This window comes from Hydrogenophaga sp. (genome assembly GCF_019635465.1).
In the GTDB taxonomy this organism is placed as follows: domain Bacteria; phylum Pseudomonadota; class Gammaproteobacteria; order Burkholderiales; family Burkholderiaceae_C; genus Hydrogenophaga.
On the sequence record NZ_JAHBZK010000001.1, the window covers coordinates 1 to 53754 of the forward strand.

The 53754-nt window shown below is 65.6% G+C and carries 64 protein-coding genes and 2 pseudogenes (1 of these 66 only partly in view); 24 read left to right on the forward strand and 42 right to left on the reverse strand.

The genetic code is table 11. From position 1 onward, the window contains the following. The 6 genes from atpA to KF871_RS00030 all read right to left on the reverse strand — a co-directional run. On the reverse strand, positions 1-1254 hold a 1254-nt coding region (gene atpA / locus KF871_RS00005; protein WP_291136427.1), incomplete at its 3' end, for a F0F1 ATP synthase subunit alpha. A gap of 62 nt (positions 1255-1316) precedes the next feature. Further along, entirely contained in the window at positions 1317-1847 is a 531-nt protein-coding gene (locus KF871_RS00010) for a F0F1 ATP synthase subunit delta (RefSeq protein WP_291136430.1), read from the reverse strand. Positions 1848-1868: 21 nt separating this feature from the next. Continuing rightward, positions 1869-2339, reverse strand: coding sequence for a F0F1 ATP synthase subunit B (locus KF871_RS00015; RefSeq protein WP_291136433.1), 471 nt, complete (start codon positions 2337-2339; stop codon positions 1869-1871). A gap of 119 nt (positions 2340-2458) precedes the next feature. Next, complete coding sequence (gene atpE / locus KF871_RS00020) at positions 2459-2704, reverse strand: F0F1 ATP synthase subunit C (protein ID WP_009519254.1); 246 nt, start codon at positions 2702-2704, stop codon at positions 2459-2461. An 80-nt stretch (positions 2705-2784) separates the two neighbouring features. After that, complete coding sequence (gene atpB, locus KF871_RS00025; RefSeq protein WP_291136436.1) at positions 2785-3651, reverse strand: F0F1 ATP synthase subunit A; 867 nt, start codon at positions 3649-3651, stop codon at positions 2785-2787. A 24-nt stretch (positions 3652-3675) separates the two neighbouring features. After that, a complete protein-coding gene (locus KF871_RS00030; RefSeq protein ID WP_291136439.1) occupies positions 3676-4191 on the reverse strand; it encodes an ATP synthase subunit I in 516 nt (171 codons plus the stop codon). 140 nt (positions 4192-4331) lie between these two features. On the opposite strand from KF871_RS00030, the gene KF871_RS00035 reads away from it, so the two are divergent. From KF871_RS00035 to KF871_RS00060, 6 genes are all read left to right on the forward strand, one after another. Further along, the gene (locus tag KF871_RS00035; RefSeq protein WP_291136442.1) at positions 4332-5210 is read left to right on the forward strand and encodes a D-amino acid aminotransferase; all 879 of its coding nucleotides are present in this window, start codon (positions 4332-4334) and stop codon (positions 5208-5210) included. A gap of 8 nt (positions 5211-5218) precedes the next feature. Then, positions 5219-5503 (forward strand): DUF493 family protein, encoded by a 285-nt coding sequence (locus tag KF871_RS00040; RefSeq protein ID WP_291136445.1) that lies wholly within the window; start codon positions 5219-5221, stop codon positions 5501-5503. Positions 5504-5576: 73 nt separating this feature from the next. After that, positions 5577-6218, forward strand: coding sequence for a lipoyl(octanoyl) transferase LipB (gene lipB, locus KF871_RS00045; protein ID WP_291137367.1), 642 nt, complete (start codon positions 5577-5579; stop codon positions 6216-6218). Positions 6219-6233: 15 nt separating this feature from the next. Then, positions 6234-7193, forward strand: a complete 960-nt coding sequence (gene lipA, locus KF871_RS00050; RefSeq protein WP_291136448.1) for a lipoyl synthase — start codon at positions 6234-6236, stop codon at positions 7191-7193. Position 7194: 1 nt separating this feature from the next. After that, complete coding sequence (locus KF871_RS00055) at positions 7195-7890, forward strand: AraC family transcriptional regulator (protein ID WP_291136452.1); 696 nt, start codon at positions 7195-7197, stop codon at positions 7888-7890. A 60-nt stretch (positions 7891-7950) separates the two neighbouring features. After that, on the forward strand, positions 7951-8790 hold the full coding sequence (locus KF871_RS00060; protein ID WP_291136455.1) for a DMT family transporter: 840 nt from the start codon (positions 7951-7953) through the stop codon (positions 8788-8790). A 9-nt stretch (positions 8791-8799) separates the two neighbouring features. Here the strand turns inward: KF871_RS00060 and ptsP are convergent, their stop codons facing one another. The 5 genes from ptsP to KF871_RS00085 form a co-directional block, all read right to left on the reverse strand. Then, positions 8800-10548, reverse strand: a complete 1749-nt coding sequence (gene ptsP, locus KF871_RS00065) for a phosphoenolpyruvate--protein phosphotransferase (RefSeq protein ID WP_291136458.1) — start codon at positions 10546-10548, stop codon at positions 8800-8802. Between the two features lie 163 nt (positions 10549-10711). After that, positions 10712-10981 carry an HPr family phosphocarrier protein gene (locus KF871_RS00070; RefSeq protein ID WP_291136462.1) on the reverse strand — a complete coding sequence of 90 codons (270 nt, stop codon included), beginning with the start codon at positions 10979-10981 and terminating at the stop codon, positions 10712-10714. Beyond that, positions 10950-11396: a PTS fructose transporter subunit IIA gene (locus tag KF871_RS00075; RefSeq protein ID WP_291136465.1), complete on the reverse strand. Its 447-nt coding sequence runs from the start codon at positions 11394-11396 to the stop codon at positions 10950-10952. The genes KF871_RS00070 and KF871_RS00075 overlap by 32 nt, the downstream gene beginning before the upstream one ends. Next, the gene (locus KF871_RS00080) at positions 11393-12682 is read right to left on the reverse strand and encodes an MFS transporter (protein ID WP_291136468.1); all 1290 of its coding nucleotides are present in this window, start codon (positions 12680-12682) and stop codon (positions 11393-11395) included. Before KF871_RS00080 ends, KF871_RS00075 begins: the two co-directional genes overlap by 4 nt. Further along, the gene (locus KF871_RS00085; RefSeq protein ID WP_291136470.1) at positions 12679-13212 is read right to left on the reverse strand and encodes a hypothetical protein; all 534 of its coding nucleotides are present in this window, start codon (positions 13210-13212) and stop codon (positions 12679-12681) included. The genes KF871_RS00080 and KF871_RS00085 overlap by 4 nt, the downstream gene beginning before the upstream one ends. Before the next feature lie 69 nt (positions 13213-13281). Between KF871_RS00085 and KF871_RS00090 the strand changes: the two genes are divergently transcribed. Beyond that, positions 13282-14547, forward strand: coding sequence for a CaiB/BaiF CoA-transferase family protein (locus tag KF871_RS00090; protein ID WP_291136472.1), 1266 nt, complete (start codon positions 13282-13284; stop codon positions 14545-14547). Between the two features lie 8 nt (positions 14548-14555). Further along, complete coding sequence (locus tag KF871_RS00095; RefSeq protein ID WP_291136474.1) at positions 14556-14960, forward strand: thioredoxin fold domain-containing protein; 405 nt, start codon at positions 14556-14558, stop codon at positions 14958-14960. Positions 14961-14967: 7 nt separating this feature from the next. Here KF871_RS00095 and KF871_RS00100 read toward each other — a convergent pair whose 3' ends face one another. Beyond that, positions 14968-15672, reverse strand: a complete 705-nt coding sequence (locus tag KF871_RS00100; RefSeq protein ID WP_291136476.1) for a DUF4197 domain-containing protein — start codon at positions 15670-15672, stop codon at positions 14968-14970. Between the two features lie 54 nt (positions 15673-15726). Here KF871_RS00100 and KF871_RS00105 point away from each other — a divergent pair, with 54 nt between their 5' ends. Further along, the gene (locus tag KF871_RS00105) at positions 15727-16248 is read left to right on the forward strand and encodes a TlpA disulfide reductase family protein (RefSeq protein WP_291136479.1); all 522 of its coding nucleotides are present in this window, start codon (positions 15727-15729) and stop codon (positions 16246-16248) included. A gap of 69 nt (positions 16249-16317) precedes the next feature. Here KF871_RS00105 and KF871_RS00110 read toward each other — a convergent pair whose 3' ends face one another. Beyond that, positions 16318-16770 (reverse strand): cytochrome c, encoded by a 453-nt coding sequence (locus KF871_RS00110; RefSeq protein WP_291136482.1) that lies wholly within the window; start codon positions 16768-16770, stop codon positions 16318-16320. Between the two features lie 133 nt (positions 16771-16903). Here KF871_RS00110 and KF871_RS00115 point away from each other — a divergent pair, with 133 nt between their 5' ends. Then, entirely contained in the window at positions 16904-17575 is a 672-nt protein-coding gene (locus tag KF871_RS00115; RefSeq protein WP_291137370.1) for a cytochrome b/b6 domain-containing protein, read from the forward strand. Between the two features lie 56 nt (positions 17576-17631). Next, complete coding sequence (locus KF871_RS00120) at positions 17632-18132, forward strand: GNAT family N-acetyltransferase (protein WP_291136485.1); 501 nt, start codon at positions 17632-17634, stop codon at positions 18130-18132. 78 nt (positions 18133-18210) lie between these two features. On the opposite strand, the gene KF871_RS00125 is transcribed toward KF871_RS00120, so the two are convergent. The 23 genes and pseudogenes from KF871_RS00125 to KF871_RS00235 all read right to left on the reverse strand — a co-directional run bounded on the left by KF871_RS00125 (position 18211) and on the right by KF871_RS00235 (position 34313). Beyond that, positions 18211-18720 carry a peroxiredoxin gene (locus KF871_RS00125; protein ID WP_291136488.1) on the reverse strand — a complete coding sequence of 170 codons (510 nt, stop codon included), beginning with the start codon at positions 18718-18720 and terminating at the stop codon, positions 18211-18213. A gap of 94 nt (positions 18721-18814) precedes the next feature. After that, on the reverse strand, positions 18815-19084 hold the full coding sequence (gene rpsQ, locus KF871_RS00130; RefSeq protein WP_291136491.1) for a 30S ribosomal protein S17: 270 nt from the start codon (positions 19082-19084) through the stop codon (positions 18815-18817). An 11-nt stretch (positions 19085-19095) separates the two neighbouring features. Next, complete coding sequence (rpmC, locus tag KF871_RS00135; RefSeq protein ID WP_291136494.1) at positions 19096-19296, reverse strand: 50S ribosomal protein L29; 201 nt, start codon at positions 19294-19296, stop codon at positions 19096-19098. Positions 19297-19312: 16 nt separating this feature from the next. Then, on the reverse strand, positions 19313-19729 hold the full coding sequence (gene rplP / locus KF871_RS00140; RefSeq protein ID WP_166228693.1) for a 50S ribosomal protein L16: 417 nt from the start codon (positions 19727-19729) through the stop codon (positions 19313-19315). A gap of 2 nt (positions 19730-19731) precedes the next feature. Continuing rightward, positions 19732-20610: a 30S ribosomal protein S3 gene (gene rpsC / locus KF871_RS00145; RefSeq protein WP_291136501.1), complete on the reverse strand. Its 879-nt coding sequence runs from the start codon at positions 20608-20610 to the stop codon at positions 19732-19734. A 13-nt stretch (positions 20611-20623) separates the two neighbouring features. Then, positions 20624-20959 carry a 50S ribosomal protein L22 gene (gene rplV / locus KF871_RS00150; RefSeq protein WP_009519300.1) on the reverse strand — a complete coding sequence of 112 codons (336 nt, stop codon included), beginning with the start codon at positions 20957-20959 and terminating at the stop codon, positions 20624-20626. Positions 20960-20968: 9 nt separating this feature from the next. Further along, positions 20969-21244, reverse strand: coding sequence for a 30S ribosomal protein S19 (rpsS, locus tag KF871_RS00155; RefSeq protein WP_291136506.1), 276 nt, complete (start codon positions 21242-21244; stop codon positions 20969-20971). A 12-nt stretch (positions 21245-21256) separates the two neighbouring features. Beyond that, positions 21257-22081, reverse strand: a complete 825-nt coding sequence (rplB, locus tag KF871_RS00160) for a 50S ribosomal protein L2 (protein WP_291136509.1) — start codon at positions 22079-22081, stop codon at positions 21257-21259. Positions 22082-22083: 2 nt separating this feature from the next. Next, positions 22084-22398, reverse strand: a complete 315-nt coding sequence (gene rplW / locus KF871_RS00165; RefSeq protein ID WP_291136512.1) for a 50S ribosomal protein L23 — start codon at positions 22396-22398, stop codon at positions 22084-22086. Continuing rightward, entirely contained in the window at positions 22395-23018 is a 624-nt protein-coding gene (gene rplD, locus KF871_RS00170; RefSeq protein WP_291136515.1) for a 50S ribosomal protein L4, read from the reverse strand. The genes rplW and rplD overlap by 4 nt, the downstream gene beginning before the upstream one ends. Further along, on the reverse strand, positions 23018-23692 hold the full coding sequence (gene rplC, locus KF871_RS00175) for a 50S ribosomal protein L3 (RefSeq protein ID WP_291136518.1): 675 nt from the start codon (positions 23690-23692) through the stop codon (positions 23018-23020). The genes rplD and rplC overlap by 1 nt, the downstream gene beginning before the upstream one ends. Before the next feature lie 181 nt (positions 23693-23873). After that, entirely contained in the window at positions 23874-24188 is a 315-nt protein-coding gene (gene rpsJ, locus KF871_RS00180; RefSeq protein WP_291136521.1) for a 30S ribosomal protein S10, read from the reverse strand. 12 nt (positions 24189-24200) lie between these two features. Continuing rightward, positions 24201-25391, reverse strand: a complete 1191-nt coding sequence (gene tuf, locus KF871_RS00185) for an elongation factor Tu (RefSeq protein WP_291136524.1) — start codon at positions 25389-25391, stop codon at positions 24201-24203. 146 nt (positions 25392-25537) lie between these two features. Beyond that, positions 25538-27640, reverse strand: coding sequence for an elongation factor G (gene fusA, locus KF871_RS00190; protein WP_291136527.1), 2103 nt, complete (start codon positions 27638-27640; stop codon positions 25538-25540). Between the two features lie 89 nt (positions 27641-27729). Next, positions 27730-28200: a 30S ribosomal protein S7 gene (gene rpsG / locus KF871_RS00195; RefSeq protein ID WP_291136530.1), complete on the reverse strand. Its 471-nt coding sequence runs from the start codon at positions 28198-28200 to the stop codon at positions 27730-27732. A 152-nt stretch (positions 28201-28352) separates the two neighbouring features. Next, positions 28353-28730 carry a 30S ribosomal protein S12 gene (gene rpsL, locus KF871_RS00200; protein ID WP_291136532.1) on the reverse strand — a complete coding sequence of 126 codons (378 nt, stop codon included), beginning with the start codon at positions 28728-28730 and terminating at the stop codon, positions 28353-28355. A gap of 118 nt (positions 28731-28848) precedes the next feature. Then, positions 28849-29955: a D-alanyl-D-alanine carboxypeptidase family protein gene (locus tag KF871_RS00205; RefSeq protein ID WP_291137373.1), complete on the reverse strand. Its 1107-nt coding sequence runs from the start codon at positions 29953-29955 to the stop codon at positions 28849-28851. Positions 29956-30063: 108 nt separating this feature from the next. Then, positions 30064-30690 (reverse strand): alpha/beta hydrolase, encoded by a 627-nt coding sequence (locus KF871_RS00210; protein WP_291136535.1) that lies wholly within the window; start codon positions 30688-30690, stop codon positions 30064-30066. 1 nt (position 30691) lies between these two features. Next, positions 30692-31039 (reverse strand): (2Fe-2S) ferredoxin domain-containing protein, encoded by a 348-nt coding sequence (locus tag KF871_RS00215; protein ID WP_291136538.1) that lies wholly within the window; start codon positions 31037-31039, stop codon positions 30692-30694. A 9-nt stretch (positions 31040-31048) separates the two neighbouring features. Continuing rightward, entirely contained in the window at positions 31049-32125 is a 1077-nt protein-coding gene (locus tag KF871_RS00220) for a VanZ family protein (protein WP_367171962.1), read from the reverse strand. A gap of 45 nt (positions 32126-32170) precedes the next feature. Then, entirely contained in the window at positions 32171-32593 is a 423-nt protein-coding gene (locus KF871_RS00225) for a CopD family protein (protein WP_291136544.1), read from the reverse strand. 433 nt (positions 32594-33026) lie between these two features. Next, positions 33027-33419, reverse strand: a pseudogene (locus KF871_RS00230) (EscN/YscN/HrcN family type III secretion system ATPase); the annotation flags it as partial. A gap of 135 nt (positions 33420-33554) precedes the next feature. Then, positions 33555-34313: a M48 family metalloprotease gene (locus tag KF871_RS00235; protein ID WP_291136547.1), complete on the reverse strand. Its 759-nt coding sequence runs from the start codon at positions 34311-34313 to the stop codon at positions 33555-33557. 331 nt (positions 34314-34644) lie between these two features. Here KF871_RS00235 and KF871_RS00240 point away from each other — a divergent pair, with 331 nt between their 5' ends. From KF871_RS00240 to KF871_RS00255, 4 genes are all read left to right on the forward strand, one after another. Further along, positions 34645-35730 carry a TRAP transporter substrate-binding protein gene (locus KF871_RS00240; protein ID WP_291136550.1) on the forward strand — a complete coding sequence of 362 codons (1086 nt, stop codon included), beginning with the start codon at positions 34645-34647 and terminating at the stop codon, positions 35728-35730. A 14-nt stretch (positions 35731-35744) separates the two neighbouring features. Continuing rightward, positions 35745-36269: a TRAP transporter small permease subunit gene (locus KF871_RS00245; protein WP_291136553.1), complete on the forward strand. Its 525-nt coding sequence runs from the start codon at positions 35745-35747 to the stop codon at positions 36267-36269. Continuing rightward, positions 36262-37587 carry a TRAP transporter large permease subunit gene (locus KF871_RS00250; RefSeq protein WP_291136555.1) on the forward strand — a complete coding sequence of 442 codons (1326 nt, stop codon included), beginning with the start codon at positions 36262-36264 and terminating at the stop codon, positions 37585-37587. Before KF871_RS00245 ends, KF871_RS00250 begins: the two co-directional genes overlap by 8 nt. Before the next feature lie 76 nt (positions 37588-37663). Next, positions 37664-39253 (forward strand): gamma-glutamyltransferase family protein, encoded by a 1590-nt coding sequence (locus tag KF871_RS00255; protein ID WP_291136559.1) that lies wholly within the window; start codon positions 37664-37666, stop codon positions 39251-39253. 23 nt (positions 39254-39276) lie between these two features. Here the strand turns inward: KF871_RS00255 and KF871_RS00260 are convergent, their stop codons facing one another. Together KF871_RS00260 and KF871_RS00265 are read right to left on the reverse strand one after the other, a co-directional pair. After that, a complete protein-coding gene (locus KF871_RS00260; protein WP_291136562.1) occupies positions 39277-40554 on the reverse strand; it encodes a cytochrome c in 1278 nt (425 codons plus the stop codon). Continuing rightward, positions 40551-41270 carry a cytochrome c4 gene (locus KF871_RS00265; protein WP_291136564.1) on the reverse strand — a complete coding sequence of 240 codons (720 nt, stop codon included), beginning with the start codon at positions 41268-41270 and terminating at the stop codon, positions 40551-40553. Before KF871_RS00265 ends, KF871_RS00260 begins: the two co-directional genes overlap by 4 nt. Before the next feature lie 52 nt (positions 41271-41322). On the opposite strand from KF871_RS00265, the gene KF871_RS00270 reads away from it, so the two are divergent. The 9 genes from KF871_RS00270 to KF871_RS00310 all read left to right on the forward strand — a co-directional run bounded on the left by KF871_RS00270 (position 41323) and on the right by KF871_RS00310 (position 50697). Continuing rightward, the gene (locus tag KF871_RS00270) at positions 41323-41562 is read left to right on the forward strand and encodes a cysteine-rich CWC family protein (protein ID WP_291136567.1); all 240 of its coding nucleotides are present in this window, start codon (positions 41323-41325) and stop codon (positions 41560-41562) included. A gap of 66 nt (positions 41563-41628) precedes the next feature. Next, a complete protein-coding gene (locus KF871_RS00275) occupies positions 41629-43125 on the forward strand; it encodes an MFS transporter (protein ID WP_291136570.1) in 1497 nt (498 codons plus the stop codon). A 5-nt stretch (positions 43126-43130) separates the two neighbouring features. Then, positions 43131-43895 (forward strand): class II glutamine amidotransferase, encoded by a 765-nt coding sequence (locus KF871_RS00280; protein WP_291136573.1) that lies wholly within the window; start codon positions 43131-43133, stop codon positions 43893-43895. 122 nt (positions 43896-44017) lie between these two features. Continuing rightward, complete coding sequence (locus KF871_RS00285; protein ID WP_291136575.1) at positions 44018-45043, forward strand: ABC transporter substrate-binding protein; 1026 nt, start codon at positions 44018-44020, stop codon at positions 45041-45043. A 1-nt stretch (position 45044) separates the two neighbouring features. Then, a complete protein-coding gene (locus KF871_RS00290; protein WP_291136578.1) occupies positions 45045-45857 on the forward strand; it encodes an ABC transporter ATP-binding protein in 813 nt (270 codons plus the stop codon). A gap of 6 nt (positions 45858-45863) precedes the next feature. Continuing rightward, the gene (locus KF871_RS00295) at positions 45864-46691 is read left to right on the forward strand and encodes an ABC transporter permease (RefSeq protein ID WP_291136581.1); all 828 of its coding nucleotides are present in this window, start codon (positions 45864-45866) and stop codon (positions 46689-46691) included. A 118-nt stretch (positions 46692-46809) separates the two neighbouring features. After that, the gene (locus tag KF871_RS00300; protein ID WP_291136584.1) at positions 46810-48426 is read left to right on the forward strand and encodes an anti-phage dCTP deaminase; all 1617 of its coding nucleotides are present in this window, start codon (positions 46810-46812) and stop codon (positions 48424-48426) included. After that, positions 48398-48613 carry a hypothetical protein gene (locus KF871_RS00305; RefSeq protein WP_291136587.1) on the forward strand — a complete coding sequence of 72 codons (216 nt, stop codon included), beginning with the start codon at positions 48398-48400 and terminating at the stop codon, positions 48611-48613. Before KF871_RS00300 ends, KF871_RS00305 begins: the two co-directional genes overlap by 29 nt. A gap of 254 nt (positions 48614-48867) precedes the next feature. Next, the gene (locus KF871_RS00310) at positions 48868-50697 is read left to right on the forward strand and encodes a TonB C-terminal domain-containing protein (RefSeq protein WP_291136590.1); all 1830 of its coding nucleotides are present in this window, start codon (positions 48868-48870) and stop codon (positions 50695-50697) included. A 27-nt stretch (positions 50698-50724) separates the two neighbouring features. Here the strand turns inward: KF871_RS00310 and KF871_RS00315 are convergent, their stop codons facing one another. The 4 genes and pseudogenes from KF871_RS00315 to KF871_RS00330 all read right to left on the reverse strand — a co-directional run. Beyond that, positions 50725-51132, reverse strand: coding sequence for a carboxymuconolactone decarboxylase family protein (locus KF871_RS00315; protein WP_291136593.1), 408 nt, complete (start codon positions 51130-51132; stop codon positions 50725-50727). A 19-nt stretch (positions 51133-51151) separates the two neighbouring features. Further along, complete coding sequence (gene gshB / locus KF871_RS00320) at positions 51152-52102, reverse strand: glutathione synthase (RefSeq protein WP_291136596.1); 951 nt, start codon at positions 52100-52102, stop codon at positions 51152-51154. Continuing rightward, positions 52099-53301, reverse strand: a pseudogene (locus tag KF871_RS00325) (benzoate/H(+) symporter BenE family transporter); the annotation flags it as partial. The pseudogene KF871_RS00325 and the gene gshB, both read right to left, overlap by 4 nt. An 82-nt stretch (positions 53302-53383) precedes the next feature. Next, positions 53384-53754: the 3' portion of a potassium transporter Kup gene (locus tag KF871_RS00330; RefSeq protein ID WP_291136599.1), read on the reverse strand. It continues 1501 nt past the right edge of the window; the window shows 371 of its 1872 coding nt (coding positions 1502-1872); its start codon lies beyond the right edge, outside the window; its stop codon occupies positions 53384-53386.

Below are 53754 nucleotides of genomic sequence, written 5' to 3' on the forward strand. Positions count from 1 at the left end.
CAGGTCGGAAGCGAACTGGGCGAAGGCCGCGAGTTCGCGGTACTGCGCGAGGTCGGTACGGATACCGCCAGACAGGTTCTTGATCAGCTTGGTCTGGGCAGCACCACCCACGCGCGACACCGAGATACCGGCGTTGATGGCGGGACGGATGCCGGCGTTGAACAGGCTGGTTTCCAGGAAGATCTGACCGTCGGTGATGGAGATCACGTTGGTCGGCACGAAGGCCGAAACGTCACCGGCTTGCGTCTCGATGATGGGCAGCGCGGTCAGCGAACCGGTCTGGCCCTTGACTTCACCCTTGGTGAAGGCTTCGACGTAGTCGGCGTTCACGCGGGCGGCGCGCTCGAGCAGACGGCTGTGGAGATAGAAGATGTCGCCAGGGAAGGCTTCGCGACCCGGGGGACGGCGCAGCAGCAGGGACACCTGACGGTAGGCAACGGCCTGCTTGGACAGGTCGTCATAAATGATCAGGGCGTCCTGGCCGCGATCACGGAAGTACTCACCCATGGTGCAGCCCGAGTAGGCCGACAGGTACTGCATGGCGGCCGACTCAGAGGCCGATGCGGCGACCACGATGGTGTAGTCCATCGCGCCGGCTTGCTCCAGCGCGCGCACCACGTTCTTGATCGACGACGCCTTCTGACCGATGGCGACGTAGATACAGGTCATGTTCTGACCCTTCTGGTTGATGATCGCGTCGATCGCCACGGCCGTCTTGCCGGTCTGACGGTCGCCGATGATCAGCTCGCGCTGGCCACGGCCAATTGGCACCATGGAGTCGATCGACTTCAGGCCGGTCTGCACCGGCTGGTCAACGGACTGACGCGCGATAACGCCCGGAGCGACCTTCTCGATCACGTCCGTCAGTTTGGTGTTGATCGGGCCTTTGCCGTCGATGGGCTGCCCCAGCGCGTTGACCACGCGACCCACGAGTTCGGGGCCCACGGGCACTTCGAGAATGCGGCCCGTGCACTTGACGGTATCGCCTTCGGAGATGTGTTCGTATTCGCCCAGAATCACCGAGCCCACAGAGTCGCGCTCAAGGTTGAGCGCCAGACCGAAGGTGGGCACGCCGTCCTTGGTGGCCGGAAACTCGAGCATTTCGCCCTGCATCACATCGGACAGGCCATGGATGCGGACGATACCGTCGGTCACGGAGACCACGGTGCCCTGGTTGCGCACGTCGGCGCTGGCATCCAGACCCTCGATGCGCGACTTGATCAGTTCGGAAATTTCAGCGGGATTGAGCTGCATGACTCTTTCCTTCAATCGTTAATGGTTATGCGGCGCGGGCAGGTCAGGGCCTTGAAACCCGGTCAGGCCGTGAGGGCCATCTTCATCTGTTCCAGGCGGGCCTTGACCGAGGTGTCGAGCACCTCGTCGCCGACCACCACACGAATGCCGCCAATCAACTCGGGCTGCACTTCGACCTGGACATTGAGCTTGCGTTCGAAGCGCTTCTCCAGCACGGCGGCCAGATCGGCCAGCGAAGCCGCCTCGACAGGGAAGGCGCTGTAGACCGTCGCGTCCGAGGAGCCTTGCTGCGCGTTCTTGAGCGCGCGGAACTGGCTCGCAATCTCGGGCAGCGCCGTCAAGCGGCCATTGTCGAGGACCGTGCGCAGGAAGTTCTGGCCAGCCGTCGGCAGCGGGGTCTTCAGCACGCCGGCGATCAGATCGAACACCTGCTGCGTCGACGCTTTCGGGTTGTCGGCGAATTGCAGCAGTTGATCGTCAGCGGCGACAACAGCCAGGGCATCGAGCCAGGCTGCCGTTGCGGCTGCGTCCTGGCCACATGCCTTGAACAGCGCTTCCGCGTAGGGGCGGGCAATGGTGGCGATTTCGGCCATGGGTCGTTCCTGTGGGCTCGATCAGAGCTCGGTCTTGAGGCGGCTGAGCAGGTCAGCGTGCACGCCGGCGTTGACTTCCTTGCGCAGGATCTGTTCGGCACCTTTGACGGCCAGCACAGCCACTTGTTCGCGCAGCGATTCACGCGCCTTGACCACCTGCTGATCAGCCTCCTGGCGCGCAGCGGCCACGATCTTGGCGGCCTCGTCGTTCGCGCGGGCCTTGGCCTCTTCGATGATGGTTTGCGCACGGCGCTCGGCATCGGCCAGACGGGTCGCCGATTCGTCGCGCGATTTGCTCAACTCGGCTTCGACACGCTGATTGGCCGCGGCCAGCTCGGTCTTTGCCTTTTCGGAGGCCGCCAGGCCTTCGGAAATCTTCAGCGCGCGCTCATCCAGGGCCTTGGCGATCGGTGGCCAGATGAACTTCATCGTGAACCAGATCAGGATCGCAAAGACGATGGCCTGCGCAAAGAGGGTTGCATTGATGTTCATCGCAACGCCTTTCTGTGTGGACTAAATGGGATACACACCGACCACCGTGAACGGGGACAGGCAGACATCAGTTCAAAGCGAACCGCGTGCCAACCTGCCCCACGGGGCCGACCAACCAATTACAGGGTGAACGGGTTGGCGAAAGCGAACAGCAGCGCGATGGCCACGCCGATCAGGAAGGCAGCGTCGATCAGGCCGGCCAGAATGAACATCTTGGTTTGCAGGTCGTTCATGAGTTCGGGCTGACGGGCCGACGACTCGAGGAACTTGCCGCCCATCAGCGCAATGCCGATGGAAGCGCCGATGGCGCCCAGACCGACGATGAGGCCGCAAGCCAGAGCGACGAGACCCAGAACGTTTTCCATGATGACTCCTGTTGAGATGGAAGTTTGTTGAGAAAAAAGAAACGAAGCGAAATTACCCGAGCGCGTCCAGGACGGCCGCGTCAGTGAGCGTCATGCGCCTGCCCCAGATAGATGAGGGCCAGCATCATGAAGATGAACGCCTGCAAGGTGATGACCAGAATGTGGAACAAGGTCCACACCGTGCCAGCGATCAGGTGTCCGACGAAGAAGAGTCCACCGCTGAGCGAGAGGGTGGCATAGGCACCCAGCAGCGCGATCAGCATGAACACCAGCTCACCCGCGAACATGTTGCCAAACAACCGCATGCCGTGCGAAACCGTCTTCGCCACGAACTCGATCATTTGCATCAGGAAGTTGACCATGCCCAGCAGCAGCGCGAACACCGGGTTCTTGCTGGTGCCAAAAGGCGCCGTCACCAATTCGTGTGTCCAGCCGCCCAGGCCTTTGATCTTGATGTTGTAGAACAGGCAGAGCAGCAGGACAGAGACAGACAGGCCGAGTGTGGTGGACAGGTCAGCGGTGGGCACCACGCGCAGGTGGTCGCTGATGCCCATGGCAGGGCCGGCCTTGTGCCAGATCTGCGGCAGCAGATCGACCGGCAGCATGTCCATGAAGTTCATCAGGAAGATCCACACGAACACGGCCAGCGCCAGGGGAGCAATCAGCTTGCGGCTGGTGGCGTTGTGAATCATGGCCTTGGCCTGGTTGTCGACCATCTCGACCAGAATTTCGACCGCCGCCTGGAAGCGGCCAGGCACACCAGCCGTCGCATTGCGCGCGGCGCGCCAGAAAACGAAACACATCAGCAGGCCAAGCAAGGAACTCACGACGACCGAGTCCACGTTCAGGACGGAAAAGTCGACGATCGAGCCCTGATGGTGATTCGTCAGGTGAACGAGGTGGTGGCGGATGTACTCGCCAGGGGTCAGAGTGCCTTCAGCAGCCATTTGTGTGCACCAATGCGCAGAGCGTCAACCGTTTGCATGCGGTCTGCGGGCCTGGAGCAACGCCCCGAACCAGTAGACCTTGAGAACCAACACCAGCCCGACCAGCAACCCGATCCAGTTCGGCTCCGGCAGGATCCAGACCGCCGCGGCCAGAAGAGCCACCGACAGCAAGACCTTGACGCCTTCCCAGAACAGGAAACCGACCAGTGCAGCCTGCGCAAAGCCCGACAACAGCCGGGACAGAGCGCTGGAGGTGAGTCCGTAGGCCATCAAGGCCGACGGAATGGCCACCGCCGCCGCACCGTAGAGCACCGACACCGCCAAAGCCCCCGACTGCCAAAGCAATCCGGCGGCCAGGGCAGCGAGCAGGCCCACGAGCCACTGCACCCCCACCAGCCGCCAAAGGGATAACTTTGGCTGGCCAGCGCGCCACTGCTGCGCCTGTTCACGCGTCAGCGGCTTGAATTCGGGTTCTTGCACCCCATCTTCCTGTTCATCTGTCCACTGCGATGTCGGCTGGGCTGGGAGCATGGTCGACATCGCGATCGGTGGTCTTTCGACAGACAAATGGCAGGCGGGTCCGGGTCGCAAAGCCATTGATTATACGTAGAAACCCCAAAGCGCCGTCAAGGCGCGCGGGTCGGGGAGCGCCTGCGCCAGCCCGGTTCGATAATTCCGCGATGAACACACCCCAGCTACCCGATTCGCTTTGTTACCTCGACGGCGAATACAGCGCGCTCAGAGACGCTCGTGTGAGCGTTCTGGACCGCGGCTTCATCTTCGGTGACGGCGTCTACGAAGTGCTTCCGGTCTACGGCGGCAAGATTTTTCGCTTCGCGGAGCACATGGCGCGCCTGGACCGCTCGCTGGGTGAGCTGCGAATCGCCAACCCCCACTCGCGCGATGAATGGCTGGCGATCGCGCGCCGCCTCATTGCCGATCAAAGCGACCGCGGCGCACGCGATCAGCTGATCTACCTGCAAATCACCCGCGGCGTGGCGTTGCGCGACCACGTGATGCCCCAGGGCCTGACGCCGACCGTGTTCGCCATGGCCAGCGCGATGAAGCCGCCCTCTGCCGAGCAGCGTGCACAAGGTGTGGCCTGCGTCACGGCGGATGACTTCAGATGGCAGAAGGCTCACATCAAGAGCACCAGCCTGCTCGGCGCCGTGTTTGCCCGGCAAATCAGTGCCGACGTGGGCGCAGTCGAGACCGTGATGTTCCGCGACGGTTTTCTGAGTGAAGCGGCTGCCAGCAACGTCTGGGTGGTGCGTGATGGCAAGGTACTGGGCACACCCAACGACAACCTTGTGCTCGAAGGCATTCGATACGGATTGATCGAGTCGATCTGTGCCGCCGAGGGCATCCCTTTCGAACTGCGGCGCATCACCCGTGAAGAGGTGGCCAGCGCCGACGAGGTGTTTCTGTCCTCCGCCACCAAGGAGGTGCTCGCCGTCACCACACTGGACGGTCAGCCAGTGGGCAATGGCCGACCCGGGCCCGTGGTAGCCCGCCTGCACGCCGCTTACCAACGCGCGATCGCCGAGCAGTCGATCTGAGACTAGCCATGAATTTGCCACCCGACATTCCGCCCGAGCAATCGCTCATCACCTACCCCACGCATTTCCCTATCAAGGTCATGGGCGAAAACGTGGAAGGATTTGCCGAGGCCATCGTCAAAATTGCGCTCGCCTTCGACCCTGACTTCGACCCCGCCACGCTCGAGCATCGCCCCAGCAAGGCCGGCAACTACCTGGGGCTGACGGTCACCGTGCGTGTCACGTCGCGCGAGCACCTGGACGAGGTCTACCGCACCTTGACCACCCACCCCATGGTCAAAGTGGTGCTGTAACGGCACGGTGACCCCGGTGACGATTGCGACGCGCTGGCTCGGCCAGGTTGACTACCTGCCGATCTATGAAGCCATGCAGGCCTTCACGGCCCTGCGAACCCCGGACACGCCCGACGAGCTCTGGATTTGTGAACACCCGCCCGTCTTCACACAAGGCCTGGCCGGGCGGGAAGACCACCTGTTGGCTCCCGGCGACATTGCGGTGGTCGCCACCAACCGCGGCGGCCAGGTGACCTTCCACGGGCCGGGCCAGGTGGTGGCCTATCCACTGATTGACTTGCAACGCGCGGGCTACTTCGTGAAGGAATACGTCTACCGCATCGAGGAAGCGGTGATCCGAACGCTGGATCACTTCGGCGTGACCGGCCACCGCGTGGCCGGCGCGCCCGGCATTTATGTGCGGCTGGACGATCCGGCCAGCCACGCCCGCCTGCCCCAGGCCCCAGGACGGCGAGAGCCAGGCAGCCCGCCCCCGGAGCCCGTGTTTGACGGCTTGGGCAAGATCGCCGCGCTGGGCATCAAAGTCAGCCGCCATTGCACGTACCACGGCGTGGCACTCAATGTGGCCATGGACCTGCAACCCTTCCAGCGCATCAACCCTTGCGGCTATGCCGGCCTGCAAACGGTCGACCTTTCTACAATCGGCGTCACCGCTTCCTGGGACGAAGCGGCCCGGGTGCTGACGCAGCACCTCGCCGTGCTGCTGCGGCCCTGACCGTCCCCATCCGCCATGAGCACCACCTACGACCCCACCGCCAAGCAAAAGAGCCAGGCCAAGACCGCGCGCATTCCGATCAAGATCGTGCCGGCTGAAACGCTCAAGAAGCCGGAGTGGATCCGGGTCAAGGCGGGCAGCCCCACCACGCGCTTCTACGAGATCAAGGACATCCTGCGCAGCAACAAGCTGGTCACGGTGTGTGAAGAAGCCAGCTGCCCCAACATCGGTGAGTGTTTCGGCAAGGGCACGGCCACGTTCATGATCATGGGCGACAAGTGCACCCGCCGTTGCCCGTTCTGCGACGTTGGTCACGGCCGCCCCGACCCGCTCGACACCGACGAGCCGGTCAATCTGGCCAAGACCATTGCGCAGCTCAAGCTCAAGTACGTGGTGATCACCAGCGTCGACCGCGACGACCTGCGCGACGGTGGAGCTGGCCACTTTGTGGAATGCATCCGCAAGACCCGCGAGCTCTCGCCCGAGACGACCATCGAGGTGCTGGTGCCCGACTTCCGCGGTCGCGATGATCGCGCGCTCGACATCCTCAAGGCCGCGCCGCCGGATGTGATGAACCACAACCTGGAGACGGTGCCACGCCTGTACAAGGAAGCGCGACCGGGCTCCGACTACGCATTCAGCCTGAACCTGCTCAAGAAGTTCAAGGCCCTGTTTCCGCAGGTGCCCACCAAGAGCGGGCTCATGGTCGGCCTGGGCGAGACCGATGAAGAAATCCTGCAGGTCATGCAGGACATGCGCGCGCACGGCATCGACATGCTCACGATCGGGCAGTACCTCGCGCCCAGCGGGCACCACCTGCCGGTGCGGCGTTACGTGCACCCGGACACCTTCAAAATGTTCGAGGCCAAGGCCTACGAGATGGGTTTCACCCACGCCGCCGTGGGCGCCATGGTGCGCAGCAGCTACCACGCAGACCAGCAGGCTCATGGCGTGCTCGAGGCGCTGGCCAAATGACATGGGCACGTCCGGGCACGACCACATCGGTGTGCGGGCCTATGGGGCATCGCCCGGCAGCCATGCCCACGATCACTTCCAGATCCTGATCGGCCTCGAGGGCGTCCTCGAGCTGGAGGTAGCCGGCCACGGCCAACGCATTGGACCGGGCATCGGGTGCGTGGTCAGGCCCGGCGATCGACACGACTTCGAATCCAGCCTGGGCGCGCGCTGCCTGGTGCTGGACAGCCACGACGAAGGCTGGGCGCGCGCGCCTGGCACACCCAGCAGTGCAACAGTTGCCCTGGCGAGCTACCTGGCTGAGGCCTGCGAAAGGGCCCTGCCCCGCGCGCAAACCCTGGGGCCAGCCCTGTTGCTGGAAAGCTGGTTGCCCGCAGCCTCCGCAGTCATCCCCGCCACGCGACCACGCCGTGCGATCGACTGGATCGCACTGAGCACGTGGGCGCGCGCGCGTTGGTCGACGGCGCCGCTGGCTGTGGCCGACCTGGCCGCCCAGACGCACCTGAGCCCGGCGCAGTTCGCCGCGCGCTGCCGCCAGGAGCTTGGACAGAGCACCCAGCAATGGCTGCGCAACCTGCAGCTGGACCATGCCCAGGCATTGCGGCGTCAGGGCAGCAGCGTGGCCGAGGCCGCGCGCCTCAGCGGCTACCGCTCGCCCTCCGCGCTCACCGCTGCCTTGCGGCGCCGGGGACGCTGACACCTGTCGCGCGACGACAGACATGCGTTGGACGCCGACGCCAGCGGCGATGATCGCCGCATGTCCACCGCCAACCTGTTCGCCATCGGCGCCATCGCTCTATGGGCCTCATTGGCCGCCCTGGGCGTTGCGCTCACCCATGTACCGCCCTTTCTGCTGACCGGGCTCGGACTGCTGGTGGGCAGTCTGATCGCGCTGCCGTTGTCGCGCTTTGACTGGCGCCAGTGGCGCATACCCTTCGGCACGCTGGCGATCGGCGTCTATGGGTTGTTCGGCTTTCACTTTCTGTTGTTCATCGCCCTGCGCCACGCACCACCCGTGCAGGCCAACCTGGTGAACTACCTCTGGCCGCTGGGCATCGTGGTGATGGCGCCGCTGTTTCTGCCGGGGGTGCGCCTGACGGTGCGCCACGTGGTGGCGGCACTGGTGGGGTTTGCCGGCGCCGCGCTGGCCATCCTCGGCACAGCTGGCGAGGCTCGCGCCACCTGGGCCTGGGGCTACCTGCCGGCGCTGGGCTCGGCCTTCATCTGGGCGAGCTACTCGCTGCTGACCAAGCGGGTGCGCGCCTTCCCCACCGCAGCGATCGGCAGCTTCGCCGCCGTCTCGGGCCTGCTGTCGCTGGGCTGCCATGCCCTGCTGGAACCGGCGGTGACGCTGAGCGCCAAAGACATGGCCTTGATTGCGCTGCTGGGCCTGGGCCCGCTGGGTGGTGCGTTTTTTCTGTGGGACGCCGCACTCAAGCGCGGGGACGCGCGGCAGATCGGCGTGTTGAGCTTTCTCACGCCTTTGCTGTCGACCCTCACCCTGCTGGCGATGCGTGCCGAAATGCCCACCCCATCGATCGCACTCGCTGCCGCCATGATCATTGGCGCCGCGGTGGTCGCCACCCGGCAACGCTGAGCGGCGGGCTCAGTCCGCCAGCAAGGCGGCGGGCTCTTCGGCGTTCAACACTTCCTGCGCCCAGGCCGCCAGCTTGCTGGTGTCGCTGCGCAGGATCTGCTGCTTGACCGCCAGGATCTGCGACGGGTGCATCGAGAAGCTGCGCAGACCCAGACCCAGCAGCAGTCGCGTCATGGTCACGTCGCCGGCCATTTCGCCGCACACGCTCACGCCCCGCCCCTGCGCGTTGGCCTGGGCAATGGTGTTGGCCACCAGGTGCAGCACCGCCGGGTGCAAGGGGTCGTAGAGGTGGGCCACCGCCTCATCGGCCCGATCGATGGCCAGCGTGTACTGGATGAGGTCGTTGGTGCCGATCGACAGGAAATCGAAGTGCCGCAGGAACAGCGGAATGGTGAGTGCCGCAGCCGGCACCTCGATCATGGCGCCCAGCCGGACCGGGCCATGCGCCACACCCGCTGCATCAAGTTGCTCTCTGGCCTTGGCCACCAGCTGCAGCGTCTGACGAATCTCGGCGCCGTGCGCCAGCATCGGGATGAGCAGGTTCACCGGCCCATGCGCCGCGGCGCGAAGAATGGCGCGCAGCTGGGCGAGAAACATCGACGGGTCGGCCAGGCTCCATCGAATGGCGCGCAGACCGAGTGCCGGGTTGAGGTGGTCGTCGCTGCGGGACGCGGCGCGATCCAGCGGTTTGTCGGCCCCCACGTCCACCGTGCGGATGGTGACGGGCAAGCCCTGCATGCCCTCGACGGCGCGCAGGTAGGCGCGGTACTGCTCTTCCTCGTCGGGCGTCTGCCCCTCGCGGCCCATGAACAGAAATTCGCTGCGGAACAGACCCACGCCCATGGCACCGGCCTTGATGGCGGCCACCGTGTCGTCGGGCTGTTCGATGTTGGCCAGCAGCTCGATCTTCTGACCGTCCAGCGTGACCGCCGGCGTGTGCTGCAGGCGCGAAAGCTTCTCGCGCTCGATCTCGCCCTGGCGGCGCTTGAAGCCGTACTCTGCCAGCACGATGGGCGATGGATCGACCACCACCACGCCGGCGTCACCGTCGATGATGACCCAGTCGTCCTGGCGGATGAGGTGACTGGCCGAGCGCGCGCCCACCACCGCGGGGATGTCCATGCTGCGCGCAACGATGGCGGTGTGGCTGGTCTTGCCGCCCACGTCGGTCACGAAGCCGGCAAACACGCTTTGCTTGAACTGCAACATGTCGGCCGGCGACAGGTCGTGCGCGATCAGCACCAGTGGGTCTTCGCTGTCGCGTCGCGCCGGATCAACCACGCCCGCCGCGGCCATGGGCGAGGTCTCGCCGCGCATCACACGCAGCATGCGATCGACCACCTGTTCGAGGTCGGCCTTGCGCTCGCGCAGGTACGGGTCTTCCATCTCGTCGAACTGCCGCGAGATGACCTCCAGCTGGGTGGTCAGCGCCCACTCGGCGTTGTAGTGGCGATCGACCACCCAGTGCCGCACCCCTGCAGACAACTGCTCGTCCTGCAGCAGCATCAGGTGCACGTCGAGCACCGCCGTGAGTTCGGGGTGCGCATCGGCCGGGCCCATCTCGGCCAGGCTCTTCTGTACCCGCGCAATGTCGTCCGAGACGGCCACCCGCGCGCGGCGCAGGCGTTCGAGCTCGGCCTCGGTCTCTTCGGCCGGCACCAGGTAGTGCGCCACGTCAATGCGGCTGGCCGCCACGATTACCGCCCGCCCAATGGCCACGCCACGGGACACCGCGAGACCGTGCACTGCGAACGTCATGTTTCGCCGCCGGGCCGCCCCAAGGTGAAGCAACCCACTCGTGAAACAGCAACCCGCGCAGCGGTGGAACGCGGGGGCCGCGTTTCGCCGCCGGGCCGCCCCAAGGCGAAACAGCCCCCCAGGGGGGCAGCGACCCGCGCAGCGGCGGAGCGTGGGGGCCTCATCACTCGCCTTCGCCGAACTTGTCGTTGATGAGCGCCAGCAGCGCATCCATGGCGACTTGTTCGTCCGCCCCATTGATCTCGATGTCGACCGTGCTGCCGATGCCGGCGGCCAGCATCATCACGCCCATGATGCTCTTGGCATTGACACGCCGTTCACCTCGCGACATCCAGACCTCGCTGGCAAAACTGCCGGCCAGCTTGGTGAGCTTGGCCGAGGCGCGGGCGTGAAGGCCCAGCTTATTGCTGATGGTCACGGTGGTCTTGATCATGCGTGGCTCGTCTGGCCTGGTTTTGTGGGGCGGTCACGGCCACCTGCATCACGCCCTGGGTGGCACCGATCAGGGCACGCGAGATCAGCGCGTCGAGCGATTCGTGCCGGTAGCTCACGGTGCGCAGCAGCATGGGCAGGTTCACCCCGGTGATGAGCTTGCTGCGCACGCCGTCAATGAGTTTTTGCGCCACGTTGCAGGGCGTGGCGCCGAACACGTCGGTCACCACCAGCGTCTGCGGTCGGGCCATCTGCGTGAGCAGCAGGCGCGCCTGCGCCAGCGTTTCTTCGGGCGGCACATTGGGCTGAACGTCCAGTGCTACCACGGCCTCGTGCGCGTCGGGAAAGACATGCAGCACGCACTGCCGCAAGGCCGAAGCCAGCGGGGCGTGCGCGATCAGCAGGATGCCGTTCATGCGCGCAGTGTAGCGGCGCGATCGCGTTCGATACGCCGCCAGCCGCGCCAGAACGCGCCATAGGCCGCGACGCCGCACAAGCCAAACACCGCCACGGCGGCTCGGTAACTGTCCGCCTGGCCCAACCCGGCATGGCCGAACGCATCGATGGCGAGCCCGATACCCCACTGCAACACAAACACCCCGCCGAAAATGACCAGATTGAACGCCGAGAGCGCACGCCCTGCCGCGTGCAGCGGCAAGGCCATGGCCACCGCGGGCTGCGACAGCGAGACAAAGGTCGAGCTGACGCAGAACAGCGCCCACATCAGCCAGCCGGCCTGTGCGCCCATGACCACGATGGCCAGCAACACCAGCAGGCTGATGGGCAGGCCCCAGCCAATCAGCGTCTCGGGCCGCCAGCCGTGCCGGGCAAGGTGCGGGTTGACCACGCCCCAGGTCCAGAACGCGCACAACATGCTGAGATTGATGGCAAACAGGCCGGCCGCGGCTTCTGCCGGTGTGTGCCCGCCCACGTTGACCATCCAGGGGCCGGCCCACAGGGTCTGGATGGCCACCATGCCGCCATAGTTCACGAACCCCACGGGCAACATGGTCCGGAAGTAGGGGTTGCGCCAGATCTGGCGGTAGTCGACCGCCTCGGGCACCGGTGCACCGGGTTCTTCGTCCGGCGCGGCTACACCCTGGCGCCAGGGCGGCAGCGTCCACGCCGAGACGCCCATGGCCACCACGATGAGCACGGCCAGCAGCCAGAACAGCCCGCGCCAACCCAACACCGGCATAAGCCACTGCACCGGCAGCGTCGCGGCCACCATGCCCATGGAGCCGGTCATCAGCATCCAGGAGTTGGCGCGCAGCTGAACCGACGGCGTGAACCACCGCCGGAACCCGGTCAGCGGCGCCATCAGGCAGGCACTCAGCCCCATGCCGGTCAGCACCCGCGCAGCCAGCAGCCCGGTGAAGCTGTGGGCAGCGGCAAACGCCACGCAACCGATCACGGCGACGCCCAGAAAAGCGAGCAGCACCTGCTTGGGCCCGTGGCGGTCCAGCCAACGCCCCAGGGGCAGCTGGGTCAGCGCAAAACCGAAAAAGTACCCACCCGCCAACAACCCCAGGTCCCCAGGCGATAGCAGCAGCTCCGCACTGAGCGTGGGCGACAGGGTGGCGGTGATGGCACGCACCAGCGCCGACAGGAAGTAGGTGACCGCGAACACCAGAAACACCAGCACCACCGCCTGGCTCCCCAGGCGCTCGTCGTGCGGTGGCGTGGCTCGCGGATCGGTCATGGCAGCCGCAAGCCGTCAACAAAGGCCGCGAGCGCAGCGGCGTCCATGCGCTGGCCGTACACCGCCGCCTGAAACACCACGGAACCGTGCGTGAAGTGCACGGCGCGCATGTCGACCGAACCACCCTGGGGATCGACACCCGTGACCTGCAGGCCCAGCGACTGCTCGGCACCCGGCACCTGGACAACCCACTGCACCGCCGGCTCGTCGACGCGCGCGACATCGACGCGCACGCCCGCCAGACTGGCACGGCGCCAACCACTCAGCGATGGCGGGACGCGCACGGCATCGCCCACATCGGCCCAGGCCAGCGCGAAGGTCAGGCCGCCTGTCTCGCACGAGCGCATCTGCAGCCGGGTGGGCAGGCCGCCCAAGGGCACCTCGCGCTCGCCCGCGTCGGGCTTGCAGGGCATCAATGCCTCCAGGGGGGTGCCATCCACCGGCACGCTGCGCCAGTTGAACGTGGGACTGCAAGCGGCCAGCAGCGGCAATGCCAGCACGAACGAGAGCAAAGGGTGTGGAGAGGGCATGGAAACAATGGGGCGGCGGACTCGCCGCCGTGACAGCGCGGACGCATCGGGCTCGCGCACAATCCACGCATGAATGCTCTCGATGGTATCCGCGTCCTGGACTGCTCGCGCGTGCTCGCCGGGCCCTGGTGCACGCAAACGCTCGCCGACCTGGGCGCCGATGTGGTCAAGGTCGAACGCCCTCGCAGCCCGGGTCACCCCGGCGGCGACGACACGCGCGGCTGGGGTCCGCCGTTTCTGCGGGGCCGCGATGGGCAGGACACCGCCGAGGCCGCCTATTACCTGGGTGCCAATCGCAACAAGCGCTCCATCACCTGCGATCTGTCGGTGCCTGACGGGCAAGCGCTGATTCGCGAGCTGGCCACCAAGGCCAACGTGTTTGTCGAGAACTACAAGGTGGGCGACATGGCCCGCTACGGCCTGGACTTCCCCACGCTGCAGCAGATCAACCCGCGCCTTGTGTACTGCTCCATCACCGGCTTTGGGCAGACCGGCCCCTACAAGGACCGCGCCGGCTACGACTACGCCGTGCAAGGCATGGGCGGCCTGATGAGCATCACCGGCGAACGCGACGATCTGCCCGGCGGCGGGCCGCAGAAGGTGGGTGTGGCGGTGGCCGACCTGTTCACCGGGCTGTATGCCACCGTTGCCATCCAGGCCGCATTGCGGCACGCGGAGCACACCGGCCAGGGCCAACACGTCGACATGGCCCTGCTCGACACCCAGGTGGCCATGCTGGCCAACCTGGGCGCCAACTACCTGGTGCGCGGGCGCGAGGACGGCAAGGTGCCGGGCCGCGCGGGCAACGCGCACGCCAACATCGTGCCGTACCAGGTGTTCGAAGTGGCGCCCGATGCCAGCGGTCATGCGCAGCACATCATCCTGGCCGTGGGCAATGACGGGCAGTTCGCCCGCTTTTGCCAGGTGGCGGGACGGCCCGAGATCGCGGCCGACGAGCGCTTCGCGCTCAACCAGAACCGGGTGCGCCACCGCACAGTGCTGGTGCCAATGCTGGAGGCGATCCTCAAGTCGCGCGGCAAGGCCGATTGGCTCACCGCGCTGGAAGCGGCCAAGGTGCCCTGTGGCCCCATCAACGATCTGGCCGAGGTGTTTGCCGACCCGCACGTGCGCGAGCGGCAGATGGTGCACACCTGGCAGCACCCGCTGGCCGACAGCATCGAGCTGGTGGCCAGCCCAATCAAGATGAGCGCCACGCCCGTGCGCAACGACCTGCCACCGCCCTTGCTCGGTCAGCACACCGACGAGGTGTTGGCCGAGTGGATCGGTGCCGATTCACAGCGCCTGACGCAACTTCGGGACGCCGGCGCCATCTGAGTCTCAACATGGCCTACCAACCCCTGCCCACCCCCGCCTCGCTGCGCGCCACCGCCCAGGCTGCCGCCGAGCGCGGCCAGCCCCTCGTGGTCATGACGACCTTGCAGGGCTGCGTGTACTGCGAGCTGGTGCGCAACAGCTACCTGCACCCCTTCATGCGCGAGGGCAAGGCCATCGCCGTGCAACTGGACGTGCAGGACCGTGCGACGGCAATCCAGGGCTTTGATGGCAGCACCACGTCGCCGGCGTCGCTGGCGCAGGCCTGGAAGGCGCGCTTCACCCCCACGGTGATGTTCTTCGGCCCCGACGGGCGCGAGCTGGCGGAGCGGTTGGTCGGTGTGGCGTCGGCCGACTACTACGGCCAATATCTCGAGCAACGCCTGGAGACCGCTCAGCGGGCCATCAAACGCTAGCAGGCACTCACTTGAGAGCGCCAAACACCTTCTTGAGAATGGCGCTGCCGGTGCCCACCGGGTCCTGGCGGATCTTGCGCTCCTCGTCGCCAATGATGGTGTACAGCCCGTCGAGCGACTTGCCGGTGACATAGCGCTCGACATTGGCGTCGGCGGGGTTGACCAGCCCCAGGCCCGAGGCCTTCTCAGCCACCCGGTTGTAGCTGCGCGCCAGGCCGACCTTCTGGGTAGTCTGGGTCACCACCGGCAGAAATTTTTCGCCCAGGGGTTCACGCGTCTTGGCCGCAAAGAACTGGGTGACCGAGTCGTCCCCGCCGCCCAGGATGTTCTTGGCGTCGGTCACGCTCATGGACTTCACGGCACCCACCAGCAAGTCCTTGCCCAGCGGCACCGCCTGCTCGGCCGCCCGGTTCATGCCGGTCACCAGCTCATCCACACGCTTGCCCTGGCCCGCGAACCGCAGGAACTTGGCGGCGTCCTCCAGATAGCCGGGCAACGGAATCCGAACTTTCGGGTTGCCAAGGAATCCATCGGTCTTGCCCAGCAGTGCCACGGCGGCCAGGGCGCCCTTTTCCAGGGCGGTCCGGATACCGTTGGTGGCGTCGCGGTCGGTCAGGTCGGCGATGGACAGCGCCCAGGCTTGCCGATGGGCTGCGACAATCAGGCCCCCCAGGCTGCTGGCGATCAAGATTTGAAACTGACGGCGGTACATGGACGGGCTCCCGTGAATGCAATGAGCCAGGGACTTTAGATGGCGAACCGTGAGATGACAAACACAAACGCATTGGGCACACCGCGCCGCACCGTGCTGGGTGCCGGCGTGGCGCTGGGCGCCACCGCCTTGCTGGGTCTGGCGGGTTGTGCCGGGCGGGAAGACGCCCCCGACTCCACCTTCGTGCTGCTGGACGGGCAGCAGCTGCGCACTGCCGACCTGCGCGGCAAGGTCACGCTGGTGAACTTCTGGGCCACCACCTGCGTGACCTGCGTGAAGGAAATGCCCGCCTTGGTGGCCACGCACCAGAAGTTTGCCGACCGCGGCTACGAGACCCTGGCAGTGGCCATGAGCTACGACCCACCGGCATGGGTCGTCAACTTTGCGCAATCGCGCCAGCTGCCCTTCAAGGTGGCGCTGGACAACACCGGGCAGATCGCCCAGGCCTGGGGCGATGTGCAACTCACACCGACCACCTACCTGCTGGACAAGCAAGGCCAGATCGTCAAACGCTATGTGGGCGAACCTGAAGCCGAGGCCTTGCACGCGCTGATCGAAAAGCTGCTGAACACCTGAAGGGCAGCGCCCACAAAAAAGGCCGGATCGTTCCGGCCTTTTTTGTCTCTGCACAGAAGCGCCCCAGGGTCAACGACCTCTGAAATCGTCGTGGCACGCCTTGCAGCTGGCACCCGCCGCACCGAAGGCGGTCTTGATGGCGTCCAGGTTTCCGGTCTTGGCCGCCGCGTTGAGCTTGGCGACCTCACCCTGCATCTTCTCGGCTGCGGCCTTGAATTTGGCTGGCTCGCTCCAGACTTCGGGCAGTGCGCGGGTCTCCCCCTTGTCGGTGCCCGGGCCGAAGCCTTCCCAAGGCAACTTGCTCATGGTCTCCACCAGGGCGGCGCTGTCGGCAGCCAGTTTGGGGTCGAAGGGCATACGGCCATTGGCCATTGCACCGATGCGACCGAAATGGGTGGCCATGACCGTGAGCGCTGCCTTGCGGTACTTGATGGCGTCCTCGGGCTTCTGGAACTGGGCCCAGGCCGGGGCGGCCAGGGTGCCGACGGCCAGCGCCAGCGCAAGTGGTGCAATCAACTTCATGGGATCTCCTGGGGGTTGATGGGGTGTCCGGCTCGTGGGCCGGCGCTCAATGAGCCGAACCGTTGGACCAAAGTTCCAAAGGAACCCGCAGGGTTTTACCCGATCCATGGACACTTCGAGGCCGGAGGCCACCATGCACACAGTTCGTATCTGGGATCTGCCCACCCGTTTGTTTCACTGGTCGCTGGCGATTTGCGTCGTGGCGCTGGTGGTCACCGGCAGCGTTGGCGGCGCCTGGATGGAATGGCACCTGCGGCTGGGCTACACCGCCTTCACGCTCCTGTTGTTCCGCCTGGTCTGGGGTTTCGTGGGCGGGCATTGGTCGCGCTTTGGGGCCTTCCTCTACAGCCCCTCTTCCTTGGTTGCGCACTTGCGCGGCCGTTCGCCGCTTGTCCACACGGCCGGGCACAGTCCGCTGGGCGCGCTGTCTGTGTTTGCCCTGCTGCTTCTGCTGGCGGTGCAAGTGGGCACTGGTCTGGTCAGCGACGACGAGATAGCCACGTTCGGTCCGCTGGTCCGGTTGGTGTCCGGCGACACCGTGGCCGCCGCGACCGGCTACCACAAGGAGGTAGGCAAGCTCATCGTTTTGGTGCTCGTCGGCTTGCATGTCCTGGCGATCATTTTCTACAAGCTGGTCAAACGCGAAGCGTTGACCAAGGCCATGCTCACTGGCGACAAGCAACTCCCCCAAGGGCTGACCTCGGCTCGCGATACGGTGGCAACGCGCCTGACGGCGCTGGTGGTTCTGGCCGGGTGTGCAGGTGTCGTCTGGTGGGTGGTCGGGCTGGGCGCGACCGGCTTCTGATTTCCCCTCGCTTATAGTGGGCGCCTCCAGCACCGGACCGGACCGCTCCTTCACCGATGACCGACCCCACCGCCTCCGCCGCCATCGAGCTGCGTCTGGTTGAGTCTGCGCAAGACATCGAAGCCGTGCGAGCGCTGTTTCTGGACTATCAGGCGTCGCTTGACATCGACCTTTGCTTCCAGGACTTTGAGCATGAGGTCGCCCACCTGCCCGGCGACTATGCGCCCCCCGCTGGCGCACTGCTGCTGGCCCTGGTGGATGGCGCCTCCGCTGGCTGTTGTGGGTTGCGGGCGTTGCACAACAGCGATCACCTCAACGCCTGCGAAATGAAGCGCCTGTTTGTGCGGCCGGCGTTCCGGGGCTTCGGGCTGGGTCGCCAGCTGGTTGACCGCATCCTCACGCTCGCCCAGATCGCTGGGTACACGACCATGCTGCTCGACACCCTGTCCGACATGGAGGCCGCTCGTGCGCTCTATCAGGAGGCGGGGTTTGTGGAGGTCGCTCCCTACTATCACAACCCGATCCCTGGGGCGCATTACCTCAAGGTCGAGCTCTGAGGTGGCGGTTGGATTGCGGTAGCAAAAAGGCCGCGGATGTCGCGGCCTTTGCATGATTCCTGACGCTCAAACAAGTCGTCAAAGAGCCTTTGCTTGAGCGAGCAAGGTGCCCGCGTCGCTCACTTCGAATTTGCCAGGTGCCTCGATGTTGAGTGACTTGACCACACCGTCTTTGACCAGCATCGAGTAGCGATTGCTGCGCAGACCCATGCCCCGTGCGGCCAGATCCAGGGTCAGCCCCGTTGCCTTGGTGAAGTCTGCGCTGCCGTCGCCCAGCATGCGGACAATGCCAGCCGACTTTTGATCGCGCGCCCAGGCACCCATCACGAACGCGTCGTTGACGCTGACGCACCAGATCTCGTCGACCCCTGCCGCCTTGAAATCACCGGCATGCTGCACAAAGCCCGGCACGTGCTTCGCTGAGCAAGTGGGGGTGAAAGCACCTGGGAGAGCGAAGATGGCAATCGTCTTGCCTGCGCTCGCCTTCTGCACATCCACCGGGTTGGGCCCGATGCTGCAACCATTGCCTTCGACTTCGCTGTATTCCATCAGGGTGCCGGCGGGCAGTTGGTCTCCGACCTTGATCATGGTGACTCCTCGTGGTTGGTGGATGCACAAACAAAAAAGCGACCGAATTGTCGGTCGCTTTTTTGAAGCGTGTCGCCCAGGGGTCGAAAGGGACTCAGACGATCGCGGCTTTTTGCACCAGACGGCTGGCCACCCAGTTCTTGGTCTTGGAGATCGGGCGGCTCTCGGTGATCTCGATCAGGTCACCCAGCTTGTACTCGCCGGTCTCGTCATGGGCGTGGTACTTGCTGGACTTGATCACGATCTTGTCGTAGATAGGGTGCTTGACGCGGCGTTCAACCAGGACCGTCACGGTCTTGGCACGCTTGTCACTCACCACCTTGCCGACCAGGGTGCGCTTGAGGGCGGGTTTGGCTTCGGTCATGGTTCGCTCCTTCACTTGGCGGCGGTGCGCTGCTTCTCGGCCAGGATGGTCTTGGCACGAGCGATCGCACGGCGGGTGTCGCCCAGCGTGGCGGTGTTGTTGAGTTGTTGCGTGGCCTTCTGCATGCGAAGACCGAAATGGGCCTTCTGCAGCGATTTCACTTCGGCTTCCAGGCCGGCCACATCCTTCTGGCGCAGTTCAGCAGATTTCATTGCGTGTTCTCCTGAATCACTGACCCAGCATGCGCGTCACGAACGTGGTGCGCAGGGGAAGTTTGGCGGCAGCCAGGGCAAAGGCCTCGCGAGCGAGTTGCTCGGGCACGCCCACGATTTCATACAGCACCTTGCCGGGCTGGATTTCGGCAACGTAGTACTCGACCGAGCCCTTGCCGTTGCCCATACGGACTTCGGCGGGCTTTTGCGAGATTGGCTTGTCGGGGAACACGCGGATCCAGATGCGGCCGCCACGCTTGACGTGACGGGAGATCGCGCGACGCGCGGCCTCGATCTGGCGCGCGGTCAGACGGCCGCGGTCGGTGGATTTCAGACCGAAATCGCCAAAAGCCACGGTGGCGCCACTGGTGGCGACGCCGGTGTTACGGCCTTTGTGCTCCTTGCGGTACTTGCGACGAGCAGGTTGCAACATGCTTATTCTCCTTTGCCGTCCGCAGCTGCAGGTGCGGGTGCGTCTTTGCGAACGCGCTTAACGGCGGGTTTGGTGTCACCACCCGTGGCTTCGGCAGGCTTGTCGCTGCCATCGGCCGGAGCGGCGTTGGTGCCACGGCGCACAGCGGCACGGGCGGTCGGGCCAGCCGGACGCTCGGTGCGTTCGCGACGCGGGCCGCGCGGGCGGCGCTCTTCTTCCGGACGGGGCTCGGCCACGACCGGGGCATCATTGCGGCCCAGGGTGTCGCCTTTGTAGACCCACACCTTGACGCCGATGACGCCGTAGGTAGTCTTGGCTTCAGAGGTGCCGTAGTCGATGTCGGCGCGGAGGGTGTGCAGCGGCACACGGCCTTCGCGGTACCACTCGGTACGGGCGATCTCGATGCCGTTCAGACGACCGGCGCTCATGATCTTGATGCCTTGGGCACCCAGACGCATGGCGTTCTGCATCGCGCGCTTCATGGCGCGACGGAACATGATGCGCTTCTCGAGCTGCTGGGTGATGGAGTCGGCGATCAGCTTGGCATCGATTTCAGGCTTGCGCACTTCCTCGATGTTGACGGCCACCGGCACGCCCAGCTTGACCGCGAGGTCCTTCTTCAGCTTTTCGATGTCCTCGCCCTTCTTGCCGATCACCACGCCCGGACGCGCCGAGTAGATGGTGATGCGGGCGTTCTTGGCGGGGCGCTCGATGACGACGCGCGAGACCGCAGCGTTCTTCAGCTTGCCCTTGAGGTACTCACGCACCTTGATGTCTTCGGCCAGCATGCCCGCGAAGTCGCGGTTGCTGGCGTACCAGCGGCTGGCCCAGTTGCGCGAGACGGCCAGGCGGAAGCCGGTCGGGTTGATTTTCTGTCCCATGTTCCTGTGCCTCTCAGTTGCCGACCGTCACGTAGATGTGACACGTGGGTTTGCTGATGCGGTTGCCACGGCCTTTGGCGCGGGCCTCGAATCGCTTGAGCGTCGTGCCTTGCTCGACGTAGATCGTCTTCACGCGCAGTTCATCGATGTCGGCACCGTCGTTGTGCTCGGCATTGGCGATGGCGGATTCGAGGGCCTTCTTCACGATGCCAGCGGCCTTCTTCTGCGTGAAGGTCAGGATGTTGAGCGCCTGGTCGACCTTCTTGCCACGAATCAGGTCGGCCACGAGGCGGCCTTTGTCCACCGACAGGCGCACGCCGCGGACGACAGAGCGGGTTTCCGTACTCATGGTGTTTCCTTACTTCTTGGCTTTCTTGTCGCCCGGATGACCCTTGTAGGTACGGGTCAGGGAGAACTCGCCGAGCTTGTGACCGACCATCTGGTCGGTGATGTACACCGGCACGTGCTGCTTGCCGTTGTGCACGGCAATGGTCAGACCGATGAACTCGGGCAGGATCATGGAACGGCGCGACCAGGTCTTGACCGGTTTCTTGTCCTTGTTGGCCTGGGCCTTCTCGACCTTGGCCATCAGGTGATGGTCGACGAAGGGGCCTTTTTTGAGAGAGCGAGTCATTTCGTCAACCCCTTACTTCTTGCGACGCGACACGATCATGTTCTGCGTGCGGCGGTTGTTGCGGGTGCGGTAACCCTTGGTGAGGTTGCCCCACGGATCCACCGGCGCGCGACCTTCGCCCGTCTTACCTTCACCACCACCATGCGGGTGGTCGATCGGGTTCATGGCGGTACCGCGAACGGTCGGACGGATGCCCATGTGGCGCTTGGCACCGGCCTTGCCGATCTGGCGCAGGCTGTGCTCGGTGTTCGACACCTCACCGATGGTGGCGCGGCAGTCGACGTGGATCTTGCGAACCTCGCCCGAGCGCATGCGGACCTGGGCGTAGATGCCTTCGCGAGCCAGCAGCACGGCGGAGGCACCAGCGGAGCGCGCAATCTGCGCGCCCTTGCCCACTTGCAGTTCGATGCAGTGAATGGTCGAACCCACCGGGATGTTGCGGATCGGCAGGGTGTTGCCCACACGGATCGGCGACTCAGAGCCGGACATCAGGGTCGCGCCCACTTCCACGCCACGCGGCGCGATGATGTAGCGACGCTCACCGTCGGCATAGCACAGCAGCGCAATGTGCGCGGTGCGGTTCGGGTCGTACTCGATGCGCTCGACCTTGGCCGGAATGTTGTCCTTGTTGCGACGGAAGTCGACGACACGGTAATGGTGCTTGGCACCGCCACCCTTGTGACGCGTGGTGATGTGACCGTTGTTGTTGCGGCCCGACTTCTGGTGCTGGGGTTCCAGCAGCGGCGCGTAGCCCGCACCTTTGTGCAGGGTTTCGCGCGTGACCTTCACCATGCCGCGACGGCCTGGTGAAGTCGGTTTCATCTTGATGACAGCCATGATTACGCGGCCTCCCCACCGAAGTTGAGCTCTTGACCCGGCATCAGCGTCACGTAGGCTTTGCGCACGTGATCGCGGCGGCCGATGGTCTTGCCGAAGCGCTTGACCTTGCCCTTCTGGTTGAGCACGGAGACGTCCTTGACCTCGACCTTGAACATCAGCTCGACAGCGGCTTTGATCTCGGGCTTGGTGGCATCGCGCAGCACTTTGAACAGCACGGCGTTGGATTTTTCTGCCGCCATGGTGGCTTTCTCGGACACGATCGGTGCCACGAGAACCTGCATCAGGCGACCTTCGTCGAATTGGGCGGTGCTCATGCGAACATCTCCTTGAGCTGGTCGATCGCCGCCTTGGTGACGATCACTTGCTTGTAATGCACCAGCGACAGCGGGTCGGCGTAACGGGGCTCGACCACCAGCACATTGACCAGGTTGCGCGAGGCCAGGTACAGGTTTTCGTCGACCTCATCGGCGATCACGAGCACCGACGACTTCAGGTTCATGGCCTTGAACTTGTCGGCCAACTGCTTGGTCTTGGGCGAGTCGACCTTGATCGACTCCACTACAGCCAGGCGGCCTTCACGAACCAGCTGCGAGAAGATGGAGGCCATGCCAGCGCGGTACATCTTCTTGTTCAGCTTCTGGCTGAAGTTTTCGTCAGGGCTGTTCGGGAAGGTGCGTCCGCCCCCACGCCACAACGGCGAGGACGTCATACCGGCGCGAGCGCGACCGGTGCCCTTTTGCTTGAACGGCTTCTTGGTCGAGTGCTTGACCATCTGACGGTCTTTTTGAGCACGCGTACCTTGGCGAGCGTTGGCCTGATAGGCCACCACGAGTTGGTGAATCAGGGCTTCGTTGTAGTCGCGACCAAAGACGGTCTCGGGCACGTCCAGCTTGGACGCAGCCTGACCCTGGTCATTGAGGAGTTCAACTTGCATCAGTTCGCTCCTTTGGCGGCCTTGGCCTTGACGGCGGGACGCACGGTCACGAAGCCGCCCTTGGCACCGGGCACGGCGCCACGGATCATCAGCAGTTGACGGGCTTCATCAACACGCACGATGTCCAGGTTCTGAATGGTTTTGGTGACGTCGCCCAGATGGCCCGTCATCTTCTTGCCCGGGAACACACGGCCCGGATCCTGCGCCATCGAGATGGAGCCAGGAACGTTGTGCGAGCGGCTGTTACCGTGCGAGGCGCGCTGCGAACCGAAGTTGTGGCGCTTGATGGTGCCAGCAAAGCCTTTACCGATCGAAGTGCCTTGCACATCGACCTTCTGGCCTGCGGCGAAGAGGACATTCGCTGCCACAACGGCGCCCGGCTGGTACTGGGCAGCAACGTCGGCGGCAACGCGGAATTCCTGAATGATTTCGCCTGCTTCGGCACCTGCTTTGGCGAGGTGGCCGGCGACCGGCTTGGCCACACGCGAGGCGCGACGCTTGCCGAAAGTGACCTGCAGGGCGTCATAGCCATCGTTGGCCTGGGTCTTGACCTGGGTGACGCGGTTGTTCGACACGTCGACCACCGTGACAGGCACGGCGTCCCCGTCGTCGGTGAACAGGCGCATCATGCCCACCTTGCGGCCCAACAACCCGAGGGAGTTGCTCAGACTCATTGTTTTCTCCGTTCCCGACTGCAATTGGCCGGGGCTGATGGTGCAAGGCCTGGGGCCTTGCGCGATACGTCGCCTCATTGGGCAACGCCACGAAACTCCGGCCAGAAGCCGGAAAGCCCGCCAGTATAGCCGGCGGGCTTTGGATCTGCAAGCGCCGCCGGGCGGCAGCGCATGAAACTGCTTACTGCAGCTTGATTTCGACGTCGACGCCAGCAGGCAGGTCGAGCTTCATGAGTGCGTCAACCGTCTTGTCAGTCGGGTCGACGATGTCCATGAGGCGCTGGTGCGTACGGATCTCGAACTGGTCGCGGCTGGTCTTGTTGACGTGCGGCGAGCGCAGGATATCGAAGCGCTTCATGCGCGTCGGCAAGGGCACCGGGCCCTTGACGATGGCGCCCGTGCGCTTGGCGGTGTCAACGATTTCGGCGGCCGAGGTGTCGATCAGCTTGTAGTCGAAGGCCTTGAGGCGGATGCGGATCTTTTGCTTGGTGGACATGGTGGCCGCTCCTTACTCGATGATCTTTGCCACGACGCCGGCGCCGACGGTGCGGCCGCCTTCGCGGATGGCAAAGCGCAGGCCTTCTTCCATGGCGATCGGGGCGATCAGCTTGACGGTGATCGACACGTTGTCGCCGGGCATGACCATCTCTTTGTCCTTGGGCAGCTCGATGGAGCCCGTGACGTCGGTCGTGCGGAAGTAGAACTGCGGACGGTAGTTGTTGAAGAACGGCGTGTGACGGCCACCTTCGTCCTTGGAGAGCACGTACACCTCACCGGTGAAGTGCGTGTGCGGCTTGATGGAGCCGGGCTTGCACAGCACCTGGCCGCGCTGCACTTCTTCGCGCTTGGTGCCGCGCAGCAGGATACCGACGTTGTCGCCCGCCTGACCCTGGTCCAGCAGCTTGCGGAACATTTCCACGCCCGTGCAGGTGGTCTTCTGGGTGGCCGCGATACCGACGATCTCGATTTCTTCGCCGACCTTGACCACGCCACGCTCGATACGACCGGTCACCACGGTGCCGCGACCCGAGATGGAGAACACGTCTTCCACGGGCATCAGGAAGGCGCCGTCCACCGCGCGCTCGGGCGTGGGAATGTAGCTGTCCAGTGCTTCGGCCAGTTTCATGATGGCGCCTTCGCCGAGTTCGCCCTTGTCGCCTTCGAGGGCGAGCTTGGCCGAGCCTTTGACGATGGGGGTGTCGTCACCAGGGAAGTCGTACTTGCTCAGCAGTTCACGCACTTCCATCTCGACGAGCTCGAGCAGTTCGGCGTCGTCCACCATGTCGCACTTGTTCAGGAACACGATGATGTAGGGCACGCCCACCTGACGCGCCAGCAGGATGTGCTCGCGGGTCTGGGGCATCGGGCCGTCAGCGGCCGAGCACACCAGGATGGCGCCGTCCATCTGGGCGGCACCGGTGATCATGTTCTTCACGTAGTCGGCGTGGCCCGGGCAGTCCACGTGGGCGTAGTGGCGGTTGGCCGTCTCGTATTCCACGTGCGCGGTGTTGATCGTGATGCCGCGCGCTTTTTCTTCCGGAGCCGCGTCGATCTGGTCGTAGGCCTTGGCCGCACCGCCGAACTTGCTCGCCAGCACCGTCGTGATCGCCGCCGTCAGCGTCGTCTTGCCGTGGTCCACGTGACCAATCGTGCCCACGTTCACGTGCGGCTTGGTCCGCTCGAATTTCTCTTTTGCCATGTCGATTCCTTCAAAAAGAACAACGCCCGTGTTGCGGTTTTAGGTCTGCACGCCACTGCTGATTCCCCCCGCACGGGCACAGGGAGGCGTGACGTCGCAGACCAACTGAAAAAACGAGCCGGCCTGGAAGGGTCGGCCCATCGAACTTATTTGGCGCGTGCAGCGACGATGGCTTCGGACACATTGCGCGGCGCTTCCGCGTAGTGCTTGAATTCCATCGTATAGGTGGCACGACCCTGCGACATCGAGCGCAGCGTGGTGGAGTAGCCGAACATTTCGGACAGCGGCACTTCGGCCTTGATGGCCTTGCCGCCACCGACCATATCCTCCATACCCTGCACCATGCCGCGACGGCTGGACAAGTCGCCCATCACGTTGCCGGCGTAGTCTTCAGGCGTCTCGACTTCCACGGCCATCATGGGCTCGAGGATGACGGGGTTGGCCTTCTTGCAGCCTTCCTTGAAGCCGAAGATGGCGGCCATCTTGAACGCCTGCTCGGACGAGTCCACGTCGTGGTACGAGCCGAAGTGCAGCGTGACCTTGACGTCGACCACCGGGAAGCCGGCCAGCACGCCGCTGTTGAGGGCTTCGATCACGCCCTTCTCAACGGCCGGGATGTATTCACGCGGCACCACGCCACCCTTGATGGCATCGACGAACTCGAAGCCTTTGCCGGCCTCGTTGGGCTCGACCTTGAACACGACGTGACCGTATTGGCCCTTACCGCCCGACTGACGCACGAACTTGCCTTCGGCCTCATCGACCGTCTTGCGGATGGTTTCACGGTAGGCCACTTGCGGCTTGCCCACGTTGGCTTCCACACCGAACTCGCGCTTCATACGGTCGACGATGATCTCCAGGTGCAGCTCGCCCATACCGGCGATGATGGTCTGGCCGGATTCTTCGTCGGTCTTCACACGGAAGGACGGATCTTCGGAAGCCAGGCGTTGCAGCGCAATACCCATCTTCTCCTGGTCGGCCTTGGTCTTGGGCTCCACAGCCTGCGCGATCACGGGCTCGGGGAAAACCATGCGCTCCAGCATGATGACGGCTTCGGGATCGCACAAGGTCTCACCCGTGGTCACGTCCTTGAGGCCCACGCAGGCAGCGATGTCACCAGCGCGAATTTCTTCGACTTCCTGGCGGTTGTTGGCGTGCATCTGCACGATACGACCGATGCGCTCCTTCTTGCCCTTGACCGGGTTGAACACGGAGTCGCCCTTCTTGAGGACGCCCGAGTACACACGCACGAACGTGAGCTGGCCCACGTACGGGTCGGTCATCAGCTTGAACGCCAGCGCTGACAGCTTTTCTTCATCGGCGGCCTTGCGCGAGGTCGGTGCCTCGTTCTCGTCGGTACCACCCACGGGCGGGATGTCCACCGGCGAGGGCAGGAAGTCGATCACGGCGTCGAGCATGCGCTGCACACCCTTGTTCTTGAACGCGGTGCCGCAAAGCATCGGCTGGATTTCCGTCGCGAGCGTGCGCGTGCGGATGCCCAGCTTGATTTCTTCCTCGGTGAGATCACCCTCCTCGAGGTACTTGTTCATGAGCTCTTCGCTGGCTTCGGCCGCGGCCTCGACCATCTTTTCGCGCCACTCCTTGGCCGACTCGACGAGCTCGGCCGGGATGTCCTGGTACTCGAACTTCATGCCTTGCGAGGCTTCGTCCCAGATGATGGCTTTCATCTTGAGCAGGTCGACCACGCCCTTGAAGTTGTCTTCAGCGCCGATGGGAATCACCACAGGAACCGGGTTGGCCTTCAGACGCAGGCGCATCTGGTCATAGACCTTGAAGAAGTTGGCACCGGTGCGGTCCATCTTGTTCACGAAGGCCAGACGCGGCACTTTGTATTTGTTGGCCTGGCGCCAGACGGTTTCCGACTGGGGCTGCACGCCACCCACGGCGCAGTACACCATGCACGCACCGTCGAGCACTCGCATGGAACGCTCCACCTCGATGGTGAAGTCCACGTGGCCGGGGGTGTCGATGATGTTGAAACGGTGCTCGGGGTAGGACAGGTCCATACCCTTCCAGAAGCAGGTGGTGGCGGCGGACGTAATCGTGATACCACGCTCCTGCTCCTGTTCCATCCAGTCCATGGTGGCGGCGCCGTCGTGCACTTCACCGATCTTGTGGTTCACGCCGGTATAGAACAGGATGCGCTCGGTCGTCGTGGTCTTGCCAGCGTCGATGTGCGCGGAAATGCCGATGTTGCGGTAACGCTCGAGAGGCGTGGTGCGGGCCATGGAAATACTCCGGAAAGGTTCGAGCCCGCCACCCCATCACAGGGCTTGCGGGCTCTCGGGTCAGGTTGATCGGAAGACTAACTGCCGAATCAGAAGCGGAAATGACTGAAGGCCTTGTTGGCCTCGGCCATGCGGTGCACTTCGTCGCGACGCTTCATGGCGCCGCCGCGGCCTTCGGTGGCCTCGATCAGTTCGTTGGCCAGGCGCATGGCCATGGACTTCTCGCTGCGCTTCTTGGCGGCCTCCTTGATCCAGCGCATCGACAGCGCGAGACGGCGGACGGGACGCACCTCGACCGGCACCTGGTAGTTGGCGCCACCCACACGGCGGCTCTTGACTTCCACCATGGGTTTGACGTTGTTGATGGCCACCGAGAAGATTTCCAGCGGGTCCTTGCCCGACTTCTTCTCGATCTGCTCGAACGCGCCATAGATGATGCGCTCGGCCACGGCCTTTTTGCCGCCTTGCATGATCACGTTCATGAACTTGGCGACTTCGACATTGCCGAACTTGGGATCCGGCAGGATTTCACGTTTAGGGACTTCGCGACGACGGGGCATGATTCACCTCTTGCTTCAGTTGATGTCCGGACGTCCTTGTTGATCCGAACACCCCGCAGACCCATCAGGAGCCTGCACTTACTCGACCTTTGTTCAAGGTCACTACGCCAGCCAGCACGTCAAGCCGGTGGCACCTTTGATTCAGAAGCCGATCAGGCTTTCTTGGGGCGCTTGGCGCCGTACTTGGAGCGCGACTGCTTGCGGTCTTTCACGCCTTGCAGGTCAAGCGAGCCGCGAACGATGTGGTAGCGCACACCCGGCAAGTCCTTGACACGACCGCCGCGCACGAGCACGACCGAGTGCTCTTGCAGGTTGTGGCCCTCACCCCCGATGTAGGAGATGACTTCGAAGCCGTTGGTCAAGCGGACTTTGGCCACCTTGCGAAGTGCCGAGTTCGGCTTCTTCGGCGTGGTGGTGTACACGCGGGTGCAAACACCGCGACGCTGCGGCGAGTTCTCCATGGCCGGGCTCTTGGATTTGGTCTTTTCGACCTCCCGGCCTTGGCGCACGAGTTGGTTGATGGTTGGCATTGAAAACGTCCCTAAACGTTTGAAAACAGCGAAGCCTTCCGGAAAATTCCGAAAAGCCCGCTAGTGTAGCACTCGCCGAAGTTGCGTGGCAAGCCGCGACCTGGTTCGCAACGGCTATCTACTGAATCCAGAGGCGAACGGCATCCCAGGCCCGGCCGAAAATGCCCGCCTCTTCCACGGTCTCCAGCACAGTGAGTGGAACCTCCACCACCGGCTGCCCCGCGGCTGTCGTCACCCGCAAAGTCCCGAGCGCCTGGCCCTTTTGAAGCGGCGCGACCAATGGCTCCGGGCGAACGACCTCAGACTTCAGACGAGCTCCCTCGCCAGCCGGAACGGAAACGACCACCCCCTCGGTACGCCCCAGCTTCACCGTGTCGGCCTTGCCCTTCCAGATCCGCGGCTCGGCGGCGGCCTGATTGGCGCCCAGCAATCGCACCGTATCGAATGCGGTGTAACCCCAGTTGAGCAACTTCTGCGATTCCGCCGCTCGTGCATTTTCACTGGTGGCCCCCAGCATCACAGACAACAGCCGACGTTGACCTGCGGCTCCGTCGCCCAATCCCGGCACCGGGCGTCGGGCGGTCGCCACCAGGCAATAGCCTGCCGCATCGGTGTGCCCGGTCTTGAGGCCATCCACCGTTGGGTCCCGAAACAGCAGGAGGTTGCGATTGGTATCGTTGGTCGCCGGTGTACCTGGATACCGATACCGCTGAATGGCGTAGTACCCCACGTATTGAGGGAAATCGTTCATGAGGCGCGACGCCAGTGTTGCGAGGTCGCGCGCCGTGGTGGTGTGGCCAGCTTCGGTCAGCCCCTCAGGATTGCGGTAGCCAGTCGCGTTCATGCCCAAGGCCTTGGCCTGCTGATTCATCAGCTCCACGAATCGCTCCACCGTGCCCCCCACGCCTTCGGCCAGGGCAACAGTTGCGTCATTGCCCGACTGCACGATCATGCCTTTGATCAGGTCTTCGACCGGAACCTGCATGCGGGGATCGATGAACATGCGCGAGCCAGGCATCTTCCAGGCACGCTCGCTGACGCCGAAGGTCTGTTGCAATGAAATCTTGCCAGCACGCAAGGCATCGAACACCAGGTAAGCCGTCATGAGCTTGGTCAGCGACGCCGGCTCCACCAAGGCATCCGGGTCTTTGCTGGCCAGGACTTGACCAGTCGTGACATCCAACAACAAGTAGGCACGCGCGGCTATCTCGGGAGGCTGCGGCATTTGAGCGGCAGCCGGCAGTGCGACACCCAGGCAAAGTGCAAGGCCGACAACGGCCGAGCGAAGGCGATTGATCAAAACAGAATCCTCATGTTGAAAAGGTTGCGAGCGTCAGGCGATCAAATGGCGTCGAACCAACTCTCGCAACAAAGGCAGTTGCCCATGAAAGAAATGACCGCCGCCAGGGACCACCGTCACTGGCAGTGACTGCGGGCGGGCCCAGTCCATGGTGGTCGACAGCGGCACGGTGTCATCTTGCTCGCCATGAACGATCAGTGTTTGCGGCCTGAGTTCCTCGGGCACCTCTGCAACGGCAAATCGGCTGGTGGCCGTCCCGATCAGCACCACATGGGTCAGATCGCGCCCTTGATCATGCAGGCGCCGCACGGCATGAGAGGTGACAAATGCGCCAAACGAAAAGCCTGCCAAAACCAGAGGGCCGCCCCCCGCTTCAGCGGCAACCACAGACAGCAAGTCATCCAGTTCGCCGCGCCCTTCGTCATATGCCCCTTCGCTGGCACCAATACCGCGAAAGTTGAAGCGAACAGCCCGCCGACCCGACAGCACGGCGGCTCGAGCCAGCGTCTGCACCACCTTGTTGGTCATGGTGCCACCGAACTGAGGGTGGGGATGGGCAATCACCGCCACCCCTGCGGCAGCCGACTCCGGCGTGTCAACGGCAACTTCCAGGGCCCCGGCAGGGCCTGATATCAGTCGCGTCTCGGATGTCGCAGCCACGTTATCGACCGACGTCGGGCGCCAAACGCAAGCGCTCGACGACCACGCCGTCTCGCAGATGGGAGCTCACGATCTCATCGACATCGGCCGCATCCACAAACGAGTACCAAACGGCCTCCGGGTATACCACGGCAACCGGCCCACCTGCGCATCGGTCCAGGCACCCCGCTCGGTTCACCCGCACCCCGCCGGGCCCGAGCAAGCCCATCGACTTGGCCAGCGACTTGCAGCGCGCAAACGCGTCTTCGGCTTTGTGGTCGCCGCAGCTCGGCTCACCGCCATCACGCTGGTTGAGGCAAAAGAAGATGTGGCGTCGGTAGTACGACGTGGCTTGGACTGGCTCAGACATCGGGCGATTTTAGGCCGGCAGACGATCTCTACCGGGTGAGCGCGCCAGCGCGCCCAAGCCATACACGATGGCAGCAAAGGGCCAGATCCAGGACAGCCACTGCGACAAACCATGGAAGCGAATGAACCGTCCTTGCTCCCAGATCTCAACCGACTGCGCAAAGTAGGGCACTTCGGGCGCCCTGTTGAGGACAGCCAGGGACACCCCCAAACACATCAGCATGATGGCCAGACACAAGCGCCTGGGTAGGAACGCCAACACCAAGGCCGCGCAAAACGCCACCACGACGCCAGCCTGAACGGGCTCCGTTGCCCAGGACCACGCGTGCGTGGGACCATAGGTCAGCGCCCCTGACAGCCCACCCACGCCCAAGGCAGCCAAGAAAAATGCCGCAGCGAACACCAGGCGGCGCCACCAAATGCGAAGGTCGCCAAACGCCATCAATAAAGGCGCCAACAGCCCAAGAGCGACACAAAACGCCTCGGTCAGCGGGCTCAAGGGATCGTTCGAAACCCCTTGTTCGGGCAGCCAATACATGAATGGGGTGTCCCACCACCATTCACCCAGCGTTTCGGCAACCCGGTCCCATACCTGACCGAGCCCGAATGGAACCGCCAACGGATAAAGCAAAGCCAAAGGCCACAACGCCACCAGCACCAAGCTGCCATACGCGCTCGCACCAAACCAACTTTCGCGCCACTGCGTCCAGCGCCGGACCATGCCGGTTTGGTCCAGGAAAACGGCCAGGAGAACGCCAACCAAAGCACCACCTGAATTCAGCAAAAAGTCCACGTTCGATGGGACGCGCGCCAACAGATAGGTTTGCGTGCTTTCGACGGCAGCCGACAGCACGGCAGGCATCAACAGACCCAACCACCAGACGCCACTGCGCCAGCCCAGGCGCATCGCGCCAAGTGCCAATAGAAGGCCCAAGGGCATGTACCCAGCGAAGTTGGCCCCAACATCAAACGCCGTCCAATACTGTGGCCACGGTGCCAGCAGCCAGGACCAGGGATCGACACCCTGAATGCGCCATCCTGAAAAAGGATAGAGGCTCGCGTAGCCGATCAAGGCGGCGTAGAGCACCGCCAGTGGCCAGGCCGACGACCTTACGACCATTCGTCCAAAGCCTCAGAGCGGCTTGACCACCGCCAGCACAACCGCCGCCAGCAAGAGCAGCACCGGCACTTCGTTGAACCAGCGATACCAAAGGTGCCCGCGACGGTCGCTCCCAACTTCAAAGCGCTTTAGCAAGCGTGCGCAGGCGTGGTGGTACCCCACCACCAGCAGTACCACCACCAGCTTGACATGCAGCCAGCCCGCACCCCGCCCGACACCAAACCCCAGCCACAGCCACACCCCAAACCCTATCGCCGGCGCAGCCAGCAAGGTCGTGAACCGCAACAGTTTGCGCGCCATGAGAAGCAGTCTTTCTCGCTCGGCCACGCTCTCCGGAGGCACCATCGCCAGGTTCACATAAATGCGCGGCAGATAAAACAAGCCAGCAAACCAGCTGGCCACAAACACGATATGGAAGGCTTTGACCCAGAGCATCGGGCCAGTGTAAGACGCCTGGCTTGTCCACACTCTGCGCGCAACGCATGGACAAAAAAAACCCGGCACAGGGCCGGGTTTGGAAGCCTTTTTGCTGTCACACACTAAGGCACCCGCTCAGGGAGGAAAAGCGGGGAGAGCCTTGCGGCTCCCGCCAAAATCATAGCGCATATGAAGAACAGAACCAAGCTCCCCCTGTTAGATTTGACAGGGGAACTTCGACAAGAATGTCACGACATGGCAGGCGAGCTGGGCGCCGAGACTTTTCATGGTCTCCATGTGCGACTGCCTGCCGAGCAAACCAGCCTACAGCCAGGCGCTGCGCCAGCTGGCCAACAAGTGTCCGTGGAGTGATGTTCCCGACAGCGAGGGGGCCCTCGCCGGCATCTGAGGCAAAGGTACCGAGGGAGATGTGACGTGCCAGCGGGCCGCTTCAAGCGGCAAGCTTCTCAAGTCTGGCCAAAGACGTTGAGAAGTCGCTGTGCTCGCGCGTGCCTTGGCGCAGAAATTCGTTGATGGCATCGCGTCGCTCGATGGCAACGTCGGCCACACGGTCAGAGCCCTTCTTGTACTCGCCCACTTTGATGAGGAGTTCCACCTCTTCGTACTTGGCGAGAAGCTCACGCACGCGCGCAGCGGCAGCCTTGTGCTTTGGCGCAACCAGCGCGTTCATGACCCTGGAGGCCGAGGCCAGGACGTCGATCGCCGGGTAGTGGTTGGCCGCACCCAACTTCCGGGACAGAACAATGTGCCCATCCAGAATGGAGCGCGTTTCGTCGGCAACGGGCTCCGTCATGTCGTCGCCCTCTACAAGTACGGTGTAGACCGGATGACCAACCAACGGTCGGTTCGGCTGAACAGTGGTGAAAGCGGACAAACGCGTGCGGCGTCATTGGCGTGCCAGGCCAGCGCCGCGCCGGCGAGAGGCCCTCCCGGCAAGCAGGTGGGAGACGCCAGCGCGTCAGCGCCGCGCCGACTGACAGCTCGCGCTCGTCTGGGCGAGCGTTCGAGCGCGATCGAGGCGTTCGGCCAGATCAGGGTGTGTGTCGGCCAGCGGAATGAGCGCGGAGTAGCTGCCTGGCGCGTGCAGCTTGGCCAGGGCGGTCGCCATGGCTTGCGGGGGGCGACCGGTCAGGCACAGCAACGCAATGGCGCGCTCATCGGCCTCCAGTTCCTGGTGTTGCAAGGTGAGCGCGGCGCTCCGGGCCAGCGGCGAGCTCGGGTTGAAGGACTCTCGCGCGAGCAGGGCGCGCATCTGCTCCACACCGTCGGGTGCTTGCTCCAGCGCCGACATGAGCGCACACACCTCGCCGAGCCCGTCGCGCGCCTCGATGTGAGCCAGTTCGTGCGCCAACACGGCGGCCAGTTCGTTGTCATCCAGGCCGAGGCGGCTGTCCCACAGCGCACTGGTCAGGATCACCAGGCCGTGGTCGGTGGCATAGGCGTTGGGCTCGCGGTCGACAAAGCCGATCAGGTGAACGGCCGGCCCCCGACGCAAGCGCTCGGATGCAGCGACGAGCGAGCGCAAGGTGGCGTGCAAGGACAGGGGCGCGGGCACCGGCTTGCCCTCAGCGACCATGTCGCTGATCTGCACTTCGTCCAGGTGGCGCTGCTCGTCGGCCCACGCCCGGTTGCGCATGCAGCGCTCGGCATCGGCGGCGATTGCCGATACACAAGTCAGCCCCAGCAGCACAACGAACAAACGTGATATACGGTTCATACCGTTTCTCCGATGCATCCTTGTACGCCGGCATCGGACGAAGCACCACCCGGGTTCACTCCACGGCGCCAATGGATCGACAGACGGTGATGGGTGATCGCATGAACGCCCCGGCCTGCCAGGGCGGTGCAAGGGCACCACGGCGATGCAAACGCGCCTCGGTCATGCACCAAAACTGGAAGCATGCAAACTAACTAGTACCTTGGTTCGCAAGCTGAGCGCATCGGCAGGCGTGGCACGGGTGGCACGGGGTTTGCGGAAGGGGGTGTTCATCGCCTTGGCAGCGCAGCCCGCTTGCCGCCATCGCCCACATCCCGACTGGAGTCTTTGCATGTCTTTGATCCGACGCCAATTCCTCACGCGCGCCGCCATCGCCACCAGCGTGGTCGGCGCCCCCGCGCTCGCCAACGCCCAGAGCGCCAAGTTCAACTGGAAGATGACCAGCGCCTACGGCAAAGGCTCGCCCTTCTACATGGACGGTCCCGGCAGCGCGACCGATCTGGCCAAGCGCATTCGCGAGATGTCCGACGGGCGCCTGAACATCCAGGTGTTCGGTGCTGGCGAGCTGATCCCGGCCTTCGAAGGCTTTGACGCGGTGCGCGCCGGCACGGTGGAGATGAACCACGCCAACAGCTACTTCTGGACTGGCAAGACCTTTGCCGCGCAGTACTTCACCGCCGTGCCTTTCGGCATGAACTTTCAGGGCATGAACGGCTGGCTCTACGACGGCGGCGGCATCGACCTGTGGAACGAGGTGTACGCGCCCTTCGGCATGGTGGCCATGCCTTGCGGCAATACCGGCGTGCAGATGACCGGCTGGTTCAAGAAGGAGATCAAGTCGGTCGCCGACTTCAAGGGCCTGAAGATGCGCATCCCCGGCCTGGCCGGCAAAGTCTACGCCAGCCTGGGTGTCGACGTGAAGGTGTTGCCGGGTGGTGAGATCTTCCCGGCGCTCGAGCGCGGCGTGATCGATGCGGCCGAATTCGTCGGCCCGTTCCAGGACCGTCGCCTGGGCCTGCAAAAAGCCGCAAAGTTCTACTACACCACCGGCTGGCACGAACCGGCAACCGTGTCCGAACTGCTCATCAACAAGGCCGCCTGGGACAAGCTGCCCAAGGACCTGCAGGCCATCGTGTCCAACGCCGCCGCGGCCTGCAACGTCATCAGCGAAGCCTGGTGCCAGAAGGCCAACTCGGAGGCGATGGACGACCTGGTGAAGAACCAGGGCGTGGTGGCGCGTCCGCTGCCCGACGACGTGATCAAGGCGCTCAAGACCGAGACCGACAAGGTGCTGGCCGACGCCACCAAGGACCCGATGGTCAAGAAGGTGCACGACTCGTACTTCGCCTTCAAGTCCAAGTACGACCGCTGGAGTGAAACCAGCGAAGAGGCCTACCACCTCAAAGTGCGCGGCTGAGCCGGAGAAGGTTGATGATCAAGCGCCTGCGGTCCGCCGCTGGCGCGATCGAGCGCGTGATCGACCGCTGTGGCGATCTCAGCGCGTGGATCGCGCTGCTCATGATCGGCCTGGTGGCCACCAACGTGGTGCTGCGCTACAGCTTCAGCCTGGGCTCGGTGTGGGCGCAGGAGCTGGAGTGGCACTTGCTGGCCGCGCTCATCCTCTTCGGCATGGGCTACGCCTTGCAGCGTGGCGACAACGTGCGGGTCGACATCTTCTATGCGCGCTATTCGCCCGGTGTGCGGCGCGTGGTCGACATCGTCTCGGCGCTGCTGCTGATTGCCATCGCGCTGGCGTTCATCCACCTCTCGTTGCGCTACGTCGGCCAGGCCTGGTCGATCAATGAGCAGTCGCCCGACCCGGGTGGCATCGCCTACCGCTGGGCGCTGAAGGCGCTGATTCCGCTGGGCTACGGGCTGCTGGTGCTGCAGCAACTGGCGCACCTGGTGCGCCTGCTGACGCCAACCGAACACGACGCGGAGCGCCCCGGTGTTTGAGCCACAGACCTACGCCCTGCTGATGCTGGGCGGCTTTTTCGTGATGCTGATGATCGGCGTGCCGGTGGCGGTGAGCATCGCCACCGTGGGCTTCGTCTTCGGCTACCTGGGCTTCGGCGACATCCTGTTCAACCTGCTGCCCGCGCGCCTGTTCGGCGTCGTCAGCGGCTACCAGTGGATGGCGATCCCGCTGTTCGTTTTCATGGGCGTGATGCTGGAGAAGTCGCGTCTGGCCGACGACCTGCTCGACGTCATCGGCCACCTCGCGGGCGGTGTGCGCGGCGGCATGGCGGTGGGCATCGTGCTCTTTGGTGTGCTCATGGGCGCCACCACCGGCATCGTCGGCGCCACCGTCATCACGCTGGGCCTGCTCACGTTGCCCACGCTGATCCGTCGCGGGCACCACCCGGCGCTGGCCAGTGGCCTGATCTGCGCGTCGGGCACGCTGGGCCAGATCATTCCACCCAGCCTGATCCTGATCCTGCTCTCGGACATCATGCAGCTGTCGGTGGGCACGCTGTTCGCCGCCGCGGTGGGGCCGGGTCTGCTGCTGGCCGGTGTGTACATCGCCTTCCTGTTGCTGGTGGGCTGGCTCAAGCCCAACCTGCTGCCACCTCTGCCCGAGGACGAACGCAACCAGGTGTCCTCGCGCGAACTGGCCTGGCGCGTGCTCAAGGTGGTGCTGCCCCCCATCGGCCTGGTGGTGTCGGTGCTGGGCTCCATCGTGGGCGGCATCGCGGCCCCCACCGAAGCCGCGTCGATGGGCGCGGTGGGCGCGGTGCTGATCACCGTGATCGCCCGCCGCTTCAGCTGGGCCACGCTCAAGGCCACCGCACTGGAGACCAGCAAGATCACCGCCATCATGATGTTCATCCTCATGCTGGCGCAGGTCTTCGCCCTGTCGTTTCGGGGCCTGCACGGCGAGTCGCTGATCGAGGAGATGTTCGAGCGTCTGCCCGGGGGCACGCACACCGCCATCTGGTTCATGCTGGCGATCGTCTTCGTGCTGGGCTTCTTCATCGAATGGGTGGAGATCAGCTACATCGCGGTGCCGCTGTTCCTGCCCATCCTCATCAACCTGGGCGCCGACCCGGTGTGGCTGGCGATGCTGATCACGCTCAACCTGCAGTCGAGCTTTCTCACACCGCCGTTTGGCTGGGCGCTGTTCTATCTGAAGGGCGTGGCGCCACCGGGTGTGCGCATTCAGGACATCTACCTCGGCGTGATCCCCTTCATCGCCATGCAGGCCCTGGCCCTGGTGCTGCTCTATCTGTTTCCGCAGATCGCACTGTGGCTGCCCAAGGCGATCGGCTGGTAGCGCAAGGCAAAGCTCCGCAGCGGCCGATGCGACACTCGCGCCTTTGCACCACAACACAGCGTCAGGAGACGTCGGGATGATTCATACCTTGCGAGCGGTGGGCGGCATGGCCGTGGCGCCACACCACCTGGCGGCACAGGCCGCGCGCGACGTGCTGCGCGACGGCGGCAACGCCATCGAGGCCATGGTGGCCGCCGCCGCCGCCATCGCCGTCGTCTACCCGCACATGAACGCCATCGGCGGCGACGGCTTCTGGGTGATCCACGAGCCCGGCCAGGCCCCGGTGGCCATCGAGGCCTGCGGACCCGCTGCCCAGCAAGCCACGCCGGCGTTCTACGCAGGCCTGGAACGCATCCCGTCGCGCGGGCCGACGGCGGCGCTGACCGTGGCCGGCACCATCAGCGGCTGGGCACGTGCGCTGGAAGTGTCGGCCCGCTGGGGCGGCGCGCTGGACCTGCCACGGCTGCTGGCCGACGCCATCCGCCACGCGCGCGACGGCATCGCCGTCACCGCCAGCCAGGCCGGGCTCACGCGCGACAAGCTGGGCGACGGCCTGGGCGACGCACCCGGCTTTCGCGACACCTACCTCATCAAGGGCCAACTGCCCCAGACCGGCCAGCTGCTGCGCCAGCCCGCCCTGGCCGACACCCTGCACCACCTGGCCACGCGCGGCCTCGACGACTTCTACCGCGGCGAACTCGGCGCGCGCATCGGCGCCGCCCTGCAACGCGTGGGCAGCCCGGTCGCTGCCGCCGACCTCTCGGACTACCAGGCCAGGCTGGTCGAGCCGCTGGCGGTGCGCCTGCACGACAGCACCGTCTACAACCTGCCGCCGCCCACGCAAGGCCTGTCCACGCTGATGATCCTGGGCCTGTTCGACCAGCTCGGCGTGCGCGATGGCGAAGGCTTTGCCCACCTGCATGGTCTGGTCGAAGCCACCAAGCGTGCCTTTCGCGTGCGCGATCGCATCGTCACCGACCCCGAGCACCTGCCCGAGGACCCACGCGGCTACCTGCAGCCCGCACGGCTGGCCGAACTGGCGCGCGACATCGAAGCGCAACGCGCGCTGCCCTGGCCCGAACCCAGCGCCGCGGGCGACACCATCTGGATGGGCACCATCGACCGCGAGGGCCGCGCGGTCAGCTTCATCCAGAGCGTGTACTGGGAGTTCGGCTCGGGCGTGGTGCTCGATGGCCTGGGCATCTGCTGGCAGAACCGCGGCACCAGCTTCTCGCTCGACCCGGCCGCGCTCAACACCTTGCAGCCCGGGCGCAAACCGTTCCACACGCTCAACCCGTCGATGGCGCTGTTCGACGATGGGCGCGTGATGCCCTTCGGCACCATGGGCGGCGAAGGACAGCCGCAGACGCAGGCCGCCGTGTTCACCCGCTACGCGCGCTTCGGTCAGCCGCTGCAGCAGGCCGTCAGCGCGCCGCGCTGGCTGCTGGGCCGCACCTGGGGCGCCACCAGCACGTCGCTCAAGCTCGAGAACCGCTTCGACCCGGCACTGGTGCAGACCCTGGCCGACGCCGGTCACGTGGTGGAAGTGTTGCCCGAGGGTTTCAGCGACACCATGGGTCACGCCGGTGCGCTGGTGCGCCACGCCGACGGTCTGATGGAGGGTGCGAGCGATCCGCGCAGCGACGGCGCGGTGGCCGCGGTCTGACCGTGGCCTGACCGCGCAAGGCTTCAGCGCAGGCGCTGCACCTCGAGCGCGCTCACGCCACCGGCCTGGTTGCCCCAGGCCTGGCGCACATAGCTGGCCACGGCCGCAACCTCGGCGTCGCTGAGCAAGCTGCGAAACGGCGGCATGCCCCAGGGCTGAGGGTGTGCGCTGGTGCTGGCACCAAAGCCACCGTCCAGCACCCAACGCACCAGGTTCACCGGCGCCGCCTGCGTCACCACGCGGTTGCCCGCCAGCGGCGGCCAGGCCCAAGGGCCGTTGAGGGACGCGCCCTCGGCCCAGGTGCCCTCGCCGTTGCTGCCGTGGCACTGGGCGCAACGGTCCTTGTAGAGCAAGGCGCCGGCTTGCAGCACGCTGGGCTCGGCGGGTTTGTCCTCGCGCGGGGTGGTCTCGCGCGGCAAGGCCCTGAGGTAGCTGGCCATGGCCAGCAGCTGCGCCTCGGGCAGGTGTTGCGTGCCGTCGCGCACCACCTCGGCCATGGGCCCGGCAGCGCTGGCGTGGCCATTGCGGCCATCGCGCAGCAGGGCCAGCACGTCGTCGACCGACCAGTCCTGCACGCCCGCTTCCTTGGGGTCGCGCAGGGACGGCGCCCACCAATGGCCATCGGGCATGAGACCGCCACCCAACGCCTGCCCCGGGCTCTCCAGCGGCCCGGGCGCTCGGTGGCAAGCGGCGCAGTGGGCCACGCCCTGCACCCACCAGGCGCCCTGCGCCACCGGGTCCGCAGCCGATGGCTCGGGCACAGGCTCGGCCGGTTGAAAGAACAGGGCGCGCCAGGCCGCCAGCGCCAAGGGCTGGTCGTAGGGGAAACGCAGGTGGTGTGGCTCGCGCGGTCGGTCCACCGGGGGCAGCGTGCGCAGGTAGACGAACAAGGCGTCGGTGTCGCTGCGCGGCAGGCGCGTGGTGTGCAGGTAAGGGAACGCCGGGTACAACAAGCGCCCGTCGTGCGACTGCCCCTGGTGCAGGGCGCGGTGGAACTGCGCCGCCGTCCAGTCGCCCAGCCCGCTGGTGTGCGGCGTGAGGTTGCTGCTGACGATGGCGCCAAAGCGCGTCTGCACCGCGTGGCCGCCGGCCCAGGGCGCACCAGCGCGTGCCGTGTGGCACGCCATGCAGTTGCCCGCGCTGGCCAGCAGGCGACCGCGCTCGACCAGCGCCGGCGTGGCCACCGGCTCGGGCCCGGCGTCCAGCGGCGCAGGTCGCAGGGTCATCCACACGCGCACCGCAAAGACGCCCATGGCCAGCAACAGCACCACGGCCAGACCCCACAGCACACGGCGCGTCATCGCACACCCCCGAGATCGCTGCCACACGCAAGCGGCAGCGGCGCCGGCAGCCGATCGGCCGGCTTGGCGTCGGTCGGCACCGGTTGTGCGGCCAGCCAGCTGGCCACGGCGCTCACATCGGCGCCGTCGAGCTTGCGCGCAATGTCGCGCATGCAGTCGGGTGCGCTGGCGTGTCGCAAGCCGTTTTGCCAGCCGCCAAGCTGTCCGACCAGGTAATCGCGCGGCAGACCCAGCAAACCGGGGATGGCCGGCTTCACGCCGGTCATGCGCTCGCCGTGGCAGCTGCTGCAGGCCGGCAGGCCGCGCGAGGCATCGCCCACGCGCACCAGCTGCTCGCCGCGCGCGCGTTGCGCGGGCGTGCCCTGCGCCTCGGCCGGGGGTGGGTAGGGCAACTCCAGCGAGGCAAAGTAGGCCGCAATGGCGCCCAGGTAGGCGTCGTCCAGGTGGTCCAGCAACGAGGCCATGCCCACCGCCTGGCGCCGACCCGCCTGGAAGTGCCGCAACTGGTTGTGCAGGTAGCCGGCCGGCTTGCCCGCGATGCGCGGAAAGTAGCCGTCGGGTGTGGCCCGGCCTTGCTTGCCGTGGCAGGCGGTGCAGGCCAGCACCCGGTTGGCCAGGGTGTCGGCTGCGCGTTGGGGCGTGGGGGGTGTCTGCGCCTGGGCACTGTGGGCCAGCAGCGCCAGCACCAGGCAAGACCATCGGATCAGGGTTCGCATGTCGCCGCCGACGCTAACACAGCGGCCGCCATGCTCTGCACAATGGGCGCCCATGTCCGAACCCATCGACCCCACCCGCTGCCCGCTGTGCGGCGGCGACAACCGCTGCGCCATGGAGCTGGAGAAAGCCACCGGCCAGCCGCAACCGGCTTGCTGGTGCGTCGACGAGACCTTCACCCCCGAACTGCTGGCCAGGGTGCCGGCCGCCGCCAAGGGCAGCGCCTGCCTGTGCATGGCCTGCGTGCGCGCCGCCCTGGACGCGGCCCGCCGCGACGCCTCGCAACAACCCTGAGGCCCCGCACCACGGGCAGCATGCCTATGATCGGGGCCGCGGCGCCTTCGAGCAGCGCCCGCCCGCATGAGCACACCACCCACCCCCGACGACACCAGCCTGGCCGCGCTGCGCGCGCGCTATGGCGAACGCTACCGCTGGCTGCTGCTGCTGGCGGTGATGGTGGGCACCATGGCGTCGATCATGTCCTCGACCATCGTCAACGTGGCCATCCCCGACATGAGCCAGCACTTCACGCTGGGCCAGGAGCGCGCGCAGTGGGTGACCTCGGGTTTCATGGCGGCCATGACCGTGTCCATGCTGACCACGCCCTGGCTGCTGGCGCGCTATGGCTATCGCACCACCTTCTCGGGCTGCATGTGGCTCTTGCTCATCGGCGGCACCGCTGGCGGCCTGGCCAACCACTTTCCGCTGGTGCTGGCCGCGCGCGTGGCCGAGGGCCTGGCGGCCGGCGTGGTGCAGCCGATCCCCGCCATCATCATCCTGCGCGCCTTCGAGCCCAACGAGCAGGGCCGCGCCAGCGGCATCTTCGGCATGGGCGTGGTGCTGGCGCCGGCCATCGGACCCAGCGTCGGCGGCGTGCTGGTCGACCTGTTCGGCTGGCGCTCGATCTTCTTCATGGTCGTGCCCTTTTGCATTGCCTGCCTGTGGATGGCGCGCAAGATCATCCCGACCACGGCCCCCGGTGGCGGCGCCGCCAACCCCGACGGCGCGGCGCTGGACTGGCGTGGCCTGTTGCTGGCCGCCGCCGGCACGCTGTGCCTGCTCAACGGCCTGGTGGAACTGCAAGGGGGCACCGCCGCCACCGCAGTGGCCCTGATCGCCCTGGCGGCGGCGCTGCTGGTGGTCTTCATCTGGCTGGAGCGGCGCATGCTCAAGCGCCGCCAGCACCACCAGGGCGTGGACCCGCTCATGAACCTGAGCCTGTTTCGCGACCGGCGCTTCGCCATGGGCAGCGTGGTGGCCTTCACCTATGGCGTGGCGCTGTTCGGCTCGACCTACCTGCTGCCGGTCTACATGCTGATGGGGCTGGGCCTGTCGGCCTCATACGTGGGCACCATCCTGCTGCCGGCCGGGCTGGTGCTGGCCATCACCATCGCCGTCGTCGGGCGCCTGGCCGACCGCCAACCCACGCACCGGCTGGTGAGCATCGGCGTGCTGCTGCTGGCGGCCTCGTTCGCGCTCATGCTCACCATCGACATCGACCACGCGCCGCGCATCATTCCGCTGCTGGTGCTGTGGGCCATCCTGGGGCGCATCGGGCTGGGCTTCATCCTGCCCTCGCTCAACATCGGCGCCATGCGCGGCATCGATCGCACCCACATCCCGCAAGGCTCCAGCGTCATCAACTTCCTGCGCATGCTGGGTGGCGCGGCCGGCGTGAGCCTGTGCGGCATCTTTCTGGAGTGGCGGGTGGCCGCGCACGGTGCGACGCTGGACACCACCAGCACCTCGCCGCAGCGGGTGGCCGCCTTCGACGAAACCTTCCTGCTGCTGGCGGTCATCTGCGCGCTGGCACTGCTGGCCGCCATGCGCCTGAAGCCGGCGCGCGACGCACAATAGCCGCCATGTGCCAACTGCTCGGCCTCAACTGCGCCACCCCGACCGACGCCACCTTCAGCTTCACCGGGTTTCGCGAACGCGGGGGCCACACCGACCACCACGCCGATGGCTGGGGCATCGCCTTCTTCGAGGGCAAGGGCCTGCGGCTGTTCCTCGATCACCAGAGCGCGGCCGAGTCGCCCATGGCGCAGTTCCTGCAGGCCTACCCACTCAAGAGCCGCAACATCATTGCCCACGTGCGCAAGGCCACGATCGGCGAAGTGGCGCTCGAGAACGCCCACCCATTCGTGCGCGAACTGTGGGGGCGGCAATGGGTGTTCGCGCATAACGGCGACCTCAAGGACTACGAGCCGCATCTGCACGCCCACTTCCGACCGGTGGGCACCACCGACAGTGAGCGCGCCTTTTGCTGGCTGATGCAGGAGCTGCACAAGTCGCACGCCGCCCTGCCCAGCGTTCACGAGCTCGGCCACACGCTGCGCGAACTGATTCCGCAGGTCACGCCCTACGGCAGCTTCAACTTCCTGCTCTCCAATGGCGAAGCGCTGTGGGCACACTGCAGCACCCACCTGCACTGGCTGGTGCGCCAACACCCCTTCCAGCAGGCCACGCTCAAGGACTGCGACTGGACCGTGGACTTCGCCTCCGTGAACCAGCCGGGCGACCGCGCGGCCGTCATCGTCACCACACCACTCACCAGCGACGAAGCCTGGACCGCCTTTGCGCCAGGCGAGCTCAAAGTGTTCGTCGACGGTGTGGCCATCGAATAGTGCCCAAGGCAGCGTCCCCGGGCCAACCCTGATGCCCGGGCGACGCGCCGGGGTACCCCCCCAGACTATCATCCCGCGGTGCCCTTCGGGGCTCGCTGCGTACACCAACACCGGAGACAACCATGCAACGACGCCATTTGATCGCCGGCGGCATCGCCGCCGCGACCCTGCCCAGCTTCAGCTTTGCGCAGGGCCTGGAAAAGCCCAAGGCCACCATCGCCGTGGGCGGCAAGAACCTCTTCTATTACCTGCCGCTCACCATTGCCGAGCAGTTGGGCTACTTCAAGGACGAGGGCCTGGACCTGACCATCGTCGACTTCGCCGGTGGCTCGCGCGCCTTGCAGGCCGTGGTGGGAGGCAGTGCCGACGTGGTCTCGGGCGCCTTCGAGCACACCATCAACATGCAGTTCAAGGGTCAGCCCATGCGCGCCTTCGTGCTGCAGGGCGCGGCACCGCAGATCGTGCTGGGCATCAACCCCAAGACCATGCCCAACTTCAAGAGCGTGGCCGACCTCAAGGGCAAGAAGATCGGCGTGACCGCGCCGGGCAGCTCGACCAACGTCATGGCCAACTACGTGCTGGCCGGTGCGGGCCTCAAGCCCAGTGACGTGAGCTTCGTCGGCGTGGGCGCGAGCAACGGTGCCGTGGCCGCCATGCGCGCCGGCCAGATCGACGCCATCAGCAACCTCGACCCGGTGATCACGCTGCTGCAGCGGTCAGGCGACCTCAAGATCGTGGCCGACACGCGCAATGTGAAAGAGGCCGAAAAGATCTTCGGCGGCCCCATGCCGGCCGGCTGCCTGTACTGCCCGCAGGCCTTCATCGACAAGAACCCGAACACGGTGCAGGCCATGGCCAATGCCATGGTGCGCGCGGACAAGTGGATCCAGCAGGCCGGCCCCGGCGACATCATCAAAGTGGTGCCCGAGAGCTACCTGCTGGGCGACCGCGCCATCTACATCGACGGCTTCCTGGCGGCGCAGAAAGCGCTCTCGCCGGACGGCATGTTCCCAGCCAAGGGCGCCGAGACCGCGCTCAAGGCGCTGTCCAGCGTCGACGCCAAGATCGCCGAGGCCAAGCTCGACCTGGGCGCGGTGTTCACCAACAACTTCGCGCAAAAGGCCAACGCCAAGTACCCGAAGGGATGACATGACCGCGGCGATCGAACTGCAGGACGTTGCCTGCACCTTCATCAGCAAGGACGCACCCGGCCAGCGCTACACGGCGGTGGACGAAGTGAACCTCACGGTGGGGGCGGGCGAGTTCGTCAGCGTGGTGGGGCCCACCGGCTGCGGCAAGAGCACCTTGCTCAACGTCGCGGCCGGTCTGCTCGAACCCAGCAAGGGCAGCGCGCGCATCTTTGGCGAGCCACTCAGCGGCATCAACGCGCGCGCGGGCTACATGTTCCAGGCCGAAAGCCTGATGCCCTGGCGCACCGCCTTGCAAAACGTCATGGCGGGCCTGCAGTTCCGCGGTGCCAGCGACGCCGATGCGCGCGAGCAGGCCGACGCCTGGTTGCGCCGCGTCGGCCTGGGCGGCTTTGGCGACCGCTACCCGCACCAGATGAGTGGTGGCATGCGCAAGCGCGCCTCGCTGGCGCAGACCCTGGTGCTCGACCCCGACATCATCCTGATGGACGAGCCCTTCTCGGCACTCGACATCCAGACCCGCCAGCTGATGGAGAACGAAGTCCTGCAGCTGTGGGCCGAAAAGAAAAAGGCGGTGCTGTTCATCACGCACGACCTGGACGAAGCCATCGCCATGAGCGATCGCGTGGTGGTGATGTCAGCCGGCCCGGCCAGTCGCCCCATCGGCGACTTCAGCATCGACATGCCGCGCCCCCGCGACGTGGCCGAGGTCAAGACCACGCCACGTTTTCTGGAGCTGCACGCCGCCATCTGGGCCGTGCTGCGCGACGAGGTGCTCAAGGGCTACCAGCAACAACTGCAGAAAGCGGCCTGATCGCGCATGTGGAACCTCATCAAACCTCGGCAGGGCAACTTGCGCCTGTGGCAGCTGGCGCTGCTGGCGCTCATCTTCGTCTTCTGGCACCTCATGACCGCGCCCGGTGTGGTGCCGCCCTTCATGTTCGACAACGACCGCCAGGCGGCGTTCTTCTTTGGCGAGCCGCTGAAGATCTTCGCGCGCATCTGGGCCTGGTTCGTGGGTGACGCCGACATCTACGTGCACCTGTGGGTCACCCTGGCCGAGACCGTCATGGCCTTCGGCATCGGCGCGGTGTTCGGCCTGGCCGGTGGCTTGTGGCTGGCGCTCTCGCCCATGGCCTCGGCCATCCTGGAGCCCTACATCAAGGCGCTCAACGCCATGCCCCGCATCATCCTGGCGCCGATCTTTGCCGTATGGTTCGGCCTGGGCATGGGCTCCAAGGTCGCGCTCGGCGTCACGCTGGTGTTCTTCATCGTGTTCTTCAACGTCTACCAGGGCGTGAAGGAAGTCAGCCCCGTGGTGCTGGCCAACGCCCGCATGCTGGGCGCCAACCAGCGCCAGCTGCTGCGCCACGTGTACCTGCCCAGCGCCACCAGCTGGGTGTTCAGCTCGCTGCACACCAGCGTGGGCCTGGCCTTCGTCGGCGCCGTGGTCGGCGAATACCTGGGGTCGGCCCAGGGCGTGGGCTACCTGATCCTGCAGGCCGAAGGCCAGTTCGACATCAACACCGTGATGGCCGGCATCCTGGTGCTCACCAGCTTCGCGCTGGCGCTCGACGCAGCGGTGGGCCGCATCGAAAAGGGCCTGATGAAGTGGCAGCCCAAGGCGGGCGAGACGGAAAAACTGTAGCCAGGGCTGTTCTTCGGAGCCTCAGATACCCCAACCCGTTATCCCCAGGCGCGCTGCCTAGCATGCGGGTCCATTCGGGGGCACCGTCGACCCCTGAAGGCACATCAGGGGAGACACCATGGCCACCGCGCTGAAAGCCGTCAGCAAAGAACACAAGGCACCACCCGCAAGCGATCTGTTTGCGGGCGCATCCACCCGGGATGTCCTCGGGTCCACCCACACCGACGAACTGGTGATTGCCCTGTGCGGCCCCATCGGCTCACCCTTGCACGAGGTGGCCGACAAGTTGCGGGACATGCTGCGCAGCACGTTTTCCTACGAGGCTTGCCGGGTGGTTCGGCTGAGCCAGTTCATCGAGGAACACGCCAAGCGCGCCAGTCGCTCCATCCCGGACACGCCAGCCGAACGCCGCCACGCCCTGATCGATATTGGTGACGAGATGCGCAGCGTCTACGGCGCCAGCGTGTTGGCCGAGCTGGCGGTGCACGAAATCCGGGTCGATCGGGAGCTGAACGCGCGGGACCAGCAAACACGCCAGTACCTGCCCCGCCGCGCCTGCCACATCATTGACTCAATCAAAAACCAACAGGAGCTTGAACTGCTGCGCACCGTGTACCGCGAGGCGCTGTACGTCGTCGGTGTGTTCGCCCCGGTCAGCGCACGCGAGCAGTCCTTGCGCACCCAGGGCCTGGACAACGCGGCCATTGCCATGCTGATGGACCGCGACTCGGGCGAAGAGCGCGACGACGGTCAGACCGTGCAGGAGACTTTCCCGCAGTGCGATTTCTTCTTGCGCATGGACACCAACACCGAGACCCAGTTGCGCGCACGCGTCGAGCGCTTCCTGCATCTGGTACTGGGCACGCAAGTCATCACACCGACGCGGGCCGAGACCGCCATGTATGCCGCCGCGTCGGCGGCCAGCAACTCGGCCTGCCTGTCGCGCCAGGTGGGCGCTGCCGTCACTGACCAGGAAGGCGAAGTCCTTGCCATTGGATGGAACGATGTGCCGCGCGCGTTTGGCGATCTCTATGTCAGCGAGGTGGCTCGAGCGGGCGGCACGGGCAGTGCGGGCGAAGATCTGCGGTGCTGGAACTTCGGTGGCAAGTGCTACAACGACGAGGAGAAGGACCTCCTCGCCGGGCATGTGGTGGACGCGCTGGGTGATCTGGTCACGGCGGGGCACCGCCAGGCGGCACTCGACCGCGTGAAGGGCAACCGAAAACTTCGGGGTTTGATCGAGTTCTCACGCTCGATCCATGCAGAGATGCACGCCATCCTCACCGCACTGCGCCAGAAGGGAGACCGCGTTCGTGGCGGCAAGTTGTTCGTCACCACCTACCCCTGCCATTCGTGCGCGCGCCACATCATTGCCGCCGGCATCACGGAGGTTTACTACATCGAACCCTACAAGAAGAGTCTGGCCATCCGGCTGCACGGCGATGCCATGACCGAAAGTGAGGAGGCCAGCGACAAAGTCCGTTTGCTGCCCTACGACGGCGTGGCGCCCACCCGTTTCCTGAGTCTGTTCAAGATGAAACCCGACTCGCGCAAGCGCAACGGCAAAGTTATCCGCCTCGCACCGGATCAGGGAACACCCAAGGCCGAGAAGAGCCTGGAAGCCTTGCCGGCCCTGGAGGCCTTGGTCGTAGAATCCCTGCGGCGCAAGAGCCTGGTGGAAGACCCATCACCCGGAGACGCAAACCATGAAGATTCAGGTCCAACTCCCGCTTGATTTTTCCGCCCACGACGGCGTCGAGCCACAGCCTCGCCACACGGCCCGTGTCGTCGATCTGGGTGTCGAGCGAGAGGCCCGGCAACGTCGCCGGATGGCACGCGCCTACGCCGACATCGCCGAATCGGTTCGCCATCTGACCGAATCCTCCCGACGCGGCGCCACCACGCTCAGCCGCGGCAAGTGACCCCGGGTGACGTCGTGACTGTGTCGAGATCGTCACGACCTGACCGAACAACCTCTCCCGGCGCATCCAAGCCGTCGGACAATGCGCCACATGCAGGCGCATGCCTCCCTTCCTCCAGCCGCTGACCGTTCCGCTTCTCGGGCGCGTGCGTTGACGCGCCCGACGCCCTTGGGTGTCGGTCACACCCAGGTGGAGGGCGCTTGACCTCTCAGGAGACCGGCACAAACACCAGGCCGCTGACTGAGCGCCAGCCCATGCTGGCCTTGCCGCCCTCGTTGGCGCGCCGCTGGCACCGCGGTCTGTGGTGGCGATCGGAGCCCAAACGGCTCAGCACGGCCACCGTGCTGTCGCTGCTGGCGCACGCGCTGCTGCTCAGCCTGAGTTTCGGTGGTCAGGGCCTGGGCCTTCCCGGATTGGGGCTGCCCTGGAACGAGCGTCGCGCAGAGGTTCCCGATGCGGCCTCGCCAAGCGCTTCCGCGGACACCGCCACCGCGGGCGATCGCGCGCTCACCACCACGCCCGCAAACCCCACGACGTCGACGCAACGCAGCGCCTCGCCAGCAGGACGGCCAGGCGCCCTGTCGGTACTGGACTACGCCGAGTTGCAGGCGCGACGCGAAGCCGCCGCGAAACGCGAGGCCGCGCGCATCGCCGCCCTGGAGGCCGAGGCCAGGCGCCAGGCCGCCGCCCGACGCGAGGCCGCACGCCAGGAGGCACGGCGCCAAGAGGCCATTCGCCAGGCGGCTGCCGCCAAGGCGCAGGCCGCGCGTCAGCGCGCGGCGCAACAAGCAGCTCAAAAGGCAGCTCAACGGGCCGCCGAGCAACTCGCCAGGCAGCAGGCAGCGGCGGAGCGGGCACTGGCCGAGCAGCTGGCTACTGCACGACAAGCCGAAGCTGCGCGCGCCGAGACCGAACGCGTAGCGCTCGCACAGCAGGAGGCGCAACGCCAGGCCGCTGCTCAAGCAGAGGCCGCCCGCACCGAGGCTGAGCAACAAGCACTCGTGCAGCAGGAGGCGCAACGCCAGGAAGCGGCGCGACAAGCCACCGCACAAGCCGAAACAACGCGTGCCGAAGCCGAGCGACAAGCGCTTGCACAACAGGAGGCTCAGCGACAGGAGGCAGCACGACAGGCCGCCGCACAAGCAGACGCTGCGCGTGCCGAGGCCGAGCGACAAGCCCTCGCGCAGCAGGAAGCCCAACGCCAGGAGGCAGCACGACAGGCCGCCGCGCAAGCCGAAGCAGCGCGTGCCGAAGCCGAGCGACAAGCCCTCGCGCAGCAGGAAGCGCAACGCCAGGAGGCGGCGCGACAAGCCGCCGCACACGCCGAAGTAGCGCGTGCCGAAGCCGAGCGACAAGCGCTTGCACAACAGGAGGCTCAGCGACAGGAGGCAGCACGACAGGCCGCCGCGCATCAAGCCGCAAGCCAGCGCGCGGCTGACGCGGCTGCTGCCAGTGCAGCGGCCGCTCGTGCGGCCACCAACTCAACCAGCGCTGCCGGCTCCGCCACCCAGAGCGCGTCGACAACCACCGCCACCGGCGCTCCCACAGCGCCTGCGGGCACGCCAGGCAACACGCCCAGCTCAGCCAATGGCCAGGACACCGCTGCCGCGGATGCCGCCTACGAGGCCCTGCGCGAGGAGCGCTTGCGCGCCATTGGGCGCCAGTTGATGGAAGAAGCCGCCCAACGCGAGGCCGAAGAAGCCGCCGCGCAGCGCAATCCCCAGGCCAGCCCGCTCAGGCGCGTGCGCCTGTTCGGCCGCGCCCACGCCAACCCCGACCTCGTGCGCTACGCCGAGGCCTGGGCCTGGAAGATCCAGCGCAACATGACCATCGACTTGGTGCGCCCGCTCATCCAGCAGCCGCACAGCGACCCGGTGGTGCGCGTTGCCGTGCGCAGCGACGGCACGGTGGAGTCCGTGACGTTCGAGCGCTCCAGCGGCCTGCCCGCACTGGACCAGGCGATTCAGCGCATCGTATACAGCCAGGCCGCCTACGAGCGCTTTCCGGCGGGCCTGGCCAATCAGTACGACGTGATCGAAATCCGCCGCAGCTGGCACTTCGATGTCGCCGTGCGTCTCTACTGACTGAGCGCCATTCCCGGCTGAGCGCTTTTACTGACGCCCGGCGTCGAACACCGGGTCGAGCTCCACCTGCAATGCCGTCGCCAGGTGGTTGGTTTTGGCCGCGAGACCGATGATGGCCATCAACTCGGCGTGCTGCGCACCACTCATGCCCTTGGCGCGCGCGGCCGCGGTGTGGGAGTGCACGCAATAGCCGCACCCATTGGCCACCGACACGGCGATGTAAATCAATTCTTTGGTCAGTGGGTCCAGCGTCGATGGCGTGGCCATCAGTCGCTTGACCTCGGCCCAGGTGGTCTCCAGCAAGGTCGGGTCAAAGGCCAGGGCCTGCCAGAGGTTGTTGACGAAGTCGGTTTTGCGGGTGGCGCGGATATCGTCGAACACCGCCTTCACGCGGGGATCGGATTGCGAATCTTTGATGGGGGCGACGGTGCTCATGGAAGTGACCTCCTGGGTGTCAGGCCATCGCTGCTTCGAGCGCGTCCACGAACATCGCCGGCACGTCGAAGCCGGTCTGCTGCTGGATCTCCTGGAAGCAGGTCGGGCTGGTGACGTTGATCTCGGTCACGCGGTTGCCGATCATGTCCAGCCCCACCAGCAACAGGCCACGCGCGGCCAGTACGGGCGCCATGGCTTCGGCCACGGCGCGGTCTTCGTCCCGCAGGGGCTGCGCCACGCCTTTGCCGCCCGCGGCCAGGTTGCCGCGCACCTCGGTGCCTTGCGGAATGCGCGCCAGCACAAAGGGCGCCACCTGGCCACCGATGAGCAGCAGGCGTTTGTCGCCTTGAACGATCTCGGGCAGGTAGCGCTGCACCATCACGCTGGTGGCGCCGCCCTGGTTGAGGGTCTCGACGATCGCGCCCAGGTTCAGGCCGTCGTCGCGCACGCGGAAGATGCCCATGCCGCCCATGCCGTCCAACGGCTTGAGGATCACGTCGCGGTGTTCGGCGTGAAAGGCGCGCACGTCGTCCGCCGAACGCGTGACCAGCGTGGGCGGCGCGTACTGCGGAAATTCCATCAGCGCCAGCTTCTCGGGGTGGTCGCGCAAGGCCGCAGGCTTGTTGAAAACGCGCGCGCCTTCGCGCTCGGCCTGCTCCAGCAAATGCGTGGCGTAGAAGAACTCGCTGTCAAAGGGCGGGTCCTTGCGCATGAGCACGGCGTCAAAGCCGGCCAATGCTTCACGGCCTTCGGCGGTGACGTCGAACCAATGGTCGAGCGCGCCGGTGAGGCGGATGTGTCGCAGCTGTGCCGTGACCCGGCCACCGCTCACCCACTGCATCTGGCGCGGCTCACAGGCCGCCAACGTGTGGCCACGCCGCTGCAGCTCGCGCATCATGGCGAAGGTTGTGTCCTTGTAGGTCTTGAAGGCTTCGAGGGGGTCGGCAACGACCAGGATTTTTTTGCTCATGAACGGAGGTCTTTCTTCGCGAGGCGGTACTGTTGCACAAAGAGCGCGACAGCGCCGGCCACCACCCCCCAAAAGGCCGAGCCGATGCCGGCAATCACCACACCGCTGAGCGTGACCAGAAAGGTGATGAGCGCGGCCTCGCGGTGACGGTCTTCCTGCAGCGCGGCGTTCAAACCGCTGCCGATGCTGCCCAGCAGCGCGATGCCGGCAATGGCCATGACAAGTTCGCGGGGAAACGCGATCAGCAAACCGGTGACCAATGCACCCACCAGGCCAATGGCCACGTACAGCGCGCCGCACACCACCGCAGCGGTGTAGCGCTTGTGGCGATCGGGGTGCGCCTCGGGCCCCATGCAGATCGCCGCGGTGATGGCCGACAGGTTGAGCGCAAACGCACCGAAGGGCGCCAGCACCAGGGTGGCGATGCCGGTGACGGTGAGGATGCGCGAGATCGGCATGTCGTAGCCCGCCGCGCGAATGGCCGCCACGCCCGGCAGGTTCTGCGAGGCCATGGTGACGATGAACAGCGGCAACGCCAGGCTGGTGAAGGCCGCCAGCGTGAAGCTGGGCGCGGTGAACACCGGCACCGCCCATTCGAGCCGCAGTGCGCCGGCGTTGAAGCGGCCATCGATCACCACCTGTGCCACCCCCGCCAGCAGGGTGAGCACCACCGCGTAGCGCGGCGCCACGCGGCGCGCCAGCAAATACACCAGCAGCATCAGCACCACCAGCACCAACGCGGTCTGCGCAGCACCGAAGGCCTGCAGACCGAAGCGCGCCAGCACGCCGGCCAGCAAGGCTGCGGCAATCGGCATGGGGATGCGGTTCATCACGCGCTCGAACCAGCCGGTGGCGCCCGCCAGCGTGATGAGCGCGCCGCACACCAGAAAGGCGCCGATGGCCTCGGGCATGGAGAAGCCCCCCGCCACCCCGGCACTCGCCAGCACCGCCGCGCCCGGCGTGCTCCAGGCCACCATCACCGGTTGGCGCAGCACCAGCGACGGAATGGCCGAACACAGGCCCATGCCCAGGCCGAGCGCCCACATCCACGATGTGATCTGCGCCGGCGTGGCGCCAAAGGCCTGCGCGGCCTGGAACACGATGGCCACCGAACTGGTGAAGCCCACCAGCACCGCCACGAAGCCGGCGGTGGCGGCCGACACACTCAGATCACGGAAGAATCGCATCGCGCGATTCTGCTGGACCCGGGCAACCCGCGCAGTGGCGGGGTCAGGTGGCGCTAGGGCCTGTTCACACTATTTTTCCAAGTGCGAACGGGCCCTAGATCTCGACCTTTGACCCCAGCTCGATCACCGAGTTGGCCGGCAGGTTCAGGAAGGCCGCTGCGCCGGCGGCGTTGTGGTGCATCGCGGCAAACAGCTTTTCGCGCCACGGCGCCATGCCACTGCCCAGCGTGGGCGTGACCACATCGCGCGACAGGAAGTAGCTGGTGGTCATCGGCTCGATCTCGCAGCCGCGCAGGCGCAGGGGTTCCAGCGCAGCGGGCACATCGGGATCGTTCTTGAAGCCGTAGTGAATGGTCACGGCCCAGCAGTCGTGGCCCAGCGACTCGACCTGCAGCCGGTCGTTGAGGCCGATCCAGGGCACCTCGTGCGAGCGCACAGTGACGAACAGGTTCTGCTCGTGCAGCA

Excerpts from the sequence above, each read along its gene's own strand:
- KF871_RS00010 (WP_291136430.1), bottom strand. The coding sequence starts at position 1,847 with ATGGCCGAAATCGCCACCATTGCCCGCCCCTACGCGGAAGCGCTGTTC.
- KF871_RS00015 (WP_291136433.1), bottom strand. The coding sequence starts at position 2,339 with ATGAACATCAATGCAACCCTCTTTGCGCAGGCCATCGTCTTTGCGATC.
- atpE (WP_009519254.1), bottom strand. The coding sequence starts at position 2,704 with ATGGAAAACGTTCTGGGTCTCGTCGCTCTGGCTTGCGGCCTCATCGTC.
- atpB (WP_291136436.1), bottom strand. The coding sequence starts at position 3,651 with ATGGCTGCTGAAGGCACTCTGACCCCTGGCGAGTACATCCGCCACCAC.
- KF871_RS00030 (WP_291136439.1), bottom strand. The coding sequence starts at position 4,191 with ATGTCGACCATGCTCCCAGCCCAGCCGACATCGCAGTGGACAGATGAA.
- KF871_RS00035 (WP_291136442.1), top strand. The coding sequence starts at position 4,332 with ATGAACACACCCCAGCTACCCGATTCGCTTTGTTACCTCGACGGCGAA.
- KF871_RS00040 (WP_291136445.1), top strand. The coding sequence starts at position 5,219 with ATGAATTTGCCACCCGACATTCCGCCCGAGCAATCGCTCATCACCTAC.
- lipB (WP_291137367.1), top strand. The coding sequence starts at position 5,577 with ATGCAGGCCTTCACGGCCCTGCGAACCCCGGACACGCCCGACGAGCTC.
- lipA (WP_291136448.1), top strand. The coding sequence starts at position 6,234 with ATGAGCACCACCTACGACCCCACCGCCAAGCAAAAGAGCCAGGCCAAG.
- KF871_RS00055 (WP_291136452.1), top strand. The coding sequence starts at position 7,195 with ATGGGCACGTCCGGGCACGACCACATCGGTGTGCGGGCCTATGGGGCA.
- KF871_RS00060 (WP_291136455.1), top strand. The coding sequence starts at position 7,951 with ATGTCCACCGCCAACCTGTTCGCCATCGGCGCCATCGCTCTATGGGCC.
- ptsP (WP_291136458.1), bottom strand. The coding sequence starts at position 10,548 with ATGACGTTCGCAGTGCACGGTCTCGCGGTGTCCCGTGGCGTGGCCATT.
- KF871_RS00070 (WP_291136462.1), bottom strand. The coding sequence starts at position 10,981 with ATGATCAAGACCACCGTGACCATCAGCAATAAGCTGGGCCTTCACGCC.
- KF871_RS00075 (WP_291136465.1), bottom strand. The coding sequence starts at position 11,396 with ATGAACGGCATCCTGCTGATCGCGCACGCCCCGCTGGCTTCGGCCTTG.
- KF871_RS00080 (WP_291136468.1), bottom strand. The coding sequence starts at position 12,682 with ATGACCGATCCGCGAGCCACGCCACCGCACGACGAGCGCCTGGGGAGC.
- KF871_RS00085 (WP_291136470.1), bottom strand. The coding sequence starts at position 13,212 with ATGCCCTCTCCACACCCTTTGCTCTCGTTCGTGCTGGCATTGCCGCTG.
- KF871_RS00090 (WP_291136472.1), top strand. The coding sequence starts at position 13,282 with ATGAATGCTCTCGATGGTATCCGCGTCCTGGACTGCTCGCGCGTGCTC.
- KF871_RS00095 (WP_291136474.1), top strand. The coding sequence starts at position 14,556 with ATGGCCTACCAACCCCTGCCCACCCCCGCCTCGCTGCGCGCCACCGCC.
- KF871_RS00100 (WP_291136476.1), bottom strand. The coding sequence starts at position 15,672 with ATGTACCGCCGTCAGTTTCAAATCTTGATCGCCAGCAGCCTGGGGGGC.
- KF871_RS00105 (WP_291136479.1), top strand. The coding sequence starts at position 15,727 with ATGACAAACACAAACGCATTGGGCACACCGCGCCGCACCGTGCTGGGT.
- KF871_RS00110 (WP_291136482.1), bottom strand. The coding sequence starts at position 16,770 with ATGAAGTTGATTGCACCACTTGCGCTGGCGCTGGCCGTCGGCACCCTG.
- KF871_RS00115 (WP_291137370.1), top strand. The coding sequence starts at position 16,904 with ATGCACACAGTTCGTATCTGGGATCTGCCCACCCGTTTGTTTCACTGG.
- KF871_RS00120 (WP_291136485.1), top strand. The coding sequence starts at position 17,632 with ATGACCGACCCCACCGCCTCCGCCGCCATCGAGCTGCGTCTGGTTGAG.
- KF871_RS00125 (WP_291136488.1), bottom strand. The coding sequence starts at position 18,720 with ATGATCAAGGTCGGAGACCAACTGCCCGCCGGCACCCTGATGGAATAC.
- rpsQ (WP_291136491.1), bottom strand. The coding sequence starts at position 19,084 with ATGACCGAAGCCAAACCCGCCCTCAAGCGCACCCTGGTCGGCAAGGTG.
- rpmC (WP_291136494.1), bottom strand. The coding sequence starts at position 19,296 with ATGAAATCTGCTGAACTGCGCCAGAAGGATGTGGCCGGCCTGGAAGCC.
- rplP (WP_166228693.1), bottom strand. The coding sequence starts at position 19,729 with ATGTTGCAACCTGCTCGTCGCAAGTACCGCAAGGAGCACAAAGGCCGT.
- rpsC (WP_291136501.1), bottom strand. The coding sequence starts at position 20,610 with ATGGGACAGAAAATCAACCCGACCGGCTTCCGCCTGGCCGTCTCGCGC.
- rplV (WP_009519300.1), bottom strand. The coding sequence starts at position 20,959 with ATGAGTACGGAAACCCGCTCTGTCGTCCGCGGCGTGCGCCTGTCGGTG.
- rpsS (WP_291136506.1), bottom strand. The coding sequence starts at position 21,244 with ATGACTCGCTCTCTCAAAAAAGGCCCCTTCGTCGACCATCACCTGATG.
- rplB (WP_291136509.1), bottom strand. The coding sequence starts at position 22,081 with ATGGCTGTCATCAAGATGAAACCGACTTCACCAGGCCGTCGCGGCATG.
- rplW (WP_291136512.1), bottom strand. The coding sequence starts at position 22,398 with ATGAGCACCGCCCAATTCGACGAAGGTCGCCTGATGCAGGTTCTCGTG.
- rplD (WP_291136515.1), bottom strand. The coding sequence starts at position 23,018 with ATGCAAGTTGAACTCCTCAATGACCAGGGTCAGGCTGCGTCCAAGCTG.
- rplC (WP_291136518.1), bottom strand. The coding sequence starts at position 23,692 with ATGAGTCTGAGCAACTCCCTCGGGTTGTTGGGCCGCAAGGTGGGCATG.
- rpsJ (WP_291136521.1), bottom strand. The coding sequence starts at position 24,188 with ATGTCCACCAAGCAAAAGATCCGCATCCGCCTCAAGGCCTTCGACTAC.
- tuf (WP_291136524.1), bottom strand. The coding sequence starts at position 25,391 with ATGGCAAAAGAGAAATTCGAGCGGACCAAGCCGCACGTGAACGTGGGC.
- fusA (WP_291136527.1), bottom strand. The coding sequence starts at position 27,640 with ATGGCCCGCACCACGCCTCTCGAGCGTTACCGCAACATCGGCATTTCC.
- rpsG (WP_291136530.1), bottom strand. The coding sequence starts at position 28,200 with ATGCCCCGTCGTCGCGAAGTCCCTAAACGTGAAATCCTGCCGGATCCC.
- rpsL (WP_291136532.1), bottom strand. The coding sequence starts at position 28,730 with ATGCCAACCATCAACCAACTCGTGCGCCAAGGCCGGGAGGTCGAAAAG.
- KF871_RS00205 (WP_291137373.1), bottom strand. The coding sequence starts at position 29,955 with ATGCCGCAGCCTCCCGAGATAGCCGCGCGTGCCTACTTGTTGTTGGAT.
- KF871_RS00215 (WP_291136538.1), bottom strand. The coding sequence starts at position 31,039 with ATGTCTGAGCCAGTCCAAGCCACGTCGTACTACCGACGCCACATCTTC.
- KF871_RS00225 (WP_291136544.1), bottom strand. The coding sequence starts at position 32,593 with ATGCTCTGGGTCAAAGCCTTCCATATCGTGTTTGTGGCCAGCTGGTTT.
- KF871_RS00235 (WP_291136547.1), bottom strand. The coding sequence starts at position 34,313 with ATGAACCGTATATCACGTTTGTTCGTTGTGCTGCTGGGGCTGACTTGT.
- KF871_RS00240 (WP_291136550.1), top strand. The coding sequence starts at position 34,645 with ATGTCTTTGATCCGACGCCAATTCCTCACGCGCGCCGCCATCGCCACC.
- KF871_RS00245 (WP_291136553.1), top strand. The coding sequence starts at position 35,745 with ATGATCAAGCGCCTGCGGTCCGCCGCTGGCGCGATCGAGCGCGTGATC.
- KF871_RS00255 (WP_291136559.1), top strand. The coding sequence starts at position 37,664 with ATGATTCATACCTTGCGAGCGGTGGGCGGCATGGCCGTGGCGCCACAC.
- KF871_RS00260 (WP_291136562.1), bottom strand. The coding sequence starts at position 40,554 with ATGACGCGCCGTGTGCTGTGGGGTCTGGCCGTGGTGCTGTTGCTGGCC.
- KF871_RS00265 (WP_291136564.1), bottom strand. The coding sequence starts at position 41,270 with ATGCGAACCCTGATCCGATGGTCTTGCCTGGTGCTGGCGCTGCTGGCC.
- KF871_RS00270 (WP_291136567.1), top strand. The coding sequence starts at position 41,323 with ATGTCCGAACCCATCGACCCCACCCGCTGCCCGCTGTGCGGCGGCGAC.
- KF871_RS00275 (WP_291136570.1), top strand. The coding sequence starts at position 41,629 with ATGAGCACACCACCCACCCCCGACGACACCAGCCTGGCCGCGCTGCGC.
- KF871_RS00280 (WP_291136573.1), top strand. The coding sequence starts at position 43,131 with ATGTGCCAACTGCTCGGCCTCAACTGCGCCACCCCGACCGACGCCACC.
- KF871_RS00285 (WP_291136575.1), top strand. The coding sequence starts at position 44,018 with ATGCAACGACGCCATTTGATCGCCGGCGGCATCGCCGCCGCGACCCTG.
- KF871_RS00290 (WP_291136578.1), top strand. The coding sequence starts at position 45,045 with ATGACCGCGGCGATCGAACTGCAGGACGTTGCCTGCACCTTCATCAGC.
- KF871_RS00295 (WP_291136581.1), top strand. The coding sequence starts at position 45,864 with ATGTGGAACCTCATCAAACCTCGGCAGGGCAACTTGCGCCTGTGGCAG.
- KF871_RS00300 (WP_291136584.1), top strand. The coding sequence starts at position 46,810 with ATGGCCACCGCGCTGAAAGCCGTCAGCAAAGAACACAAGGCACCACCC.
- KF871_RS00305 (WP_291136587.1), top strand. The coding sequence starts at position 48,398 with ATGAAGATTCAGGTCCAACTCCCGCTTGATTTTTCCGCCCACGACGGC.
- KF871_RS00310 (WP_291136590.1), top strand. The coding sequence starts at position 48,868 with ATGCTGGCCTTGCCGCCCTCGTTGGCGCGCCGCTGGCACCGCGGTCTG.
- KF871_RS00315 (WP_291136593.1), bottom strand. The coding sequence starts at position 51,132 with ATGAGCACCGTCGCCCCCATCAAAGATTCGCAATCCGATCCCCGCGTG.
- gshB (WP_291136596.1), bottom strand. The coding sequence starts at position 52,102 with ATGAGCAAAAAAATCCTGGTCGTTGCCGACCCCCTCGAAGCCTTCAAG.